This window comes from Glaciecola sp. XM2 (genome assembly GCF_018595715.1).
Taxonomy (GTDB): Bacteria; Pseudomonadota; Gammaproteobacteria; order Enterobacterales; family Alteromonadaceae; genus Glaciecola.
In genome coordinates, this window is record NZ_JAHEOJ010000014.1 from 230,687 (window position 1) to 287,554 (window position 56,868).

The 56,868-nt window shown below is 44.5% G+C and carries 59 protein-coding genes (2 of these 59 only partly in view); 33 read left to right on the forward strand and 26 right to left on the reverse strand.

Annotated elements, in window-relative coordinates:
- Positions 1 to 574, reverse strand: partial view of a S8 family serine peptidase gene (locus tag KJ365_RS01455; protein WP_214449832.1) — the 5' portion only. The gene continues 3,599 nt to the left of window position 1, outside the view; only the first 574 of its 4,173 coding nucleotides appear in the window; it begins with the start codon at positions 572 to 574; its stop codon lies off the left edge, out of view.
- A gap of 320 nt (positions 575 to 894) precedes the next feature.
- On the opposite strand from KJ365_RS01455, the gene KJ365_RS01460 reads away from it, so the two are divergent.
- The 9 genes from KJ365_RS01460 to KJ365_RS01500 all read left to right on the forward strand — a co-directional run bounded on the left by KJ365_RS01460 (position 895) and on the right by KJ365_RS01500 (position 11,989).
- Entirely contained in the window at positions 895 to 2,082 is a 1,188-nt protein-coding gene (locus tag KJ365_RS01460) for a thiamine pyrophosphate-dependent dehydrogenase E1 component subunit alpha (RefSeq protein WP_214449833.1), read from the forward strand.
- Complete coding sequence (locus tag KJ365_RS01465; protein ID WP_214449834.1) at positions 2,082 to 3,059, forward strand: alpha-ketoacid dehydrogenase subunit beta; 978 nt, start codon at positions 2,082 to 2,084, stop codon at positions 3,057 to 3,059. Before KJ365_RS01460 ends, KJ365_RS01465 begins: the two co-directional genes overlap by 1 nt.
- An 11-nt stretch (positions 3,060 to 3,070) precedes the next feature.
- Positions 3,071 to 4,681, forward strand: a complete 1,611-nt coding sequence (locus tag KJ365_RS01470) for a dihydrolipoyllysine-residue acetyltransferase (RefSeq protein ID WP_214449835.1) — start codon at positions 3,071 to 3,073, stop codon at positions 4,679 to 4,681.
- Between the two features lie 109 nt (positions 4,682 to 4,790).
- Positions 4,791 to 5,678, forward strand: coding sequence for a 23S rRNA (adenine(2030)-N(6))-methyltransferase RlmJ (locus KJ365_RS01475; RefSeq protein WP_214449836.1), 888 nt, complete (start codon positions 4,791 to 4,793; stop codon positions 5,676 to 5,678).
- An 11-nt stretch (positions 5,679 to 5,689) separates the two neighbouring features.
- On the forward strand, positions 5,690 to 7,525 hold the full coding sequence (locus KJ365_RS01480; RefSeq protein ID WP_214449837.1) for a serine/threonine protein kinase: 1,836 nt from the start codon (positions 5,690 to 5,692) through the stop codon (positions 7,523 to 7,525).
- Between the two features lie 43 nt (positions 7,526 to 7,568).
- On the forward strand, positions 7,569 to 8,429 hold the full coding sequence (locus KJ365_RS01485) for an acyl-CoA thioesterase (protein ID WP_214449838.1): 861 nt from the start codon (positions 7,569 to 7,571) through the stop codon (positions 8,427 to 8,429).
- Between the two features lie 53 nt (positions 8,430 to 8,482).
- On the forward strand, positions 8,483 to 9,013 hold the full coding sequence (locus KJ365_RS01490; protein ID WP_214449839.1) for a gamma carbonic anhydrase family protein: 531 nt from the start codon (positions 8,483 to 8,485) through the stop codon (positions 9,011 to 9,013).
- 515 nt (positions 9,014 to 9,528) lie between these two features.
- Positions 9,529 to 10,653, forward strand: coding sequence for a pyridoxal-phosphate-dependent aminotransferase family protein (locus tag KJ365_RS01495; RefSeq protein WP_214449840.1), 1,125 nt, complete (start codon positions 9,529 to 9,531; stop codon positions 10,651 to 10,653).
- 106 nt (positions 10,654 to 10,759) lie between these two features.
- Positions 10,760 to 11,989 carry a spore maturation protein gene (locus KJ365_RS01500; protein WP_214449841.1) on the forward strand — a complete coding sequence of 410 codons (1,230 nt, stop codon included), beginning with the start codon at positions 10,760 to 10,762 and terminating at the stop codon, positions 11,987 to 11,989.
- A gap of 48 nt (positions 11,990 to 12,037) precedes the next feature.
- Here KJ365_RS01500 and KJ365_RS01505 read toward each other — a convergent pair whose 3' ends face one another.
- Positions 12,038 to 12,841, reverse strand: coding sequence for a hypothetical protein (locus tag KJ365_RS01505; RefSeq protein WP_214449842.1), 804 nt, complete (start codon positions 12,839 to 12,841; stop codon positions 12,038 to 12,040).
- Between the two features lie 427 nt (positions 12,842 to 13,268).
- Here KJ365_RS01505 and KJ365_RS01510 point away from each other — a divergent pair, with 427 nt between their 5' ends.
- Positions 13,269 to 14,069 (forward strand): alpha/beta fold hydrolase, encoded by an 801-nt coding sequence (locus tag KJ365_RS01510; protein WP_214449843.1) that lies wholly within the window; start codon positions 13,269 to 13,271, stop codon positions 14,067 to 14,069.
- Positions 14,070 to 14,078: 9 nt separating this feature from the next.
- On the forward strand, positions 14,079 to 14,981 hold the full coding sequence (locus KJ365_RS01515) for a sensor domain-containing diguanylate cyclase (RefSeq protein WP_214449844.1): 903 nt from the start codon (positions 14,079 to 14,081) through the stop codon (positions 14,979 to 14,981).
- A 38-nt stretch (positions 14,982 to 15,019) separates the two neighbouring features.
- Here KJ365_RS01515 and KJ365_RS01520 read toward each other — a convergent pair whose 3' ends face one another.
- Both KJ365_RS01520 and KJ365_RS01525 read right to left on the reverse strand, forming a co-directional pair.
- The gene (locus KJ365_RS01520; RefSeq protein ID WP_214449845.1) at positions 15,020 to 15,478 is read right to left on the reverse strand and encodes a thiol-disulfide oxidoreductase DCC family protein; all 459 of its coding nucleotides are present in this window, start codon (positions 15,476 to 15,478) and stop codon (positions 15,020 to 15,022) included.
- Complete coding sequence (locus tag KJ365_RS01525; RefSeq protein WP_214449846.1) at positions 15,475 to 16,116, reverse strand: Maf family protein; 642 nt, start codon at positions 16,114 to 16,116, stop codon at positions 15,475 to 15,477. Before KJ365_RS01525 ends, KJ365_RS01520 begins: the two co-directional genes overlap by 4 nt.
- A gap of 143 nt (positions 16,117 to 16,259) precedes the next feature.
- On the opposite strand from KJ365_RS01525, the gene yceD reads away from it, so the two are divergent.
- The 14 genes from yceD to KJ365_RS01595 all read left to right on the forward strand — a co-directional run bounded on the left by yceD (position 16,260) and on the right by KJ365_RS01595 (position 27,403).
- Positions 16,260 to 16,781 (forward strand): 23S rRNA accumulation protein YceD, encoded by a 522-nt coding sequence (gene yceD / locus KJ365_RS01530; RefSeq protein ID WP_214449847.1) that lies wholly within the window; start codon positions 16,260 to 16,262, stop codon positions 16,779 to 16,781.
- Positions 16,782 to 16,790: 9 nt separating this feature from the next.
- Complete coding sequence (rpmF, locus tag KJ365_RS01535) at positions 16,791 to 16,961, forward strand: 50S ribosomal protein L32 (protein ID WP_214449848.1); 171 nt, start codon at positions 16,791 to 16,793, stop codon at positions 16,959 to 16,961.
- A 10-nt stretch (positions 16,962 to 16,971) separates the two neighbouring features.
- Positions 16,972 to 17,994 carry a phosphate acyltransferase PlsX gene (gene plsX / locus KJ365_RS01540; protein WP_214449849.1) on the forward strand — a complete coding sequence of 341 codons (1,023 nt, stop codon included), beginning with the start codon at positions 16,972 to 16,974 and terminating at the stop codon, positions 17,992 to 17,994.
- A gap of 4 nt (positions 17,995 to 17,998) precedes the next feature.
- Positions 17,999 to 18,958 carry a beta-ketoacyl-ACP synthase III gene (locus tag KJ365_RS01545; RefSeq protein ID WP_214449850.1) on the forward strand — a complete coding sequence of 320 codons (960 nt, stop codon included), beginning with the start codon at positions 17,999 to 18,001 and terminating at the stop codon, positions 18,956 to 18,958.
- Between the two features lie 39 nt (positions 18,959 to 18,997).
- On the forward strand, positions 18,998 to 19,915 hold the full coding sequence (gene fabD, locus KJ365_RS01550) for an ACP S-malonyltransferase (protein WP_214449851.1): 918 nt from the start codon (positions 18,998 to 19,000) through the stop codon (positions 19,913 to 19,915).
- Positions 19,916 to 19,926: 11 nt separating this feature from the next.
- Entirely contained in the window at positions 19,927 to 20,664 is a 738-nt protein-coding gene (gene fabG, locus KJ365_RS01555; protein WP_214449852.1) for a 3-oxoacyl-ACP reductase FabG, read from the forward strand.
- 217 nt (positions 20,665 to 20,881) lie between these two features.
- Positions 20,882 to 21,121: an acyl carrier protein gene (acpP, locus tag KJ365_RS01560; protein WP_214449853.1), complete on the forward strand. Its 240-nt coding sequence runs from the start codon at positions 20,882 to 20,884 to the stop codon at positions 21,119 to 21,121.
- Between the two features lie 81 nt (positions 21,122 to 21,202).
- Positions 21,203 to 22,447 carry a beta-ketoacyl-ACP synthase II gene (gene fabF / locus KJ365_RS01565; RefSeq protein ID WP_214449854.1) on the forward strand — a complete coding sequence of 415 codons (1,245 nt, stop codon included), beginning with the start codon at positions 21,203 to 21,205 and terminating at the stop codon, positions 22,445 to 22,447.
- 113 nt (positions 22,448 to 22,560) lie between these two features.
- Positions 22,561 to 23,400: an aminodeoxychorismate lyase gene (gene pabC / locus KJ365_RS01570; RefSeq protein WP_214449855.1), complete on the forward strand. Its 840-nt coding sequence runs from the start codon at positions 22,561 to 22,563 to the stop codon at positions 23,398 to 23,400.
- A gap of 11 nt (positions 23,401 to 23,411) precedes the next feature.
- Entirely contained in the window at positions 23,412 to 24,434 is a 1,023-nt protein-coding gene (gene mltG, locus KJ365_RS01575) for an endolytic transglycosylase MltG (RefSeq protein WP_214449856.1), read from the forward strand.
- Positions 24,435 to 24,445: 11 nt separating this feature from the next.
- Complete coding sequence (gene tmk, locus KJ365_RS01580; protein WP_214449857.1) at positions 24,446 to 25,096, forward strand: dTMP kinase; 651 nt, start codon at positions 24,446 to 24,448, stop codon at positions 25,094 to 25,096.
- A complete protein-coding gene (holB, locus tag KJ365_RS01585; protein WP_214449858.1) occupies positions 25,083 to 25,997 on the forward strand; it encodes a DNA polymerase III subunit delta' in 915 nt (304 codons plus the stop codon). Before tmk ends, holB begins: the two co-directional genes overlap by 14 nt.
- A gap of 12 nt (positions 25,998 to 26,009) precedes the next feature.
- Positions 26,010 to 26,786, forward strand: a complete 777-nt coding sequence (locus tag KJ365_RS01590) for a TatD family hydrolase (RefSeq protein WP_214449859.1) — start codon at positions 26,010 to 26,012, stop codon at positions 26,784 to 26,786.
- Positions 26,783 to 27,403, forward strand: a complete 621-nt coding sequence (locus tag KJ365_RS01595; RefSeq protein WP_214449860.1) for a pyridoxamine 5'-phosphate oxidase family protein — start codon at positions 26,783 to 26,785, stop codon at positions 27,401 to 27,403. The genes KJ365_RS01590 and KJ365_RS01595 overlap by 4 nt, the downstream gene beginning before the upstream one ends.
- Here KJ365_RS01595 and KJ365_RS01600 read toward each other — a convergent pair.
- The 6 genes from KJ365_RS01600 to KJ365_RS01625 all read right to left on the reverse strand — a co-directional run bounded on the left by KJ365_RS01600 (position 27,393) and on the right by KJ365_RS01625 (position 32,814).
- Positions 27,393 to 27,791 carry a hypothetical protein gene (locus KJ365_RS01600; protein ID WP_214449861.1) on the reverse strand — a complete coding sequence of 133 codons (399 nt, stop codon included), beginning with the start codon at positions 27,789 to 27,791 and terminating at the stop codon, positions 27,393 to 27,395. The two genes, KJ365_RS01595 and KJ365_RS01600, sit on opposite strands and share 11 nt — an antisense overlap.
- 96 nt (positions 27,792 to 27,887) lie before the next feature.
- On the reverse strand, positions 27,888 to 28,529 hold the full coding sequence (gene msrQ / locus KJ365_RS01605; protein ID WP_250883984.1) for a protein-methionine-sulfoxide reductase heme-binding subunit MsrQ: 642 nt from the start codon (positions 28,527 to 28,529) through the stop codon (positions 27,888 to 27,890).
- Between the two features lie 45 nt (positions 28,530 to 28,574).
- The gene (gene msrP / locus KJ365_RS01610; RefSeq protein ID WP_214449862.1) at positions 28,575 to 29,576 is read right to left on the reverse strand and encodes a protein-methionine-sulfoxide reductase catalytic subunit MsrP; all 1,002 of its coding nucleotides are present in this window, start codon (positions 29,574 to 29,576) and stop codon (positions 28,575 to 28,577) included.
- Between the two features lie 75 nt (positions 29,577 to 29,651).
- Positions 29,652 to 30,974: an anti-phage deoxyguanosine triphosphatase gene (locus tag KJ365_RS01615; protein WP_214449863.1), complete on the reverse strand. Its 1,323-nt coding sequence runs from the start codon at positions 30,972 to 30,974 to the stop codon at positions 29,652 to 29,654.
- A 14-nt stretch (positions 30,975 to 30,988) separates the two neighbouring features.
- A complete protein-coding gene (gene yfbR / locus KJ365_RS01620) occupies positions 30,989 to 31,588 on the reverse strand; it encodes a 5'-deoxynucleotidase (RefSeq protein ID WP_214450099.1) in 600 nt (199 codons plus the stop codon).
- A gap of 2 nt (positions 31,589 to 31,590) precedes the next feature.
- Positions 31,591 to 32,814, reverse strand: a complete 1,224-nt coding sequence (locus tag KJ365_RS01625) for a pyridoxal phosphate-dependent aminotransferase (protein WP_214449864.1) — start codon at positions 32,812 to 32,814, stop codon at positions 31,591 to 31,593.
- 159 nt (positions 32,815 to 32,973) lie between these two features.
- On the opposite strand from KJ365_RS01625, the gene KJ365_RS01630 reads away from it, so the two are divergent.
- Together KJ365_RS01630 and KJ365_RS01635 are read left to right on the forward strand one after the other, a co-directional pair.
- A complete protein-coding gene (locus tag KJ365_RS01630; protein WP_214449865.1) occupies positions 32,974 to 33,504 on the forward strand; it encodes a hypothetical protein in 531 nt (176 codons plus the stop codon).
- Positions 33,505 to 33,614: 110 nt separating this feature from the next.
- Positions 33,615 to 34,409, forward strand: a complete 795-nt coding sequence (locus tag KJ365_RS01635) for a DUF2189 domain-containing protein (protein ID WP_214449866.1) — start codon at positions 33,615 to 33,617, stop codon at positions 34,407 to 34,409.
- Between the two features lie 42 nt (positions 34,410 to 34,451).
- Here KJ365_RS01635 and KJ365_RS01640 read toward each other — a convergent pair whose 3' ends face one another.
- The 6 genes from KJ365_RS01640 to cmoA all read right to left on the reverse strand — a co-directional run bounded on the left by KJ365_RS01640 (position 34,452) and on the right by cmoA (position 41,062).
- A complete protein-coding gene (locus KJ365_RS01640) occupies positions 34,452 to 36,239 on the reverse strand; it encodes a sugar phosphorylase (protein WP_214449867.1) in 1,788 nt (595 codons plus the stop codon).
- 7 nt (positions 36,240 to 36,246) lie between these two features.
- Positions 36,247 to 37,470, reverse strand: a complete 1,224-nt coding sequence (locus tag KJ365_RS01645) for a glycosyltransferase family protein (RefSeq protein WP_214449868.1) — start codon at positions 37,468 to 37,470, stop codon at positions 36,247 to 36,249.
- The gene (locus KJ365_RS01650; protein ID WP_214449869.1) at positions 37,463 to 38,329 is read right to left on the reverse strand and encodes an HAD-IIB family hydrolase; all 867 of its coding nucleotides are present in this window, start codon (positions 38,327 to 38,329) and stop codon (positions 37,463 to 37,465) included. Before KJ365_RS01650 ends, KJ365_RS01645 begins: the two co-directional genes overlap by 8 nt.
- On the reverse strand, positions 38,326 to 39,195 hold the full coding sequence (locus tag KJ365_RS01655) for a kinase (RefSeq protein WP_352109291.1): 870 nt from the start codon (positions 39,193 to 39,195) through the stop codon (positions 38,326 to 38,328). Before KJ365_RS01655 ends, KJ365_RS01650 begins: the two co-directional genes overlap by 4 nt.
- 143 nt (positions 39,196 to 39,338) lie before the next feature.
- Positions 39,339 to 40,316, reverse strand: coding sequence for a tRNA 5-methoxyuridine(34)/uridine 5-oxyacetic acid(34) synthase CmoB (cmoB, locus tag KJ365_RS01660; protein ID WP_214449870.1), 978 nt, complete (start codon positions 40,314 to 40,316; stop codon positions 39,339 to 39,341).
- Entirely contained in the window at positions 40,316 to 41,062 is a 747-nt protein-coding gene (gene cmoA, locus KJ365_RS01665) for a carboxy-S-adenosyl-L-methionine synthase CmoA (RefSeq protein WP_214449871.1), read from the reverse strand. Before cmoA ends, cmoB begins: the two co-directional genes overlap by 1 nt.
- 206 nt (positions 41,063 to 41,268) lie before the next feature.
- On the opposite strand from cmoA, the gene KJ365_RS01670 reads away from it, so the two are divergent.
- On the forward strand, positions 41,269 to 41,904 hold the full coding sequence (locus KJ365_RS01670; protein ID WP_214449872.1) for a response regulator transcription factor: 636 nt from the start codon (positions 41,269 to 41,271) through the stop codon (positions 41,902 to 41,904).
- Positions 41,904 to 42,899 (forward strand): adenosine deaminase, encoded by a 996-nt coding sequence (gene add / locus KJ365_RS01675; protein WP_214449873.1) that lies wholly within the window; start codon positions 41,904 to 41,906, stop codon positions 42,897 to 42,899. Before KJ365_RS01670 ends, add begins: the two co-directional genes overlap by 1 nt.
- Before the next feature lie 46 nt (positions 42,900 to 42,945).
- Here add and fadE read toward each other — a convergent pair whose 3' ends face one another.
- From fadE to purM, 4 genes are all read right to left on the reverse strand, one after another.
- Entirely contained in the window at positions 42,946 to 45,420 is a 2,475-nt protein-coding gene (gene fadE, locus KJ365_RS01680; RefSeq protein WP_214449874.1) for an acyl-CoA dehydrogenase FadE, read from the reverse strand.
- 132 nt (positions 45,421 to 45,552) lie between these two features.
- Positions 45,553 to 46,260 (reverse strand): DUF3108 domain-containing protein, encoded by a 708-nt coding sequence (locus KJ365_RS01685; protein WP_214449875.1) that lies wholly within the window; start codon positions 46,258 to 46,260, stop codon positions 45,553 to 45,555.
- Positions 46,247 to 46,894, reverse strand: a complete 648-nt coding sequence (gene purN / locus KJ365_RS01690; RefSeq protein WP_214449876.1) for a phosphoribosylglycinamide formyltransferase — start codon at positions 46,892 to 46,894, stop codon at positions 46,247 to 46,249. Before purN ends, KJ365_RS01685 begins: the two co-directional genes overlap by 14 nt.
- Positions 46,894 to 47,934 carry a phosphoribosylformylglycinamidine cyclo-ligase gene (gene purM, locus KJ365_RS01695; protein WP_214449877.1) on the reverse strand — a complete coding sequence of 347 codons (1,041 nt, stop codon included), beginning with the start codon at positions 47,932 to 47,934 and terminating at the stop codon, positions 46,894 to 46,896. Before purM ends, purN begins: the two co-directional genes overlap by 1 nt.
- Positions 47,935 to 48,083: 149 nt before the next feature.
- On the opposite strand from purM, the gene KJ365_RS01700 reads away from it, so the two are divergent.
- Together KJ365_RS01700 and hda are read left to right on the forward strand one after the other, a co-directional pair.
- Positions 48,084 to 49,268 (forward strand): DUF8605 domain-containing protein, encoded by a 1,185-nt coding sequence (locus KJ365_RS01700; protein ID WP_352109293.1) that lies wholly within the window; start codon positions 48,084 to 48,086, stop codon positions 49,266 to 49,268.
- The gene (gene hda / locus KJ365_RS01705) at positions 49,269 to 49,976 is read left to right on the forward strand and encodes a DnaA regulatory inactivator Hda (protein WP_214449879.1); all 708 of its coding nucleotides are present in this window, start codon (positions 49,269 to 49,271) and stop codon (positions 49,974 to 49,976) included. It begins immediately after the preceding gene.
- 23 nt (positions 49,977 to 49,999) lie between these two features.
- Here the strand turns inward: hda and KJ365_RS01710 are convergent, their stop codons facing one another.
- The 4 genes from KJ365_RS01710 to arsC are packed head-to-tail and all read right to left on the reverse strand — an operon-like array spanning position 50,000 to position 53,316.
- On the reverse strand, positions 50,000 to 51,943 hold the full coding sequence (locus tag KJ365_RS01710) for a hypothetical protein (protein ID WP_214449880.1): 1,944 nt from the start codon (positions 51,941 to 51,943) through the stop codon (positions 50,000 to 50,002).
- Positions 51,943 to 52,377 (reverse strand): DUF2069 domain-containing protein, encoded by a 435-nt coding sequence (locus KJ365_RS01715; RefSeq protein ID WP_214449881.1) that lies wholly within the window; start codon positions 52,375 to 52,377, stop codon positions 51,943 to 51,945. The genes KJ365_RS01710 and KJ365_RS01715 overlap by 1 nt, the downstream gene beginning before the upstream one ends.
- A gap of 11 nt (positions 52,378 to 52,388) precedes the next feature.
- The gene (gene wrbA / locus KJ365_RS01720) at positions 52,389 to 52,967 is read right to left on the reverse strand and encodes an NAD(P)H:quinone oxidoreductase (protein WP_214449882.1); all 579 of its coding nucleotides are present in this window, start codon (positions 52,965 to 52,967) and stop codon (positions 52,389 to 52,391) included.
- A complete protein-coding gene (arsC, locus tag KJ365_RS01725; protein ID WP_214449883.1) occupies positions 52,960 to 53,316 on the reverse strand; it encodes an arsenate reductase (glutaredoxin) in 357 nt (118 codons plus the stop codon). The genes wrbA and arsC overlap by 8 nt, the downstream gene beginning before the upstream one ends.
- A gap of 35 nt (positions 53,317 to 53,351) precedes the next feature.
- Here arsC and KJ365_RS01730 point away from each other — a divergent pair, with 35 nt between their 5' ends.
- Entirely contained in the window at positions 53,352 to 53,825 is a 474-nt protein-coding gene (locus KJ365_RS01730) for a TlpA family protein disulfide reductase (RefSeq protein WP_214449884.1), read from the forward strand.
- Here KJ365_RS01730 and bepA read toward each other — a convergent pair.
- Positions 53,822 to 55,276: a beta-barrel assembly-enhancing protease gene (bepA, locus tag KJ365_RS01735; protein ID WP_214449885.1), complete on the reverse strand. Its 1,455-nt coding sequence runs from the start codon at positions 55,274 to 55,276 to the stop codon at positions 53,822 to 53,824. The two genes, KJ365_RS01730 and bepA, sit on opposite strands and share 4 nt — an antisense overlap.
- A gap of 175 nt (positions 55,277 to 55,451) precedes the next feature.
- On the opposite strand from bepA, the gene KJ365_RS01740 reads away from it, so the two are divergent.
- Positions 55,452 to 56,531 (forward strand): AI-2E family transporter, encoded by a 1,080-nt coding sequence (locus KJ365_RS01740; protein WP_214449886.1) that lies wholly within the window; start codon positions 55,452 to 55,454, stop codon positions 56,529 to 56,531.
- A gap of 59 nt (positions 56,532 to 56,590) precedes the next feature.
- Here KJ365_RS01740 and bcp read toward each other — a convergent pair whose 3' ends face one another.
- A protein-coding gene (bcp, locus tag KJ365_RS01745) for a thioredoxin-dependent thiol peroxidase (protein WP_214449887.1) crosses the window boundary here: on the reverse strand, positions 56,591 to 56,868 show its 3' portion. It continues 184 nt past the right edge of the window; only the last 278 of its 462 coding nucleotides appear in the window; its start codon lies beyond the right edge, outside the window — the gene reads right to left on this strand; it ends in the stop codon at positions 56,591 to 56,593.

Below are 56,868 nucleotides of genomic sequence, written 5' to 3' on the forward strand. Positions count from 1 at the left end.
AAATCTCAGGTGCGCCAATCAGAGTAGGACCTCTGTCAGTTTCAGTGCGATGCAGGGTTTCTCTGGTGATGGATTTTACTTTGGGGTTGTTTGTCAGCAGCACAGCTTGGTCTTGAGTCATTCTCAACACCATGCCATTTAACGCATATTGGTAATTCGCTAGCATCGCCTTGGTGCCAAGCAAATTTGCCGTCTCATTCAAGAAATCAGCTTGATACGCTTGTAAATACTCAAGATGTAGCTGCAAGTCTCGTGGCTTAGCCTCTAATCGCTTGTTCCCGCCTCGACGCTTTAGATAGCTTGCTAAGCTTGGGATGTCGGTAACTGCAGGTGCATTGAGCTCAACAATATAATTATGAGGGCCAGAACTGAGGTCTGCCTCGTATTGAAACATGTGAGTGCGCGGGGAGCGAAACTTTTCAGGATTAAATGTCTGTTTAACAATATTAGGGGAAATAGAGCCAACTGAGGCATCAGCGCTTTGCGTGTCTGCAAAGAGCGGTGAAGATGATTGTGCAAAAAGATATGCGCTAAAACAAAGCGATAAAGATGCACCTACTACTGTTATTTTCATGTAAAACCTCTTTTAGGATCGTTATCCCAATTTTATATACACAGCTCAGTGTTGCTTTTGAGCAACAATTATCACCACGAGACACCCTATAACAATACACTGCCGAGGAAGAACACACACCTGACAATTTTTTAATGAAATGTACGCATTACGAAACAAAAACGTTACAAATAGGATGAACCATCTAAATTTTGAATAAAATTGAAATTAATATTCCTATTATTTGAATCTGATTTACACAATTAGCAATGCTAAGAGAAGCAGTCTTAACTACTATATGTGCTACTAAATTTATCAATGTGTTAACTTTGGAATTAGCTATGCAAGATAGAAACCATCTTTCTAATGTGAAAATTACACACGAAACAAAGATCATCACTAATGGCCTGCTCGATATCCCGATGTTGCAGCTATTAGATGAGACCGGCAAAGTCACCGACAAATCACAAGTGCCGGACCTTAAAAAGCCGCTAGCAGAAAAAATTCTTAAATCGATGCACTACACGCGTTTGCTTGATGACCGCATGATCGGTGCCCAGCGTCAGGGCCGCATAAGCTTCTATCTTGCTAGCCGCGGAGAAGAAGCTGCGACGGTAGCCTCAGCCGCTGCCTTATCTGATAACGACATGATCATGTCTCAATACCGTGAGCAGGGGGCATTAGTATTTCGTGGTTATCAAACTAAGCAGTTTATGAACCAGATGTTTAGTAATCAAGAAGACCCTAACAAAGGTCGTCAAATGCCCATTCACTATGGCGATAAAGCGTTAAACTTTATGACCATATCGTCACCATTAGGCACGCAAATCCCTCAAGCAGCAGGTTATGCCTATGGGCAAAAGATGGCCAAGCAACCGGCAATTACCATCTGTTATTTCGGTGAAGGGGCCGCTTCAGAAGGCGATTTTCATGCAGGCCTTAACATGGCAGCAGTATTAAACTGTCCGTGCATATTCTTCTGCCGCAACAACGGTTACGCAATATCGACGCCGGCCGCTGAGCAGTTTGCAGGTGATGGCATTGCCTCTCGTGGTATTGGTTACGGCATCAAAACGATTCGTATTGATGGAAATGACGTGTTGGCGGTGTACCAAGCCACCAAGTTAGCCCGTGAAATTGCACTAAAAGAAACTTGCCCGGTATTGATTGAAGCAATGACCTATCGTCTATCTGCTCACAGTACCTCAGATGATCCAACTGGCTATCGTAGTAAAGAAGAAGAGGAACAGTGGGCCAAAAAAGACCCAATTGTGCGTTTTGAAGCATGGCTTACCAGCAAAAAATGGTTTGATGAAAAAGCCATTGAAGCCTTTAAAGACGAAACGCGTACAGAAATTCTTAATGCTCTCAAAGTGGCTGAAAAAGTACACGTCAATCCAATTGAAGACATTGTAGAAGACGTATACGACACACCACCATGGCACTTACAAAAGCAACTTAAAGAGTTAAAAGCACACGTGGAAAAATATCCCGAGCACTATCCTAAGACTTCAGGGAGGGATGCATAATGGCTCAAATGAACTTACTACAAGCAATTAATAATGCGCTCATCACTGCGATGGATGAAAATGAGCGTGTGATGGTATTTGGTGAAGATGTTGGGCACTTTGGTGGCGTTTTTAGAGCAACATCTAATCTACAGCAAAAATACGGTAAGGCCCGTTGTTTTAATACGCCACTTACTGAGCAGGGCATTATTGGTTTTGCGAATGGCTTGGCCGCGCAAGGCTCTGTGCCGGTTGCTGAAATCCAGTTTGGCGATTATATCTTTCCGGCCTTCGACCAAATCGTTAACGAAACCGCCAAATGGCGTTATCGTTCAGGCGGGCAGTTTAGCTGCGGCACATTGACCATAAGAACCCCATACGGCGGTGGTATTGCGGGTGGTCTTTATCATTCTCAATCGCCAGAAGCATTTTTTGCCCACATCCCAGGTATGAAAATTGTTATTCCTCGCAACCCTCGCCAAGCTAAAGGCTTGTTGTTGGCCTCTATTCGCGATGACAACCCTGTATTGTTTATGGAGCCTAAAAAGCTATATCGAGCCTCTGTTGGGGACGTTCCACAAGAAGATTATACATTACCACTGGGTAAAGCTGACTTGGTTAAGAGCGGCACTGACATTACGCTACTTGGCTGGGGTGCACAGGTTGAGATCCTTGAAAAAGCGGCTGAAATGGCAGAAGCAGACGGTATTTCATGTGAAATTCTTGATTTGCAGAGCATTTTGCCATGGGATGCAGAGGGTGTATTTGAATCTGTATATAAAACTGGCCGCTTGTTAATTAACCACGAAGCGCCAATGACCGGTGGCTTTGCCAGTGAAATTGCCGCTACGGTGCAACAAGAGTGCTTCTTGTATCTAGAAGCGCCTATCGCCCGTGTGTGTGGTCTAGATACGCCATTTCCTCTGGCACACGAAAAAGAATATATGCCTGACCACTTAAAGACATACGAAGCCATCAAACGCACCATGGATTATTAGGAGAAAGCGCAATGAAAGATTTTATCCTACCTGATATTGGTGAAGGCATTGTTGAATGCGAGCTACTTAAATGGTTGGTTGCTGAAGGCGACGTCATTAAAGAAGACCAACCGGTCGCAGAAGTGATGACAGACAAAGCAACCGTTGAGATCCCAGCCATGCATGATGGCGTGATTAAAACCCTGTATTACAAAGAAGGCGATATAGCCAAAGTGCACGCGCCTTTGTTTGCTATGGAAGAGGCGGGCGAAGCAGTCGTTGAAGTACAACAGCCTGCACCAACACAAGTGGCATCTAACAATACCCGCGTTGAGTCTTTTGTACTTCCGGATATTGGTGAAGGCATTGTTGAGTGCGAAATAGTAAAGTGGAGCATAAGCGAAGGTGACGTGGTCGTTGAAGACCAAGTGGTGGTCGAAGTCATGACCGATAAAGCGGTTGTTGAAATCCCAGCGAAACATGCAGGCACTATCTTAAAGCTGCATTATCAGCAAGGGGATATTGCTAAAGTACACTCCGTTTTGTTTGACCAAGAGATTGCTTCAGATGCGTCGGATGCAGCTCAGTCTTCAGGCGCGGCTGTGAACCATGCAGCAAGCCAAAGTGCATCATCAGTTGCTGTTAATACGACTGATAATATTACGCGTAACCACTCTAAGCCAATGGATTCAGTCACCTATAAGCAAGGTGAGAACTTTGAAGCGCCCATTGTTTCTGAGCGACCGATTGCCAGCCCTGCGGTTAGACGACTTGCTAGAGAGCGCGGTATTGACTTAAAAACTGTGAAAGGAAGTGGTAAAAAAGGGCGTATCGTTAAGCAAGACTTAAGCGCATTGCCAGAGCAGTTAGCAACTAACGCGCCAGCCAAAGGCAATGAAACTGCCTCTAATGCATCGCCAGTATTTGCACAACAAGGTAGCGATCGAGTAGAGTCTATCAAAGGTATTCGCGCTGCAATGGCCAAGCAAATGATGGCAAGCGTTAGCACCATCCCGCACTTTACGGTGAGCGATGAGTTGTGCATGGATAATCTAATAGCACTTCGTAGTAGCCTTAAAGGCGATTTTGAAAAACAAGGTATTAAACTCAGCTTTATGCCGTTTTTCATTAAGGCGCTATCACTGGCGTTAAATGCCTTCCCAGTTATCAACAGCAGATTAAACGACGATGCTACTGAGTTGACCTATCTGCAGTCACATAACATTGGTATGGCGGTAGATTCAAAAATTGGTTTGTTGGTGCCTAACATCAAAAATGTAGAGCAAAAATCACTGCGTGAAGTCGCGCTCGACGTCAATCGTATTGTTGATAGCGCACGCGAAGGTAAACTGTCGAATGCTGATTTATCGGGTGGTACAATCAGTATCTCCAATATCGGCGCAATTGGCGGTATAACGGCGACTCCGGTCATAAACAAACCTGATGTGGCGATAGTTGCACTAGGCAAGACCCAGAAGCTTCCGCGGTTTGCCGACGACGGCAGCGTATTTGCGCAAAATATTATGATGGTGAATTGGTCGGGTGATCACCGCGTGATTGATGGCGCGACAATGGTGAAATTTAACAACCTTTGGATGGACTATCTTACCCATCCTCATAAAATGTTGGTAGACTTGCGTTAAGGGTTAACCTGATCCGAAGCAGTATGCAACATATGCGAAAGCAATACTGGGTTAATCATACCTAGTATTGCTTTTTTGCTTTTGGGCTTAATTTAAATGGATATCATCTTTGCTGAGCTATCAACATGCCTTTCACGCCGGAAATCATGCCGATGTTTTAAAACATCTGGTATTGGTCGGAATTTTAAAATGCTTAAAGAAAAAAGATAAACCTTACTTTGTGCTTGATACTCATGCCGGAGAAGGGCGTTACGATTTAGCGCAAGCCCCAGAGAATGCAGATGAGACGGCGTTTTCGCGCTTACTCCAAGGAGAATTTGATCCAGACTCGATTGTTCATGATTACCTTTCGTTGCTTAAGCCCTTACAATCGCAAAATATTTATCCAGGCTCACCGACGCTGATTGCACAGTACTCAAGGGCGACAGACACGCTACACTTTAACGAAGTCGCGGCAAAAATGTCGGCACGCTTAAAACAAAATATGCGCGGTTTCAACGTACACAGCCATCAGCGTGACGCGTTTGAGGTGCTCAATGCCTTACTGCCGCCCACACCAAAACGCGGACTGGTGCTAATCGACCCGCCGTACGAACAAAGCAGTGAATACGATAGCGTTGCTAAAGCTATGCAACAGGCACTTCATAAATGGCCTAGCGGTGTGTATGCGATTTGGTATCCGCTGTTGTCACCACAGCGTATCAATCGCAAGAGCGCAGAGGTAGAAAACAGCCCCAAAGCGCATTTAAGTGAAAAAATGATTGAGGCGATTGCTCAAAGCAATCGAGTCAATTGTAACGGCGGTATGCTTGATATTCAGTTTGCGGTGAGTGCACCGTCAACACAGATTGGTATGTTTGGAAGCGGTGTTTGTATTGTCAATCCGCCCTACATGCTGGCGACCGAGTTAGAAAAAGTTCTGGAAACACTGGGCAGATACGTGAAGTGTGATGATAATACCTTGTCGAGCGTGCAGTGGCGCGTGGCGGCAAAATAAAGAGCCCTGAAATGGATGAATTAGCCTTAAAACACTTCTACATTCCTGATGACCAGTCGGTTTATTTGCTGTCTCATAAAGACGCGAAAAAGCTAAAAAACTGGTTTAAGCTATGTGAATCGCAACTTCGTAAGCTCGGTTATACCGATATTGAGCTGATAGGTAAGGGCGCATTTGGCTTTGCATTTAGCGGCATCTCTCAACAGGGTGAGGCTCACGTATTCAAATTTTCTAAGGTCACCTTGCCTCAGCATATACAAGATAGGCTAGAAGAAGAGGCCTACATGTTAGGTCGGGTCAAACATGCACTTGTGCCACAATTAATTGAGTTTCAAAAGATAAAGCGCCAGTCTATTTTAGTGATGGAACGTGGCCCTGGTGATGATTTAGAACAATACTCTTTGCAACATGGCCCGCTTCCTGTCCCTGAAGTTGTGGCGATTTTGGTTCAGGTATGTGAAATTTTGGTGTACTTGCGCCAACACAAAGAAAACGGCAGTGCCAAGCCCATTGTGCATGGTGACGTGAAGCCCTCAAACCTTGTGTGGGACGAGACAACACAAACGGTCTCGTTAATTGATTGGGGCTCTTGCGTATTTGCTCAAATTGACCAACATCGCCAATATGTGGCGGGCAATGTAATGGATTTGATGTCGGGTGACCTACAACAAACAAATGCCCGCTTAGGAGACGTATACTTCATTGGTGATGAGCAGCTAAATGGTGCACTTTCCTCGCCACGGTTCGATGAACAAGGGCTGGCAAGCACCATATACGCCCTTGCGTCTGGGCAGTCGTCTCGTTTTGGTCGAAAGGTCATTACGCCTCTAAGTTTAGGTTTGCCTAAAGCACTTGCACAATGTTTACAAGCAATGATGAGTGATGATGTCACTGAGCGCGACAGAGGTGGGGATTGGTTACTCAATAACTATCAGCATTTCAAACGAATGGTGTTTGCGCCCCCTAAAGCAGACGAAAAAATATGCATGCTCCCCACATGGATAAGTGGCACAAAAAAAGACATTGAAACCGTTGTTTATAGCTCAAGAAAGTCATTTTTACGTCAGCAGTCGGGTATCAACCCTGAGCACCTTCATTATTTGAATGATGCTCAGTTTGAGCGCTACTACAAAAATTATCTGCAGGGTATGGGAGAGACAGAAAAGGCCTTTATTTCGTCGGTGAGTCGTCTTGGTAAATATCCGGTAGTGGGTGGGCTGGCGGTGCGCTGGGAAGCTGATGGCATCTATGTGGATTCAAGCCTAAAACTATACGATCCATCGTTACAAGTCTCGTTTGATAGATCGGTAGACAACATGATTACCCTCGCACGAGCTATCAACCGTACAGGTATTTTCAAAAGCTGTATGTTTAATGCAAAGAACACCCTGCATTTTGAGCGAAATGACGAACGAAAACCCTTTACCGCTCCCTCATCAGTCGAGATCCCTTATGAGTTAAGCCGCGTCTCTATTGAAAAGAACGAAAGTCGTATGCACTCTTATTTTGAAGATGGTGACGACCCCGATGAATTACTTAAGTTGCCTGAGCGCTTGTTAGATTGCCTTAAACAGCTCAACAGTATTCACCATACCGGTTGTATTATCTTTGAGGCCTTGCCAAAGCACTTAAAAATTCATAATTATTATACTTTGCTCGACCATACACGCGAGCAGGAGTTTACTGAGCTGCTTAGGCAAATCATTCAGCAAATTTCCGATATAAACGGCTTGGGCATATCAGGATTTATGAAACTACCTTATAAAGATACCCGTACATTTGCTTATCAAGGTGCATTAGCGCATGAGTTTTATCCTAGAAACCCATATCAAGATGAACAAAATTAGTTCCTCAGCGTATAGTAATCAACGACATTAGGAGACACGTGCATTGTCAGACGTACGTTTAGCACATTTATTTGACTTAGAATCATTAGAGCTTGGTTTGTACCGAGGTGATTCTTGGGATTTGGGTTTTCGAGCCTTATATGGTGGGCAGGTACTTGGTCAGTCTGTGATGGCAGCTTACAAAACGGTGCCTGAAGACCGTGTTATCCATTCTTTTCATTCGTATTTTTTGTTACCCGGCGATGCTAGTAAGCCTGTGCTCTATGATGTAGAGAACGTGCGCGACGGCAGAAGTTTTTCTACTCGTCGCGTAAAGGCGATTCAGAATGGGCGCAATATTTTTTATATGACAGCGTCTTTTCAAATTCCAGAAGAAGGCTTGTCGCATCAATTTGCCAACATGCCCCAAGCGCCTGATCCTAAGACTGTCTCGCAAGACATTCGTTATTACGACGATAATTTTGAAAAACTCCCTGGCCGCATGAAACAAGCATTAGGCTATCATCGGCCTGTAGATATTAGAACTATTGGTTGCGCGCATACATTTGACGCGGTAAAGCGCGATCCGCGCCGCACGATTTGGTTAAAAGGTAGGGATCCGATAGATGATGGTATTGCGGTGAACCAAGCATGTCTCGCTTATGCGTCTGACTATCACTTTTTATCCACAGCACTGCAAGCTCATGGTTTGGCTGCACAAGATAAGTCACTAAGAATGGCCACCATTGACCATGCGATGTGGTTTCATCAGCCTTTTAAGTTTGACGATTGGTTGTTATATGAAATGGAAAGCCCGTTTAGCGGCAACAGCAGGGCCATGGTGCAGGGCAAAATATACAACAAAGAAGGCGTGTTGGTGGCCAGTTCCATTCAAGAAGGGTTGGTCAGACAAATTAAGCAATAGGAGTGACGCTATGCTTGTTAATATTGCTCCTTTAAATGAATAAAGAGAAAATAATGCTGTATAAACTCGGTCAAGATAATGTTGATGCGCATCCTAGCGCTTATATTGCACCTGGCGCACATGTTATGGGTAAAGTGAAACTGCGAGCAGGTGCAAGTATATGGTTCAACGCAGTATTGCGCGGGGACTGTGATCTTATTGAAGTCGGCGAGGGCAGTAATATTCAAGATTTGTCGGTACTGCACACCGACTTTGATATCCCCCTCGTGATTGGCAAGGGTGTGACGGTTGGTCATAAAGTCATGTTGCATGGTTGTACAATTGGCGATTATTCCTTGATTGGTATTAATTCAGTGATTTTAAATGGCGCTAAAATTGGTAAGTACTGCGTAATAGGCGCAAACAGCCTTGTGACCGAGAATATGGTCATTCCAGATAATTCGTTAGTCATGGGGTCGCCTGCAAAAATCGTCAAGACGATACCGGCTTCACAGCAAGATAAATTAGAAGCCTCGGCCGTGCATTATCAGAAGAATGCACAGCGGTTTGCGAAAGATTTACAAATCATGGAGGAGGGGAAATAACAAAATTCTCGTCCCCCATAAATAAAAAAGGCCCGGAACAAACGTTCCAGGCTTAGGGGAATGGCTCATTGCTGAGCCTTGCGCTAACTTTAACAACGGTAAGATTATAGAGTCCCGCTTAAGACTCTAACGACGATCATCCGTAAATCACATCCATGATTAGGGAGAAGCGTATAAATCGTGATACGGTCTAACACTATAGCGCATTCAAATACAAGAAATAAATAACTTTTTGTAAATATTCATAAAAATTTAATGATTAAGCCTTGAGAAGTATTCAAGTTTTTCAAAAAAATAGATGAATAACAATTAGCTAGCTTGTAAGCTATCCACAGGTTTTACCAGTTAGTTCACCATCTATCCACATAGATATCCACAGCAATTTATTGAAGTCTTAAATGATTTTCATTGATACTGTTTATGTCGAACATAGCTTCATATATCTTTGATTTATAGTACCCTTAGGCCTTCAAATTCTTGCATGCTTATGCTCAGTTAACCATTAGGAAGCTTTTATGTCGCAACTTTCTTCTTTTATCCCGCAAAAACGAACCTTAATGGGGCCTGGACCGTCGGATGTAAGCCAACGTGTATTAGATGCACTTGCGCGTCCGACACTTGGGCATTTAGATCCCGCATTTATCGGTTTGATGGATGAGACCAAGACCTTATTGCAAGAAGTATTTTGTACCCAAAACTCACTCACAATGCCTTTGTCTGCGCCCGGTTCAGCAGGAATGGAGGCAATGTTTGTCAATTTATTGGAGCCCGGTGATAAAGTGATTGTTTGCGTCAATGGTGTGTTTGGTGGGCGCATGAAGGAAAACGCTATTCGGGTGGGGGCACGAGTCGTTACCATTGAAGACCCATGGGGTGAGCAAACCAAACCTGAAAAACTTGAAAAAGCCCTCAAGGACAATCCCGATACTAAAGCGGTTGCGTTTGTCCATGCCGAGACCTCTACCGGCGTGCGCAATGATGCCAAGACCCTCTGTGCTATCGCTAAGTCATTTAATTGTTTAACCATTGTTGATGCAGTGACTTCTTTAGCCGGTATAGAGCTAAGAGTCGACGACTGGAATATTGATGCTATTTATTCTGGCACCCAAAAGTGCCTTTCGTGTGTCCCTGGCCTTGCACCAATTTCATTTAGCGATACCGCGGTTGAGGTCATTAAAAGCCGAAAAACACTGGTGCAAAGCTGGTTTTTAGATATGAATTTAGTGGTTGGCTATTGGGGTGAAGGGCAAAAGCGTGCTTATCACCATACAGCGCCAGTAAACAGCGTATATGCATTGCATGAGAGTTTATTAGCGGTACATGAAGAAGGTTTAGAAAACAGCTGGGCACGACATGCCAGAGTGCATCAATCGCTCAAAAGTGGGCTTGAAGAGTTGGGCCTTAAAATGGCAGTAGATGAGGCGTATCGCTTACCTCAGCTCAATTCCGTATTGATTCCAGAAGGTGTAGACGATGCCCAAATTCGCTCGACCTTACTCAATGAGTTTAATTTAGAGATTGGCGCAGGTTTAGGTGCATTAGCTTCAAAGGTATGGCGTATTGGACTGATGGGAACGGGCTGTACTGAGGAAAACGTAGAGTATTGCGTAAGCGCATTGCGCAGTGCATTAAATCGCTAATCGCATATTAGGTAAGCAAGCGATATTAGCCAACCTTGCGAAAACAAGCCTTTATGACATAGACTTATACCTCATACCAAAAGAATAAAAATAATATTGAGACGTTATGCTCCATAAGATCTGGCTTGGCTTTATTTTAAGCGCCTTCGCTGCAACGTGTTACAACGTGTTTGTCACGGGTAACCTAGGCTCTTTTCAAGAGGTCATGCAGGCAGTCAACACCATGGCAAGGACCAGTGTCGATATTGCGATTGGCTTAATCGGTCTACTCGCCTTTTGGTTGGGCATTTTTAAAGTGGCAGAAAACTCAGGGCTCATCACCAAGTTTTCTCGCCTGTTGGCCCCGTTACTTTGCCGTCTTATGCCCGATATTCCCCGTGACCATCCAGCGCTAGGCAGCATCACCATGAATATGTCGGCCAATGTACTGGGCTTAGATAACGCTGCAACGCCTTTTGGCATAAAGGCTATGCAAGATATGCAAACCCTTGCGCCTGTCAAAGACACCTTAAGCGACTCGCAAATTCTATTTTTAGTGCTTAACACTTCTGCGGTAACCTTGTTTCCTATTGCGGTATTTTTGTATCGAGCGGAGCAGGGCGCTGCTCAGCCTACCGATGTATTTATTCCGATCTTATTAGCCACTAGCTGCTCTACCTTAGTGGGACTGTTTGTGACCTGTGCAGTGCAGCGAGTGAACCTCTTCAATCGTGTTGTGATCACGTATTTAGTAGGCATCTTTAGCTTACTTGCCACGGTGATTTTGTACTTCTCACGCCTAGCCTCTGAGCAGCTTGCTGAGCAATCTAGCGTGATTGCTAACTTTGCATTGTTCTTATTTATTGTGGTGGTTTTGGTCGCTGGCTGGCGCAAAAAACAAAATACCTATGAGCAGTTTGTTGAAGGGGCGAAACAGGGTTTTGAGGTGGCTATAAGCATTATTCCTTATCTCGTTGCGATGTTGTTTGCTATTGGTATGCTGCGTGCGTCGGGCGTGATGGAGCTTGTAACAGGTGGCATTGCATCAGTTGTTGCACTCGTTGGGCTTGACACTATGTTTGTCGATGCACTGCCAACGGCGCTGATGAAGCCGCTCAGTGGCTCGGGTGCGCGGGCTCTCATGATTGAAACCATGCAGTTTCATGGTGCTGATTCCTTTGCTGGACGCTTAGCATCGGTTATGCAGGGCTCGACCGAAACGACGTTTTATGTACTAGCGGTGTACTTAGGTGCGGTGGGTATCAAACATAGCCGGTATGCAGTAGGATGTTGCTTGGCTGCCGACCTTGCAGGTATTACAGCCGCAATTTTTGTTAGCTACTGGTTTTTTGCTTAACCAGCGTAATTTCGTTAATCATAATTAAGCTGTGCATGCTGGTGGGCGCTAAAGCGATTTGATGTCCCTGAAGTTGACAATATTAGGCACGTTCTTTGTTTTGGACTTTTCTAGCGCCTTATTGGCCAGCGAAAATATGCTAGATATGTCAATTCCAATGTTGCCCGCTACGCTGATATAACCAATGTTTACGTCAAGACTGAGCTTTAGAGCGTGTTGCTCGATACTGTTTGCAGACTTAAGCGGCGCGTTTAAATCTTGAGTGTGCCGACACACAATAAATTTACCATCGTCGCATTGTCCGATGATATCAGTAGTGTGATTGAAGACCTTTTTTATGACGTTTGATATGTCCTCACGACGCCTTTCATTGAGGCTATTCGGTAACAGCGGCTCGCCCGATTGCATCTCACAATAATCAATAAGCATCAGCGTTAAATGATTATCAGTAGATTTTAATGAGTTTATTTTAAGCAATAAGTTGTCGGCATAAGAAAGTACCGCATCTTGCGAATACAATTCATAAGTATCCTCGTGGCTGCGCTGATCTTTCAGTTGAATAGTCAGTTTTGAGTTAATGTCGGAGTACATCTTAGCAAAAGCAAACGATAATAAGGTTACCAGAAATAGCCATAAGGTCCGCGGAAAATGTTCCTGTGGATTGCTTATGTTAATAATGAATTCTGGAAGATAGGGGTGCAGTGCTGACACTGATATAATATATGTTAATAATACAGCGGTTAATAATGCACTACTTGTTGTATTGAGCATTAGGCACATCATAATGGGCAACAAAGGCAGAATAACAACAAAACGGCTATTAATTCCCCCAGAGAAGGCAATTAGCGACATAACCACGCACATTATGGATATTATAAAAATGCGTCCATTGTGTTTTAAGCTGGGAAATCTCGCAATAATTGCAGCCACACACACCAGTAATACGCAATTAAATGCTGCCACATATGTGAGTGCTATTGGCTGATTGCCAAAAACACGCATCATCAGAAAACCGCCGAAGCCTATAACAGCCGTGACGATTGCTGTTTTTCTTATTAAGTTTTGATTCGTATGCAATAGGCACCTAAGTTACTTAAACGTCAGACTTAGTTATAAGAAGGGTATCGGCAAATAGTTATTTTTTGTTATACAAATCTGCAAAGTGCGGATAGGCTGATAGTACCAGCACAGCAAATGAAAATTTATTCAAGGCAGAGGTGGTTTAATCTATAGCGCTTACTATACTCAAACCCATGCATGACAATGGAGTTAAACACTCATGACATCAGTTCTCACTCGCAATAACGTAAAGGTAAGTGGTCAAGCCGATGCTCCGGTTGTTATATTGGCCCATGGTTTTGGTTGCGATCAAAACATGTGGCGTTTTATGCAGCATGAGTTAGAGCAAGATTACAAAGTGGTGGTTTTTGACTATGTAGGCTCAGGCAATTCGTTGTTATCTGCTTATTCCATTGAAAAATATTCCTCTCTTGAAGGGTACGCGCAAGACATCATCGATATTATTGATGAGCTGTGTTTAAGCGATGTCACGATCATGGGGCATTCAGTAAGCGGTATTATAGCGGCAATCGCCTCGATACAAATACCAGCATGTATTACGAAAATTGTGATGGTATGTCCTTCACCCTGCTTTTTGAATTTGCCGCCAGACTATTTCGGTGGCTTTGACAAAAGTGATTTAGAAGAACTCATCGACCTTATGGATAAAAACTATATTGGCTGGGCGAATTATCTCGCACCCCTTGTAATGGGTACCTCACAGTCTCAAGAGCTAATTGGTGAATTATCGGGCAGCTTCTGTAGTACCGACCCCATCATTGCCAAGGCTTTTGCACATGCTACGTTTTTTTCCGATCAGCGCGCTATATTAAAAGAGATTACGGCTAAGACTTTGATTCTGCAAAGTACGCAAGATTCATTAGCAAGTGTCAGCGTGGGTGAATATATGGATGATAATATCCCTAACAGCCAACTGAATATTATCGAAGCAGAGGGGCACTGTCTTCATATGACAAACCATCAAGATATATTGCCGAGTATCCGAGCTTTTCTTAAGTAAGACGCCATAATGGATGATGTGAAAATAGACATAAATGATTTTCAGTCTGGCCATCTGATTGTTGATGCAAATCGTACAATCGTCTTTTGTAACACCTATGTTAGCGAGCTGTCAGGATATACACAATGTGAGTTAACGGGCTTGTCGATTAGTGAGTGCGTAACCAAAGCATCGAATATTTTTATTGATAGTTATATTTTCCCAGAGCTGCTGACACGTTTACGAGTTGAAGAAAACCAAATTAACTGGCTGACGAAAAACAAACAGCGTGTTCCAGTTATTGCGCATATAAATCTAGCAGAATCTGGGGTTTCTTACTGGTCGCTTTACGTTAGCGCGAATCGAGACAAGCTGCAAAGTGAACTTGTTAACGCTCGGAGCACCTTAGAACAACAAGCCAAAGAACTGCTTGATCTTGCAACGACTGACTCGTTAACGGGGTTGATGAATCGTCGCCGGCTCTTAGATTTAGCCGAAAAAACCAACAGCCAAATGGCAAGAAATAATTCGACATATGCCGTAATGTCTATCGACATTGATTTTTTTAAAAAAGTGAACGATACCTATGGGCATTATGTTGGTGATGAGGTGCTTAAAGGAGTTGCGAGTATCTTGAGCAATGGGCGCCGAGCAAATGATTTAGTAGCACGCATCGGAGGAGAGGAGTTTGTCGTCGTCTTGCCCGATATAGGCAGTGCTCACGCCTTGGAACTCGCTGAAGCTTTGCGCTCCAAAGTTGAAAGTGCAAACATTAATGAGGTCAAGCTAACCATTAGCATTGGTGTAACGGTAAGCGTAAAACACAATCACATTAACTTTGAAGCTTTAATGCGGTTGTCTGATGATGCTCTATATGAGGCTAAACGTAGGGGAAGAAATAGGGTGTCGTTTATTCAAAAGAAGCATGAGTAGTCCTTTCCACGCCTGGTTGAAATAGTAGTCTCAATCAATCACCTAAATTTATCTTTCTGTGCTGTTGTTGGCATCATACAAGCTTCTGACTTGCCAAAGATACGATAGCGGTGCTTTGCAACGAGATCATATACGGCGTCTCTGATGACTCGAGGAATGTAAATAAAGATTCGCATCATGTACCACCATCCACTTAAATCTTTACAAATGCTAAGCGCAGCGTCACTTTTAAGTAAGTATTGGCCGTCTTTGACGACAATGAAGCTGTCGTTTGCGATATGCACTAAGTTGTATTGCTCAAGTACGCTTGCCCCATAAAGGCTCTGCATAGATGAAAATACATAACGGTTGTGTGTATCGCGTTTGATGATGAAATTAACCGACCCTTGACATAAATGACAAACGCCATCAAATATGACCAAGGTTTTGCCCTCTAAGTCGGCGCTACTTGTTGTAGTGCGACTAGGTTGACCTCTCGCCTTTAAAGATGTGTTCATTGTTGTTGGTAAGTAGCGCTTTGCAAAACGTCTATGCCAAAGCGATTTAATGTGTCAACTAGGGCCATCAACGGCAATCCAATCAGTGTGTTGTAGTCACGGCCGCTAAAACCTTGAAATAAGGCAATGCCAAGCCCTTCTGCTTTAAAGCTACCGGCACAGTCAAGGGGTTGTTCTGCATGTACGTAGGCTTCTATTTGAGCATGGCTAAGCGTTCTAAATTCTACGCTGAACTTTTCAACTAAGGTATGTTGCTTTTCACATTGGCGCGGCGCGCATATCGAATCAGGTAATATGACACTTAGGCCTGTATAAAAATCGACGACTCTGCCGCTGCAGCGCGTTAACTGTGCAATTGCGTTTGTAATGGATAAAGGTTTACCTAACGGCGCATGCGTACCAGCAATGCATGCTACTTGGTCACTGGCTATGATAATATGCTCAGCATAGTTTGATACCAGCGATTGTGCCTTTTGTTGGCTTAAGCGCAAGGCTAAGTGCGCAGGCAGTTCTGTGCAAAGGGGAGACTCATCAATATTTGGCGATGCAACATCAAAGGCAATGCCCAATTGCCTCAACATTGCTGCGCGGTAGGGGGAAGATGAAGCTAATAAAAATTTAGGGGTGTCAGTGTTCATAAGGCATTCGTGAAATTTTGCTCACTATCTTAAACGTTAAATGAAACGCGCGCATATCTTTATGCTTTGTTATCGTACAAACCCTTTTAAAAGCAAGGAAATGCTTTGACTAAAAGACCTTAAGCCTATATTATTCGCGCGCTATGATAAACGTGAAACTACCTAAACGCCTCGATCCTGTCAAAAGCGCACAAAAATTGTCTTCTTATGAGGGCATTTATGTCGCTAAAGATATGCTTAGATTGAACGATATGGTGGACTCGATATTATCTGATGTATCGGTGAAAGTGGAGTTTGCAAAAGACGCGCAGAGTCTTACTTACTTTCAGGGTACGCTTGCTGTACAGGTAATGTTAGTTTGTCAAAGGTGTAACCAACCTTATCCGCATGATGTGGATATTGAATTTTGTTTTTCGCCCGTGCAGGGGAGTGAACAAGACGAAACGTTACCCGACGCTTATGAACCGGTAGAGGTAGATGACCACGGAGAAGTCGATCTCTTCCAAGTATTAGAAGACGAAGTAATATTGGCTTTGCCCATCGTAGCGCTTCACGCAGAAGAAGATTGCAGCGTAAAGGCACAAGACATGAGCTTTGGTAAGATCGAACCGGAACCTGAGCGAAAAAACCCATTTGCGGTTTTAAAAGAGCTTAAGCGAGATTAGGAGTAACCTATGGCAGTACAAAAGAGTAAGAAAGCCAGAGCGAAGCGCGGAACCCGCCGTTCGCATGATGCATTAACAGCAGAAACATTGTCTGTTGATTCAACATCTGGTGAAACTCATCGTCGTCATCACGTAACGGCTGATGGTTTCTATAAAGGCAAAAAAGTCATCGATATCTAAGGCTTAGGTCTTGTCGATAACTACGATTGCACTAGATATCATGGGGGGCGATAAAGGCCCCCATGTTTTTTTGCCCGCTATTCAGCGCGCACTCACCACCCATACCTCTCTTCATGTCATCATATGCGGCGATGAAGATACACTGTTTCACTTTGAAAAAGCCCTGATCCCTGAATTCGGTCCACGAGTTGCTAGTAAGATATGCTCGCAGGTCGTTGATATGCACATCAAACCCACTGTGGCCCTGCGTAAGATGCAAGACTCAAGTATGCGTGTAGCCCTTGACCTTGTGCAATCTGGTGAAGCCGACGGATGTGTAAGCTGCGGCAATACCGGCGCGTTGATGGCAATGGCGTATTACGTGCTTAAAACGATCCCTGGGATATCGCGCCCAGCGCTGGTTTCTGCGTTACCGACGGCAAACAAGAAAAAGGTACTGCTGTTAGATTTAGGTGCGTCGATTAACTACGATGCAGAAAACCTGTTGCAGTACGCTGTGATGGGTTCGGTATTAATGCGCGAAATCGGCGGTTTAGCGGCCCCACGAGTTGCCTTGCTAAACGTGGGTGAGGAGGACATTAAAGGTCACTCATTAATCAAACATGCCGATTTGCTAATTAATCAATGTCCTAGTGTGAATTACGTTGGATACGTAGAGGGCGACACATTGTTTTCGGGTGATGTCGACGTTGTAGTAACCGATGGATTTACCGGTAACGTTGCCCTCAAGGCGAGTGAGGGGATTGCCAAACTCGTTATGAATGAAATTCGTGAAATAACAAAAGAAACGTGGTTTGTTCGATTAATCAGCAAACTCACCCTTCCATTACTTAAAAAGCTATATCAGCGCATGAACCCCGACCAGTATAATGGTGCGAGTCTGATAGGATTGCGCGGCACTGTGGTCAAAAGCCATGGGAACGCATCTGCAGACGCCTGTTATTATGCTATCAAACAAGCAGTTGTTGAAGTTCAGCAAGGCGTGCCAGACAAAATAAGAACAAAAATAGAACAAGAGCTAATGGAGCACTAAGCCTATGTATTCACGCATTATTGGGACCGGAAGTTACTTTCCGAGTGAGGTGCGTAGCAATGCCGATTTAGAAATCATGGTAGATACGTCGGACGAATGGATTACTGATAGAACGGGAATCAAAGAAAGACGCATTATTGGTGAGCATGAAACCGCTGCCACCATGGGCGCGCAAGCGAGTATTCAGGCCTTAGAAGCCGCTAATATCCAAGCAAGCGATATCGATTTAATCGTATGTGCGACAACCAGTGGGCGTCACGCACTCCCTAGTTCAGCTTGTGAAATCCAAAAGATTCTAGGGGTAGATAATATTCCAGCATTTGATGTTGCTGCGGCATGCGCCGGCTATTGCTATGCATTGAGTGTTGCTGACCAATATATAAAAAGCGGCATGATGAAAAGAGTGCTGGTAATTGGCACAGATTGTTTAAGTCGCATGATAGACCCAGCAGATCGTTCCATGATCATTCTATTTGGTGATGGTGCCGGAGCCACGGTACTCGAAGCAAGTGAATCCCCTGGTATACTCTCTACCCATATTAATGCAGCAGGCTCTTATGGCGACTTATTGCAAATCGGGCATGTGCAGCATGGCAATGAAGCATCCGTGCATGAAAACTGGGGCTCAATGAAAGGCAACGAAGTGTTTAAAGTAGCCGTGACTAAGTTAAGTGAAATCGTTGAGCAAACGCTCACCGCTAACAACTTACAAAAGTCTGATATTGATTGGTTGGTCCCGCATCAAGCGAATTTTAGAATTATTAAAGCAACCGCCAAAAAACTGAATATGTCACTGGATCAAGTGGTCATTACCCTCCAGAATTATGGCAACACCTCAGCCGCGACAGTACCAACGGCGCTAGACACGGCAATACGTGACGGACGCATCCAAAGAGGTCAGCATTTATTGCTGGAGGCCTTTGGTGGTGGCTTTGCTTGGGCGTCGGCCTTAGTAAAATATTAAAATAGTGTGATAATAAAAACATCATGAAGGAAATAAATAATGAGTAAAACGGCCTGTGTCTTTCCTGGTCAGGGATCACAATCTGTTGGCATGTTGTCTGAATTGGCAAGTAACTTTGCGAGCGTAGAAGAGTGTTTTGCCGAGGCATCAGATGCGCTTAATTATGATTTGTGGAAGTTGACACAAACAGACGAAAACGAACAGCTTTATCAAACACACATTACTCAGCCAGCGTTGCTGACGGCAAGCGTTGCTGCATATCGCGTATTGGCGGCTGAACGTGATGTTCAACCCAGCTTTTTTGCGGGTCACAGCCTAGGCGAGTATTCCGCATTGGTCGTGGCAGGTGTCATTCCGTTAGCCACCGCAGTCACCTTAGTTGAGGCCCGTGGCAAGTTTATGCAATCAGCAGTGCCTGCAGGCGTTGGAGCAATGTATGCGATTATTGGCTTAGATGACCAAAGCATTATTGATATTTGCCAAGCAGTATCTCAAAGTACTGGCCAAGTAGTCTCGCCAGTAAACTTTAATTCTCCCGGTCAGATTGTGATTGCCGGTAATAAAGAAGCGGTTGAACAAGCGGGTGCACAATGCAAAGAGGCGGGCGCAAAACGTGCATTGCCTTTAGCGGTAAGTGTGCCATCCCATTGCGCCTTGATGCGCAGTGCGGCTGATGAGTTGGAGGCGTTGTTGACAAATACAGATTTTGGCTCGCCAAATGTACCGGTAGTCAATAATGTGGATGTAGCGGTGGTGAGCAATCCGGCACAGATTAAGCAAGCACTCGTCAAGCAGCTTTATAGCCCTGTGCAATGGACGCAGACCGTGCAATATCTTGCCTCACAAGGTGTACAAAGCATTATTGAAGTAGGTCCAGGTAAAGTATTAACTGGTTTGAACAAGCGTATCGATAAGTCATTAGCATTATCGTCGTTTAGCTCACCTGCAGATTTATAGAAGGAAACAACATGTTTGATTTAAACGGAAAGGTTGCGTTGGTTACGGGCGCTAGTCGTGGCATAGGCAAAGCGATTGCAGAGCAGTTAGTCAGTCAAGGTGCAACGGTCATTGGTACAGCTACCAGTGATAACGGTGCGCAAGCGATTTCAGATTATTTAGGTGGTAACGGTAAAGGAATGACCCTAAATGTGACAGACGACGCCTCTATTGCACAGGTGCTAAGTGACATAAGCGAGCAATTTGGTGCACCTGATATTTTGGTCAATAATGCCGGTATCACGCGCGATAATCTTATCATGCGCATGAAAGAAGATGAGTGGGATGACATTATGCAAACCAATCTAACATCGGTATTTAAGCTGTCTAAAGCATTGATGCGTGGAATGATGAAAAAGAAAAACGGGCGCATTATCTCTATTGGCTCGGTAGTGGGGTCGACGGGGAATGGCGGTCAGTCAAACTACGCGGCGGCTAAAGCAGCAGTAATAGGCTTTAGTAAGTCTATGGCGAGAGAAATCGCATCTCGAGGCATTACTGTAAATGTGGTATCACCGGGCTTTATTGATACAGATATGACAAGAAGTTTGACGGATGAGCAAAAACAGGCAATATTTAACGATATTCCAGCTAACCGTTTAGGTGAGGCAAATGAAGTTGCAGCAGCGGTAGGTTTTTTATGCTCTGATGCAGCGGCATACATTACTGGTGAAACATTGCACGTTAACGGCGGTATGCATATGGGGTAGTCCCCGACTTTTTTACACTTGCAATCATTTCTAAGCTCTGTAATCTGTAGAAATAACCGTAGCTTAGGCAGATTTAGTATATAAAGTAAGCAAGCTATTAGAAATTTGTGGTTTGACCACTCACTAAATTGTTGGTTAGACTTGCATGGTAAGGGTTAGGGCAATAAACTACACCCGCTAATTTTAAAAACAAGGTACGTTAAGGAAACCTGTCATTATGAGTAACATCGAAGAACGCGTAAGAAAGATCATTATAGAGCAATTGGGCGTTAAAGAAGACGAAGTAAAATCAGAAGCCTCGTTCGTAGATGATTTAGGAGCTGATTCTTTGGACACTGTTGAGCTAGTAATGGCTCTTGAAGAAGAGTTCGATACCGAGATTCCAGACGAAGAAGCAGAGAAAATCACCACCGTTCAGTCAGCAATTGATTATATCAACGCTAACAAAGACGCATAAGCAGCATTTATGAAAAACGGCTCTTTTGAGGGCCGTTTTTTTGTTTGTATATATTAAAGATATGGAAGGTAGGAGGCTTAGGTGGCGAAACGTCGCGTAGTGGTTACCGGTCTTGGTATGTTATCGCCCTTAGGTTGCGATATTAAAAGCACTTGGGACAATATTCTTGCAGGTAAAAGCGGTATTGGACCCATTACTCAATTTGATGCATCAAATTTTAATACTCGCTTTGCTGGAGAGATTAACGATTTTGATGTTGAAGCGTACATTGCTAAAAAAGAAACAAAAAAGATGGATCGCTTTATTCAACTTGGGATCGCAGCAGGTATTCAAGCACTGAAGGATTCTGGCTTAGCTATTACGGCAGAAAATGCGAAGCGCGTTGGCGTGAGCATCGGTTCAGGCATTGGTGGTTTGGGTCTGATTGAAGAAAACCATCGCAAGTTGCTTGAAAGCGGTGCAAAACGTGTGTCTCCATTCTTTGTTCCATCTACCATTACCAATATGATTTCGGGCTTTCTGTCTATTATGGAAGGCCTTAAAGGACCTAATCTTAACGTGGTGACGGCGTGTACTACCGGTGTGCATAATATTGGCGTTGCGGCTCGTACCATTTCCTATGGTGATGCTGACGCAATGCTAGCAGGTGGTTCCGAGTCAAGCATCACTCCGTTAGCGATTGCCGGGTTTGGCTCTGCACGCGCACTATCGACACGTAACGATGCTCCTCAGCAAGCCAGTCGTCCATGGGATAAAGATCGCGATGGATTTGTGATGGGCGAGGGCGCAGGCGTAGTCATGCTTGAAGAGTATGAAAGTGCAAAAGCCAGAGGTGCTCGCATATATGCTGAACTAGTCGGTTTTGGCATGAGCGGCGATGCTCACCATATGACATCACCGCCACCCGATGGTGAAGGTGCAGCAGACGCAATGGAAAATGCGTTAAATGATGCCGGCGTCGACGCTAAAGAGGTCGTATATATCAATGCTCACGGCACATCAACACCAGCAGGAGATGTTGCTGAGGTAAATGCGGTTAAACGTATTTTTGGTGAGCATGCATACAAAGTGAAGGTAAGCTCCACTAAATCTATGATTGGGCATTTGCTCGGTGCTGCAGGTTCGGTTGAGTCTATTTTTGCTATTTTGGCACTTATTGACCAAAAAGCGCCACCAACGATTAACTTAGACAATCCTGGTGAAGGCTGCGACTTGGATTTTGTACCTAACAAGGCCGCTGACCTTGACGGTGACTACGCCTTATGTAATTCATTCGGATTTGGTGGCACCAACGGTTCTTTGTTGTTTAAACGCCATACCGATTAATATTATGAGCTTGTTGTGTTTGCTGGCTATAGTTCGGTGAGCACAATAAGTTTCTGTCTACCTTTCATGTGTAATGTAGTTGATTTACCACGGTTTAAGGATACACTTTGACCATGGCTACTGCTCAATTTCTCATTAACCCACATCATATCGCTGCCACTGACAGAAGTGCGCAGTATGGCGACGCTTGCTTTACTTCCATGTATGCTGAGTCGGGTGCAGCTTTTCTTTTGAAGGCTCACCTTCAGAGGCTTCAGGACGGTTGCGCGGCGCTACAGATACCCTTTACACAATGGAACGCCTTAGAAAGCAACTTACGAGAGGTGTTATCCGGTATCACCGACGCGACCGCCGTTAAAGTGCTTATTTCCCGTGGTAGCGGTGGAAGAGGTTATCAGCCTCCTTCAAGTGTCGATATGGTGTGTGTGATTAGTACGCATCCGACTGATCCCATATTGCCGCCGAGTGTGGTGTTAAATTTAGGGGTTAGCGACGTTAGCTTATCAAAAGAGCCGTGGTCTGAGGGCATTAAGCACAATAACCGCCTGAGTCAAGTGTTAGCGCGAGCGAATTTGCAGTCAAAAAACACCGATGAGCTTGAGGACGTGTTGATGTGCAATGAGTATCAGCATGTAGTTGAAGCAACATCGTCCAATGTGTTTTACCAAATAGATGGGGTTTGGCACACGCCGCCTATTGAGGCCTATGGCGTAAAAGGAGTGATGCGTGAAGCGTGGCTCCAATACTTAAGCCAAAATGATATCATGGTGAATCAAAGTTACCATCATATCGATATGTTCCGCGAGGTCGAAGGTATGCTGTTGACCAATGCCGTGCGCGGCGTCAGGCCTGTTGCCAAACTCACCTTGCCCGATTCGCAGCACGTGCTAGATACTTCAGCGCATCTCGATTTAATAAACCGTTTTATGTCGCAATCACAGCAAGCAGGATAAATGGCCGCAATATGATCAAAAAGATACTCATCACATTCGTCATCGGCTTTTTATGCGCGGTTGGTGGGGCGGCATACGTCTATAAACAAGTGACAGGCTTGTCGTCGGCGCAATTAGATATTCAGTCACCTTTAATCATTCAAGTGAGCAAAGGCCAAACGGCGCAGCAAATAAAACAGATGCTACCCATGCAGCCTACTGAGCTCGATATCGTATACTTTAAGCTGTGGCTACGGATGTATCCTCAGTATGCAAACATCAAAACTGGCTATTACGAATTTACGACTGCGCAAACGCTAGGGGACGTGTTCTCTCGCATTAGCCGTGGTGAAGAAACCCAGTTTAGTGTGTCGTTGGTAGAAGGCTTAACCATTAAAGAGTGGTATACACAGCTTTCTCAAGTGAACACGCTTACGCAAGATTTACCTAATATCGATTCGCTTTACGACACGCTAGTCAATCAAGACACAAGCTTTTGTGTTAACGAGTTAAGATCCATTGAAGGGTGCTTGCTTGCCGATACCTACTTTTTTGTTTACGGTGATTCGGCACTGTCTATTTTACAAAGAGCCTATCGGGCGATGGATAAGACCCTCGATTCGATGTGGGCAGAACGCTTTTTAGATATACCGCTTAAAACTCCTTATGAGGCGCTTATTTTGGCATCGATTATTGAAAAAGAGACTGCGGTCGCCGCCGAAAGAGGGGTTATTGCAGGCGTTTTTAGTAACCGCTTAGAGCTGGGGATGCGTCTACAAACCGACCCAACGGTTATCTATGGTATAGGTGATGCGTTTGACGGCAATATTACGCGCGCGCACTTGCGCGAAAAGACGCTTTTTAATACCTATAGGATAGATGGCTTGCCACCTACACCTATTGCTATGGCTGGGCCGCCATCGCTGCGGGCTGCCGTTCAGCCTGAACTTACTGACTATATCTATTTTGTGGCAAAAGGCGACGGTAGCCATCAATTTTCGGTTACACTAGCAGAACATAATCAAGCGGTAGCAACCTACCAACTCAATCGATAATCGAGGAAGATGTGGCTTCATTTATTGTAGTAGAGGGTCTTGAGGGCGCGGGTAAAAGTAGCGTGATTGCAAGGTTAATGAGCGTACTCAAGGAACATCAATTTGATGTGATCAACACTCGCGAACCGGGCGGAACGCCAATGGCTGAGGCAATAAGAGATTGCGTGAAGCAAGATTGGGATGAGAGCGTCACCCAAGAAACGGAGTTGTTGCTGATGTATGCCGCACGCAGTCAACTTGTGGAAAACATTATCAAGCCAGCGCTTAAAAGTGGTACATGGGTCATTGGAGACCGTCATGACCTCTCTTCGGTGGCTTATCAAGGCGGTGGCAGAGGGGTTTCACTCGATACATTGAAAAGCCTTCGCCAGATGACTTTAGGAGATTTTGCACCTCACTTTACTTTGTATTTAGATATTGAGCCTTCCGTAGGATTAGCTAGGGCCCGAGGTCGAGGCGAGCTAGATAGGATTGAGCAAGCGGGCCTTGCGTTTTTTGAGCGTGCCCGACAGACTTATCAAGAGCAAGTCGCGAGCATGCCTAACGCGGTAACCGTGGATGCATCACAAGCAATGCAAAAAGTACAAGATGATGCTGCAAACGCACTTAACACCTATATAAAACATGTCCTATCAGCCCAAGCGAGCAATGCTGATGTATAAATGGTTGATGCCAACGCTAGAGGAGTTAAGTCAGCGCCTTGGTCGTTCAAAGCTCCACCATGGGATCCTATTGATGGGCGATATTGGCTGCGGTGAGTCATCGCTGGCCATCGCTATGGCGAATCGCATTTTATGCCAAGCCCCGACTGGTGCGCTCGCGTGCGGTAAATGTAAGGGTTGCCTGCTATTTAAAGCTCAGTCACATCCAGATTTTCATGAAGTGACAACAGATAAAACCCAAATTGGTGTGGATGCAATCCGTCAGGCTATTGATAAAGTCACTAAAACAGCACAATTAGGCGCCAATAAGGTTGTATTGATTGAGCAAATTGAACGGATGACGGAATCGGCGTCAAATGCCTTACTGAAAACCTTAGAAGAGCCAACAGACGGTACGTTCTTGATCCTAACAACGAATGCGCCGCAATATTTATTGGCAACCATAAAGAGCCGTTGTGAAAAAATTCGCGTACCCATGCCAAGCTTTGCGCAAAGTGAGAGTTATTTGCTTGAACAGGGGCTACCTGTACCAACTGCGACTGAGTTAGCCGCGTATCAGCATTCTCCTTTGTTATATGCTGAGCAATACGACCAAAAAGCGGTTAACTTTAAAGCGTTCCATGATGATTTCAATAGTTTGGTGGATGGAGCGCTTAATGCACACGAAGCCGCCGAGAAATGGAAAGATGCTGCGACAGACGCCGTGAATTGGACAGCGCAACTTTGTATGCAGCGCTTTTCACTGAATGTTAAGCAGACGATAGAAAATAGCGACACTGTCGTGGGAGCGCATTGGATGCAAGGGTACGATAAGGCAACTGTTGCTGGCAAAAAGCTCCGCCAAGCAGGATTAAATAAAACGCTCATCCTCGCTGCATTGTTCGCGCAAATTCAAATATAAAATAGAGGTACTATGTTCGTCGATTCACATTGTCATTTAGATAGGCTTAAAGCCTCTGATGCCGAGTTAGTCACTATCGTTGAAGATGCACATAACACCGGTGTGGAGCATATGCTTTGCGTGTCGGTATCGGTAAAAGAATACGCACAAATGCGTGAGAGGGTAAGCCATTTTAAAAATGTATCGATGAGCTGTGGTGTGCATCCTTTGCATCAAGAAGATGCGTGTGACATCGATACTTTGCTTAAGCATGTAAAAGAGCCAGAAGTTATTGCAGTAGGCGAAACAGGCCTAGATTATCACTACAGCGCCGATACCAAGGCTACTCAACTTACCTCGTTTGTTGACCATATTAAGGCAGCAAACGTGGTAAAAAAGCCACTTATCATTCATACACGCGCAGCTCAACAAGACACTTTACGCCTACTTGAAGAACACTATGAGCACGACACGGGCGCTGTATTGCACTGTTTCACTGAATCCTTAGAAATGGCGCAGGCGGCAATGGCCATGGGAATTTATATCTCAATCTCTGGCATTGTGACATTTAACTCTGCCAAAGAGCTTCAAGAGACCGTTAAACAAATTCCATTAGACAGACTGCTGATTGAAACCGATTCGCCTTGGCTTGCGCCAGTGCCCCATAGAGGCAAAGAAAATCAGCCAAAGTATGTGGCTGAAGTGGCTGAATTTATCGCGAAGTTAAAAGGCATTAGCACGCAGGAGCTAGCCGAACATACTACAAACAACTTTTACCGCCTGTTTAAGCATATTCCTCGCACATCATGAATTACCCTGATTGGCGGCAGCGCCTGGTAAGAAGCTTGCATCTGCATCGCAGTAAGCCTGAGGCTCGCTATTTTCAGGCGGCAAGTGTCGATAAGGATAATCTGCCAACCGTAAGAACCATGGTATTCAGAGATTTTGTTGAAAGCTCCAACGCGTTGCTGGCAGTAACCGACAAGCGCAGTGAGAAATTTACGCATTGGCAAACACGTCCGCACGCAGAGTTGCACTGGTATTTTGCTAAAACAAGAGAGCAGTATCGTTTTAAATGTTCGGTTGGATTAATTTATTACGATATGAATGCTCAAGATGTTTGCGTCACGGGTGCAACGTATTTGTCGATAAATGAAGCAAGAAGCTTGTATAACGAGCGTTGGGAACGCCTGTCAGTAGCAGCAAAAGCAAGTTTTTATGGCGCTGCGCCAAAAACATATGTTGATACCGAAACAACTCAAAATAATAGGCAAACTGCAGAGGTTAGCGCTTTGAGCGAATATTTTACTACCGTTGTTTTTGAACCCTATGGTGCCGATTATCTTGACTTAAAAACCACACCGCATACTCGCCTTATCTCAACAAGAGAGAGTGATAACTGGACGCTTTCTAGCGTTAACCCATAGCGACCTGGTCAAACTGCATCGCTAAACGCGCATGCACTAGCTGCGTACCCGAAAACATCTGTAGCATTTTGAGAATGCCAATTTGTGCCGCGCTAAGGTGGCAGTCAAAGTAAATCACGTCACAGGTTTCTGCTTTGAGCAGCTTAACCATTAATTCATATTGAGAAAGGGTCTTTGATGGGCGAACATTCAGGCCACCGTCAACGGTTTTTGCAAACTTCACATGCTCAGCAACACAGCAAAGCCAGCGTTTCTTGGTAGTCTTCGCATCACGTATCGAACTGACATTATCAAAGCGCTCTTGAGCTAGGTTGTTGCTTACCTGCGTTAGATAACCATGCCCATTGACTATACCCGTATTGGTAACGTTATTTTTGGCGATGCTCATGTTTGTGTTCATGTTCATTTTTAAGACCCCATAAAAGGTTAATCAGCAACTACTGTATGAAACAACAGTAATACTGTATAAATAAACATGCAAGCATTATTTAAAGATTTTTTGTATTTTTTTTCTCCGTAGGTATAACAGAATTAGCGTGATACCCATGTAAACACTAGGCTCTGTCCAATTAGAGGTGACCGACCACAAAAAATGCAAGCAGCCTAACAAAACCGCTACATAGACAAAATTATGTATGCGTTGCCAGTATTTTCCGAGCTTCATGCGCGCGGCACTAAATGACGTTAGGAGCATAACAAAGAGAATTATTAACGCGACCATACCCACTGTAATATAGGGTCTTTCAACGATTTCCGAGAGCACCAGTCCCCATTCATATTGCAGTTCATAAGCGGTAAACGCATACAGGTGGGCGAGGGCATAGATAGCGGCATACACACCTAAGGTTTTACGAACCACCATGAGCTGGGCAAACTTTAAGGTATTAGCCGCCGGTGATGTCAGCAGGCTCAATATCATCAAGTTGAGTGCGCCAATACCGGTAAAGTCCAATAAATATTGGACCGGGTCGCCACTGACGTTGCCATTTATCGCATTATAATACGCTAGGCCCAGTAAGACCGTCGCGATGCTATGAATCATCAGCCTAAACGCTAGAAGCCATCCTCGGTGCACGCGTATGGGCTTCTTTAACATTGCAAATGTTGCAGGTTTGGCTTTTGTCATGTCAGACAACGAAACAAGTCTCTGATGGCGTTAATCTCATTGGCATTAATAGTTGCTACGTAAATCTAAACTACTGTATAAAGATGCAACCTCATCATATCCATTAAACATCATGGTATCGATACGGCGCTGCTCGCTTAATTTGCTGCCAAGTATGCGACGCTCCCTCGCTTGACTCCATCGAGGATGGTCAACCTCTGGGTTCACGTTGGCGTAGAAACCGTATTCATTGGGCGCTAGCAACTCCCATGTAGTCTTGGGACGTTTGTCAGATAGGCGTATTTTTACCACCGATTTGATACTCTTAAATCCATACTTCCAAGGCACAACCAGGCGAATAGGGGCCCCATTTTGTGGCGGAAGTGTTTGGCCATACATGCCAACGCTCATAATCGCTAGCGGATGATAAGCTTCGTCCAAACGCAGGCCTTCTACGTAAGGGTAGTCAATACCACCGCCAACAAATCTGCTGCGTTGCCCAGGCATTTGTGCAGGGTCGTTGAGCGTTTCAAAAATAACGTACTTGGCACTGCCTAGAGGATTAGCGGCTTTAATCAACGCCCCTAACTCAAAACCTATCCAGGGGATGACCATAGACCAAGCTTCTACGCAGCGCAGGCGATAAATGCGTTCTTGAAGTGGAAAACGTTTAAGCAGGTCATCATAATCGAGCTTTATTGGATTCTCGACCATGCCCGTGACCTCTAACTGCCATGGGTTCACTACAAAGCCCTGGGCGTTTTCTACCGGGTCGTTTTTGCTTGTGCCGAACTCAAAAAAGTTATTATAGCTTGTTGCCACACCTTCTTGCGTCATCGGGTTGATCAGTGCATCACTTTTTTCAAAAGATAGGGGGTTGCGCTTAAAAGTGGGCGTGTCGTCATCGCTAAACCACTTAAACGGATTGGCCTGTGCAGATTGCGATAACAAAGCCAAAGCGCCGGTGTAGCCGAGTTGCTTTAACACTTTGCGACGACCTTGATAAACCGCTTGATCTGTTACTTCATGCTCGTGGGCGGCGTTTTTACTTGGTGTTTTTATGATCACAATCTATCCTCGAATTGGCACACTTTTAGGTCCCTAGAGTAACAGACCGTGGCAATCAAAAAAGAGTTTCAATCATTAACGATCTGTAATGCGATGAGACTTGGGTAAAAACAGGTTGGCATAGACTCTATTGGCGTATTCATCTGTCATGCCAGAGATATAATCAGCAATGACTCGCATGCCTAGCGCTTCGCTTCGCTCAGAAGCTTTCAGCCAGCGCTGAGCGGTATTTTTCGGTAATAGGCGATATGGTTCACTGCTAAACGCTTCAAACAGCGCCATGACAATCTGTTGACCTTTGTACTCTAATAGCTGAATTTCAGGCTTTTTGATCACATGAGCGAAGACGAAGTCTTTAAACACCGCCAAGCCAGAGGCGTAAGGCTCAGGTAAACAGGCAAAATGCTCCAACAGTGGCTCTTCAAAACAACCATGCTTACGCACATCTATGGCGGTGATGAAGCAATTAACTAGCGCACCAATTGCGTTTTTACGTGCATAGGCTTGCTCATTAAACAGCTGGCTTTCTATTTCTTGGGCGGTTTCACTTAACCAGGGAATATCCAATACGGCAAGTGCTTCGGTTACTTCACGATGAAATGCTGACTGCGTGACTAATCCCATCACAATGGCATCTTCTAAGTCATGAATGCCATATGCGATATCATCTGCAAGCTCCATAATTGAGCAATCCACCGATTTAAACTGTGTTTTACTATGCCTATTAGCTTGCTTTTTCGCTAACATAAACTGCATTTTATCGCCTTTACTCAAGGGTTGGGTAACCCAATCAAAAGCTTCTTGGTCGCAGCTATAAAGGGCTTTTGGTGGATGCCATTGTGAGGCTTTCACCTGAGTAAATTGTGATGGCTTTGTTGGGTAAATAGAGCGGTCTTCAAGATTTTCAATCATATTAGGATACTTGATAACACCAATCAGTGAGCGTCTTGCGAGGTTCATACCGTCTGACGGTGAATAGGTCTCTAATTTGGTTAAAATCCGAAAGGTTTGCCCGTTACCTTCAAAGCCACCAAAGTCGCTCATCATGTAATGCAGCGCTATCTCACCGCCATGACCAAAAGGTGGGTGGCCAATATCGTGTGCCAGGCAGATGGTTTCGATTAAGTGTTCGTCTAGCCCAAGCATTTGGGCTACCTCAGGATACTTTTGGCGAAGTTGTGCGGTAATGCCGGTGCCTATTTGGGCAGCCTCGAGAGAGTGCGTAAGGCGTGTACGATAAAAGTCACTGATCCCTACACCAACCACCTGTGTTTTAGCCTGTAGGCGCCTAAACGCAGCGCAATGCATAATCCGCGCTTTATCTCGCTGAGACGCGCTGCGGTGATCACCGTCGCGACTCGGACTTCTTAAATGCTTTCGTTCATCCCAAATATTCAATGTTTTCTCCGGCTTTATCGTGTATTAGACAATTCATCTACACTGACGAAGCAGTTCTGTTCAAACATGTCCAAAAAATAAGGAATTTCTGGCATGTCTTTGGCGTATTCATCTAACATTGCTTGCAGGCGGGTTTTCACATGAGAAAACTCTCTATTTTGGAAGCTTAATTCGTCACTTGCTTTGAGGTATGCAGAAATCAAATCCGCCGCCTTCACTATTTTTTTGTATACCGGATCGACGTTCTTTTGCACTAGCAGATGAGAAAACTGCGGCTGTAGACTCTCAGGCAGGGTATGTAAACATTCTATCTCAGCCATCTCTTCAATCTTTTTAAACTCACGCGTTAGGTCTGGATTATGGTATTTGGTTACGTGATTAATATCTTGGAGTTTGGTTTCTGACACCTCGTGATACAGGGCGACGGTGGCAGCGCGCTCCGGGTTAACGTCTCCATCAAAATACGTATTGCGAATGGTGGCGAGTAAATGCGCTATTACCGCAACCTGATGGCTGTGCTCTGCAACGTTTTCACCTTTCACAGAATGCATAAGCGCCCAACGCTTAATCAGAGGCATTCTTAAGATCCATGCTAGAAAAGGGCTTTTGGTCATACTCATACAGCACTCCTTTTATAGCTTTCAAAGAAATCGTGCATGCTGTCTAACGCCGGTAATAAAATGTCTTTATGCGGCAAAAATACCAGGCGAAAATATATACCTTGATGCAAGTTAAATGCGCTGCCATGCACTAATAGAATTTTCTTTTCTTTGAGCAGGTCGAGAATTAAATTTACATCACTGTCTACGGCAAATTGTTTGGCATCTACCTTGGCAAAACAATACATGGCTCCCATAGGCTTTACGCAAGAAATCCCCGACATCTGATTTAATCGCTCGTAGGCAAGGTTGCGCTGGGTAATTAAACGACCATTATTGCTCACCAAATCATTAATACTTTGATAGCCACCAAGAGCAGTTTGAATGGCATGCTGACTAGGCACATTTGCGCACATTCGCATGTTTGAGAGTATGGTTAGGCCCTCGATATAACTGCGAGCGGCTTTTTTATTTCCACTTACCATCAGCCAGCCCGCACGAAACCCAGCAACGCGATAGTTTTTAGAAAGCCCAGAGAACGTGACGCAGAACAAATCAGGCGCTAATGAGGCTATGCATATGTGCTCAGCATCGTCATACAGTACCTTATCGTATATCTCGTCGCTAAAGATCACCAAGTTGAACTCTCTTGCCAACTCAACCACCTGTAATAGAAGTTCTTTCGAATAGACCGCACCGGTAGGGTTGTTGGGATTTATTAACACAATTGCTTTGGTCCGAGGGCTGATTTTAGCGCGAATGTCGTCAATATCCGGAAACCAACCACTTTGCTCATCACACACATAATGCACAGCGCTTCCTGAGCTTAAGTTAACCGCTGCCGTCCATAAAGGATAATCAGGGGCCGGAATCAGCACTTCATCGCCGGTATTTAACAAAGCTTGCATAGCCATGGTTATTAGCTCACTGACGCCATTGCCAAGATATACATCTTCGATAGCAATATTTTCAATCCCTTTTTGCTGGTAATACTGCATAACAGCCACACGCGCACTATAAATACCTTGTGCATCCGAATAACCTTGGGCGGTAGGCAATTGACGAATAACGTCTTTTAAAATGTCGTCTGGCGCGTCAAAGCCGAAAGGCGCTGGATTACCAATATTGAGCTTTAAAATACGCTCTCCCGCTTCTTCCATTTTATTGGCTTGGGCCAGGATAGGGCCGCGAATGTCGTAACACACATTTTCGAGTTTGCTTGACTGAGTGATGGCTTGCATGAAGGCTTAATGAACTTAAGGTGAAGTAGATATTCTAAGGGTAATGCATTGCGCGGGCAGTGTTAAGCCATAAATGACATCTTTTGTCACACTTTTACACAGACTTTCATGATTTGAGTGGCTACTATGTCGAAAGTACACGGATAATAAGGAGTAGCCATGCCTGCACCTCTCGTTTGGCTCGGCGCAGCTGCGGTGTCTTTATACGCATCGAACAAACTTAACACTGCCCATTTGCGTCATCAGCAAATTGTCGCTGGTATGCCTGGACAGTGCAAACGACCTGTAGTGCCGGTAAATGGCAGTATTGTCACTTGCGACATCTTTGAAGTCTTTGAGCACACCGGAATTTGGATAAATGGCAACATTTATGAGTTAAATGGTAATGGTTTGGTCAGATGTATAAGCCCCAGTCGCTTTTTAAATAATCGTAGTGGCGAAAAAATATACATAGCCTGTGATAGGGATGGTAATCCTTTAGTCGAATCTTTAGCTATTGAACGCACCCAATCTCAACTTTACAGCCTGTATGACTATCATGTGTTAAGACAAAATTGCCATAAGTTCGTTGGTGAAATGATTGCAGGGACGACGCAGGATATCACCAGTTTTAGTGACTTAAATGTGTTCCTCAGTGGTCATTTTAACACACCAATAGACTGGCGTTTGACGCAGGTCAAACTTCCTTGAACATTTTTTGACCTGAACTATAAATTTTCTTAGTATAAAGTAGTAAGCTGTTAACAATATTTTAATATTTATAAGCGTTTGACGGTATCAACACCCACTAAGGAAATGTTATGTCAGAAAAAATCGAACCCGCCGCAGAGAATGCAATTGAACAAAGCGGTATCGCACGTGTTATTCCCTGTAAGCAATTGGATAAGTTCGACTGTTTCAATTGGATTGCGTTAGCAGTCACCGATTTTAAGAATGCAAAACTGATCAGTTTTTTCTACGGCGCTATCTTTACGATACTTCCATTGTCGATTTATTTCTTAGTGTATGCCACCGAATGGCACTTGGTCATATTTCCAGCGATGATTTGCTTCATGCTCATCGGCCCGTTTTTAGCAGCCGGTCTTTATGATGTTGCATGGCAATTTGAAAAGAAAAACAAGCCTTCATTAAGGCACTCACTTAAAGCGATGTCTCGCAATGCCGTCAACGAGTGGGGGTTTGGGTTGTTGCTGATGATCCTAATGATATTTTGGTTACGCGTAGCGTCTCTAATACACGCCCTATATCCAGAGTACCTAGAATTTACTTTTGCTAATGCATGGCCTTTCTTAGTCTTAGGTACCATTGTTGGAGCAGGCTTTACCATCTTAGTATTCTTTATTAGTGCCTTTACGCAACCTATTTTGCTTGAACGAAAAGTGGACCTAATGACTGCAGTGCTAACGAGCATGAACGCAGTGTGGAGAAACAAAGTGCCTATGTTTATTTGGGCATGCGTGATCATGTTCTCAGTCTTTTTAGGCTTTGTAACCTTCTTTGCCGCGTTTTTAGTGATTATGCCGATTATTGGATATGCTTCTTGGCATGGCTACATCGCAACGATTGAGACAAAGCGCGAGCGTAAGTTTGTTTAAACGAGAACGCAGATAATAAAAACGGGCACTTAGCCCGTTTTTTTATGCGTGTTGATATTGGTTTGTAAGCCACATAGATTGATATGGGGCGAGGCTAATCGACGAATGTTCTGCCGATATTGTTTCTTGAGATATCAGATCAGTCCAATCGTCGGTACCAATTAAATTTAGGTCTGACAAAAACATCGTCTGCTCTTGGTCAGTGATATTCGAAATGCAAAAGATGCTCTGTTTGCGATCGATACTCTGGCGCCAGTAGCCAAATAGTTCGTTACGCAGTTGCAGTGTAAATTGAGTTGCATTAGGGTGAAATGCTTTTTGCGCGCGCCGAATATGCAACAACTGAGTAATTTGTGTTAACACCTGATGATGCATAGAGTGCACATCATCGAGCTCTTTTTCTAACATGTTATAATCCCATCTGTGGCGATTGATGGAACGGTTATGCCCAGTATGTAAGACTTTTTCTTCATCGTTAGTGGTACCAAGTAACGAATGGATGTAAAGCCCAGGTATGCCTTCAAGTCCAAACATAATGGCATGGGCACAGATGAAGCGCTGGATTTGCCAATGATCCTCGCCCGCGAGTGTACCCTTTAGGGCATCAATTAACGCAATGTTGAGTTCATAGGGTTTTTGTTTGCCATTATCGGCACTGCGCCATCCAATGCGCCCGCCAAACTTCATCATGCAGTTGGCTAGTTCATTGATTTCTGTTTCACTTAATAGCCCTTCAGCAGGACGCAGACCGATCCCATCATGCGAAGCGACAAAGTTAAAATAAAAGGTGCCGTTTTGCGCAGGCGGCATACCCATAAGCCATGACTTTAAATACTGACTGTTGCCCGTAACTAATGTATTGACTAATAAAGGTGGCAACGAAAAGTTATAAATTGCATGGGCTTCGTTCGCGTTACCGAAGTAAGTAAGATTTTCTCTGTTAGGTATGTTGGTTTCGGTAATAATCAGCGCCTGTGGTGCAGCATGCTCAATGAGCGCGCGCATTAACCTTACTATTTCGTGGGTTTGTGGCAGATTGATACTGCTAGTGCCTGCAATTTTCCATAAAAACGCGATAGCGTCAAAGCGAAAAATCCGCGTCCCTTTATCGAGATATAAACGAATGATCTCCATAAAGGCAATCAGTACTTCTGGGTTTCTAAAATCAAAGTCTACTTGGTCGTGGGAAAAGGTGCACCAAACATGCTCTACGCCTTCGAGGGTCTTAGTTTCTCGCAACAGTGGCGAGGTTCGCGGTCTCACAACTTGTGAAATATCATCGGTTAAGCTGGCGGTAAAGAAAAAGTCTTTTCCGGGCGACTTACGTTCAATGAATTGTTGGAACCAGGCGCTTCTTGCTGAACAATGATTGATAACTAAATCTACCATCAGTCCAAAATCTTCTGAGATAGCTTCAATGTCGTCCCACGAGCCGAGGGATTCATTCACCGTTGAGTAATCAATGACCGAAAAGCCATCGTCAGAACTGTAGGGAAAGAAGGGCAGAATGTGCACATGATTTATGGCGTGAGAGCAATAGCGATTTAAGAATGTGTGCAGTGTTTTAAGTGGTGGCAACGGGCTTTCATCGGGCGCTAAAGATGCCGACTCAAACACGCTATCGCCATAGGTGATGAGCACAACGTCTTGTTCATCCCATAAATTCTCATGGGCTTTTGGAGCAGTTAATTCTGCATCATCATGTAAACGCATGGTGCTTAGTAAGCGACCTGCAATTACCTCTACTGACTCATTTAATGGCACATCTGCATAAATAAAAGTGAGTTGATGAACCAGTTTTTCTTTTAACTGTTCGTAGACGCTTAGCATGATACTTTTATCCCGCAAACTCTTTAAAATCTTCCTCTACCGCGACTCTTAGACTCTCTAAGACGTCTGGCTTGGCACTCACTACTCGATTCCAGCTAGGTATAAAAGGTGTCTCCATAGGATTATCTAAAAAGCTGCTGCCGGCTTTCATAATGTTTTGTGCAAACATTTCTACCGCGCGCTCTTCAGAATCAATATCGAGCTTAAGACCGTTCATAATGGCATCGTTGTGATATGTCTCGATAAAGTCTAGTGCAATACGAAAGTAAGTTGCTTTGATGGTACGAAAGGTTTCGGTATTAAATACCGTGCCTTGGGTTGCTAACTTGCGAAATAGCGCTTTGGTGATATCGATAGACATTTTTGATAGCCCGCCTTGATCACTATTGAGCGACAAATCTTGATGTTTGTGATCATATTTGTGCGCGATATCGGCTTGGCAAAGGCGGTTATGGGAATAGTTACGGTGCATCTCAGACAGTACACCTATTTCAAGACCCCAGTCACTGGGGATGCGGATGTCGTTGAGTACATCGCGTCTAAACGAGAATTCACCGGCCAGTGGATAGCGAAAGCTATCCATAAACTCTAAATAATCATTATGTCCTACGGCATGCTTAAGCGCGCGTAACAATGGCGTTACCAGCAATCTCGAAACACGTCCGTTGATTTTTCCATCTGCGACACGGGCGTAAAACCCTTTACAAAACTCGTAGTTAAACTGTGGGTTGGCAACCGGATAAATTAAGCGTGCAAGCAGTGAACGGTCGTAAGTTAAGATATCACAGTCATGCAATGCGACACTTTCTACTTTGTTAGATGCTAATACATAACCCATGCAGTACCAAACGTTGCGTCCTTTGCCCATTTCCTTCGGTGCTAGACCAAGGGCTTGTAACTCTTCATCTAATGCCTTGAGCCTCGGACCATCGTTCCAAAGCACTCTGTGATGCTGGGGTAGCTTTCCAAAAAACTTCAAAGCATGCTGATATTGCTCTTGATCAGCACGATCGAGACCGATAACCACCTCACTTAAATATGGTACTTGTGCGATATGTTCGATGATGTCTGGAAGTGCCTTACCCTCAAGCTCTGAAAAGAGTGATGGCAGTATCAGCCCCATTGGCCTGCGGCTTGTGAAGGAGACAAGTTCTGATTCTAAATCATCGATGTGTCGTGATTCGAGGTTGTGCAAGGTGGTAATGATGCCATTTTGGTAAAAATCAGCCATGTAGTTCATTTCCTTGAGTGGTCGTTGTGTGTTGGAACGGTATTAACTTATCAATGCTCTCTTGCCATCCGGCAGGACCATAGTGTGTGCTAGTTATAACGGTGTTTTGTGCGCTTAATGTCGGCGGCGCATTTACTGGTGATAAAATTCGTACCCCGATATCTGCCGCTTCAAGCATGGCAATATCATTATTACCATCGCCTAGTGCAATTGTCATGGTTTGTGCCAGTCCAAATTGCGCGGTGTATTCATCCGTAAGGCGTTTTAGGGCATATCCTTTATTTGTATCGCCGCAGATATGCAGAAATCGCCCACCTAAAAGCGGGCATGCGCCTAAAGCGCGAGTACGCTCGATAAACTCATCACGTTGGGCAATCGACCCTTTCCAGAGCAAAGGTTCGCCATAGAGTCGCTGTGAAGCGAGAAGGGCGTCTTGTTCAGATAACCCTGTAGCCTCGGATATTTCGGTCAAACTCATGTCATTAAACCCTTGGAACATCTGACCGAATTGAGGTTTTAACTGCTCAATAACTTCAATCCAATGCGAGCGAGGTGAGGCAAGGCTCAATACGTCAAAATCCCCATCTCTAATAGCACCCTCTGGTTGAGTGGGGAAAGTATGCGTGGGAATGTAAACCGCTGCACCATTTTCAGTGATAAATGGGGTATCTAAGTGCATTGCGTCTCTGAGTTTGAGTACTTCGGCAGCGGTTTTGCTAGTATTTAAAATAACCGGAATATTAGCCTGTTTGAGTCGTTCAAGCGCGCTTTTTGCCGCATCAAAGGCGTAGGAGTGATGGTCTAGCAGTGTGCCATCTAAATCACTATAAATCAGTATAAAAGTATCCTTTGATATCATGAAACTATATTCCGATTTTCATCTAGTTGATATACAACATTACAACTATCACCTAGGGTGTTCAAACCGTGCTCAGTAATTCTCTGATAGTGTTGAATAAAGCGCAATATTTGAGCATCGCTCATGCCAAGGCCGTCTTGAGAGCCTAACTTGCTTAACATCTTATGCTCTTGCTCACATCGCCACTTGTATATGCAATCAAAGCTAGGTGAGCGCAGCATTATCATATAATCGATGTTAGCAAAAATTGATTGGTAGGGCCCCGCGAGTTCGGCATTTACAAAACTGCGCCAGATACAGCGAGCGTCTTGATGTGCCTCAAGCGCATTAACAGGCTTTTTGAGATCTTCGTCGGATTGTGCTGTTACCCCCACGCACCAGCCCTCAAGAATAATAATATCGGTGTTCCCGTCAACGGTTTGGTGGAATACAGGCTCCGCTCGGTCATCAATTGCTTTATCAAATACCGGGATAGTGCAGGGTATATGATTGACTAAATCTGATAAGACCGATGCTAACAGTTCAGTATCATGTGTGCCGGGCACCCCCCGTGTTGCAAGCAAGGGATGCACGTTTTGTGAAAGTAGTAAGCGTTCGTTTTTGGTGAGATAAAAATCATCGAGTGACATCGACACTACGCAAAGATCGCTAATTTGAGGGATTAGCTTCGCTAGCAGCGCACATAAAGTACTCTTACCAGAACCCTGTGCACCATTGATGCCCACAATAATGGGTTTATTTGCACCATCGTGGTGCGCAATAATGCTTTTTGCTAACGGGATAAATCGTTCTTCAGCCTCTTTGATATATGCGTTTGGCAAGGACTCTTGCTCAATAAAATCGTTCAGGAGCTGCGTGATACTCACAAAATACCTCTTGGCACAGTGCTAAAGATGCTAGCGCGCTGCGCCACAAAGCGGCGCAGTAGTAAATTATTATGTGTCGATATAGTTAAGGTCATCGAAGAAGGTATATCACGTTCTGTGCCAAGTACTCAGTTGGCCACAAATTACTTCGTACGTGCTACAAATGTTGCTCGACGAGGCGCGCTATATCCTTCAATTGTTTTCGTTCGGTCGTTGGGATCCAAAAAGTCTATTAATGATTGATTGGTCATCCATTGGGTTGCCCTTTGCTCATCGGTGGTGGTGACATTGTCGTCTACCAGTGATACATCACAAAACCCGACTTTTTCAAGCCACACGATCATCGCCTTAATACTCGGTAAGAAATACACATTTCGCATTTGTGCATATCGTTTAGGAGGCATAAATACGGTGTTCTCATCACCTTCCACTACTAAGGTTTCTAGTAATAATTGGCCATCCTTATTAAGTTGAGCTTTAAGCTGCTTTAAAAATGCCAGTGGGTCAGGGCGGTGGTATAGCACACCCATCGAAAATACCGTATCGAAGGCTTTTGTGTCAGGCATTTGCTCAATGCCTACAGGCAGGTAATGTATATTGGTTTGAGCGCAATAGCGCTTAACGCATTGGAACTGATAAAAGAATAGGGTGGTAGGGTCAATACCGACTACTTGCGTTGCACCGGCTTCATACATGCGAAATAAGTGATACCCGCTGCCACAGCCTACATCTAAGACGCGATGCCCTTGAAGAGAGCTTAAATAAGGCAACACGCGCTGCCACTTCCAATCAGAACGCCACTCTGTATCAATATGTACGCCAAAGAACTCAAAAGGGCCCTTGCGCCACGGCATAAATTGTTGCAATACACTGGTCAAGTGTTTTTGCGCACCCTCAGTTAGCGTTTTATCTCCTTCGACGCAAACCGTATCGCCAATACAGATATTCGTGTTCTCTGGCTTTGGTAAGGCCTGTAACTGCTTGTCCCACTTTGCTGCATCAGCATGCTGAGCCACGCCGTCCCATGATTCAATTAAAGGAAGTAAGGTCGGCAAACTTTTTTGTAGAGGCGTGTTTAAAGCAGATTGATAAAACTGAGCCTTCCAATGGTTGTTCGTCATTATTTTATTGCCACCATCGATGCAAAATTAAGGTTTTGATACCACGTTGAGATTTCGGTAAAGCCCGCTGTACGCATGCGATTTAGATGAGTATCTAGCGTATCTAGTATCATCACGTCTTCAAGCGCTGAGCGCTTTTGGCTAATTTCTAAATCTGAATAACCATTGTCACGTTTAAAATCGTGATGTAGGTCGATAAGTAAATGATTAACGCTCTCGGAGTTTGCTTTAATTTTTTCAGAGATAATACATATACCCCCTGGCTCTAAGGCCCTATATATATCACTTACAATCTTTTGACGATGCTCTTGGGAGATAAATTGAAGGGTAAAGTTAATCACGGCCATATTGCAAGGAAGTAGGCTAATGTTCGTGATGTCGCCCTCTGACACGTTTATCGTTGAACAATGGCGATAAGACGCAATGTGCTGCCGACACCGCTTGACCATCGCCTCAGAGTTATCAATTGCCGATATTCGCAACGCGTTAGGCGCACATTGCTTGGCGATAGATAAACTAACACTCCCTGTGGAGCAGCCTAGGTCGTATACATGCGAATTGTCAGCAAGTGTGTTTTTAGCAATCTTACCAATCCCATCGACTATGGTTTGATAACCTGGCACTGAGCGGTTGATCATATCTGGAAATACGTCCACTACCGCTTGATTGAAGGTAAAAGGGTGCAAATCAGGTCTTGCTTGACTAAATAGCGTATCAGTCTGATTTATGTTGTCTTGTTGACTCATTTTGTATACTTATGTGCAATGTTGGTTTTAATGAACGTGCTTTATTATGGCGTTAATTCGAAGTTAGGACCAGCGTAACGTGAAATGTACTGTATCAGTTGCAGTGAAATTGTGTACTTTTTACTTATTTTCTATGAGTTTATGTATTATTATGACAAGCAGTGAATAGGACTCTCACTGCTTTATGACTCATAGGTGCAAAAAGTATGATTAAAATTTTGATCGCAGATGATCACCCGCTTTACAGAGAAGCATTGCTATATGCGCTTCAAATGCGGCTTGATAAGGTAAAGTTTTTAGAGTCTGATTCCCTCGATTCTGTGCTAACCGCTGCGAAGAAAAATCGTAATTTGAATTTAATCCTACTTGATTTATCCATGCCTGGATGTGATGACTATTTTGGGTTACTGAAAGTGATTGAAACGTGTCCTGACATTCCTATCGCGGTTATTTCAGCATATGACTCTGCCGAAAACATTTCGCAGGTCATGGCATTTGGCGCGAAGGCTTTTATTCCCAAATCCACGTCCACAGATGAGCTCATCGATGTTATTCAGAAGGTGCTCGATGGAGAAACGTGGACGCCTCCGGAAGTAACAGATGCCCTTGAGTCAGTTAATGACAATATTATAGAAATTGCTAAGCAAGTCGCTCAACTAACACCTAAGCAGTTTAACGTACTACGGTTGTTGCGTGAGGGCATGATGAATAAACAAATTGCTGCTCAATTGAATGTGACAGAGGCGACCGTGAAAGCACATATTGGTGCTATCTTAAAGCAGCTTGATGTAAAATCACGCACTCAAATACTGCTTAAAACCGAAAAATTACAACTTAACTAATGGTCTTAAATATACCAGCGAAAGTTGAACTGCATCGTCATCTCGACGGCAATATTCGAGTATCTACCATTCTTGCCTTAGCTAATGAGTTTGACTTGCCTCTGCCAAGTTATGAACTTGAGTCGCTGCAACGTGCTATCTATATTCAAGACAGGACTTCTGATCTGTTAGCATTTTTACAAAAGCTAGACTACGGTGTGTCGGTACTTGTTAGTGCACAAGCGTGTGAGCGAGTCGCATATGAAAATGTTGAAGACCTTGCTCGAGAAAATATTGCTTACGGCGAGCTAAGGTTTTCGCCTTACTATATGGCAATGAAGCATAATTTGCAGCTTGATGAAGTAGTTGCAGCGGTGGTTAGAGGCGTTCTGGCTGCTCAGCAAGACTTTAACGTAAAGGTAAACTTAATTGGAATTTTAAGTCGCACCTTTGGCGTTGAACACTGCCATAAAGAATTAGATGCATTATTAGCGCATCATAAAGATATTGTTGCGCTCGATTTGGCCGGGGATGAGAAAGGGTTTCCCGCGAAGATGTTTCAAGCGCATTTTGACAAAGCAAAGGCGCTGACTAAATGGCGATATACCATTCATGCTGGCGAAGCAGATGGCGCTCAAAGTGTTTGGGACGCGATCCACTACTTACATGCCGATAGAATCGGACATGGCGTGCGAGCAATAGAAGATAAGGGCTTGTTAGATTACGTGGCGGCAAACAAGATTGGTATAGAAAGCTGCTTAACCTCTAATTATCAAACAGGCACTTGGATTGATACACCGTCTCATCCCATGCTTACTTTTTTAGAGCGTGGAATCGAAGTGTCCCTGCATACCGATGATCCAGGTGTATCGAACATTACGCTAGATGATGAGTTTGCACTGGCCAAGCGTGTCTTAGGTATTAGCGATGAGCAATCTCTACAGTTAAAGATAAATGCGATTAACCAAGCATTTATTTCTGAGAATCACAAAGCGTCTCTTTTACACCAACCATAAAAAAACCGGACATCGTCCGGTTTTTTATTGATAGTTAGCTAGCCTGTTACGCTGCTTTTTTAGGAGCTCGCTTTTTAGCGGCTGGCTTTTTCACTTTCTTACTGGTGGCTGCGAGTAACTCTTGCGGATCAAAATCATCAACATTAATGGTCCGTAGTCTACCCGCCTCAGTTTCACGCATAAGCTTAGCGTCATCTTCACTAATGATATTCGCCGCTAGCGCCTTGTCGGCAAGCAAGTCTAACTGGGTCATCGGCAGTTTCTCACTAAGGGCTTTGCAGATTTTATCGAAAATAGGCTCTACCTTGATCATATTTTCAAGGGTCTGCTCTAAATCACCAAATAAGCTGCCTTCAACTCGTTCTAGATATTGTCCATCACCAAGACGAGAGCGTGCACTACAAGGGTTTTGTAGAATGTGTGCAATCTTGTGCTCTAACTTGTCTGAAGGCTTATCAAAACGTATGCCAAAGGGTTGAACCAATGCGCGCAATACCCAACCTACCGGTTTAACTGGGAAGTTACGAATAAAGTCGTCTATCGCAACGTCGATTTGATGCAAGCTATCTTGCATTGCCCAATGCACAAAAGGTAAGTCTTCTTGTAGGCGACCTTGCTCATCGTAGCGCTTGAGTACCGCACTGCCTAAATATAGGTGACTTAACACATCACCAAGACGAGCGGACAGGCGTTCACGACGCTTCAAAGAACCACCGAGCACACCCATGCTGATATCGGTCAGTAAGGCTAGGTTTGAAGAATAGCCCTGCAACGCGCGATAGTATCTATTGGTGCTGTCGTTAAACGGCGTGCTGCTAGCAAGGTTACCACTAATGGTGAACCACAATGAGCGTATGGTATTACTCATCGCAAACCCTATGTGACCCCAAACCGCTTTATCAAACGCTTCTAATTGCTCTTGTTTGTCTTCAATTTGTGCCGCATAAATCTCATCTAATACATATGGGTGACAGCGCATCGCGCCTTGGCCAAATATCATCATATTACGCGTTAAGATGTTGGCACCTTCCACCGTAATAGAAATAGGCGTACCTTGATATGCACGTCCTAGGTAGTTATTGGGCCCCAAACAAATGCCCTTACCACCGTGGATGTCCATTGAATCATTTACGGCCGTGCGCATTTTCTCAGTGAGGTGATATTTACATATCGCTGATATGACAGATGGCTTTTGGCCTAAATCGACACCTGCAGTTGAGAAAGACGTGACCGCGTCCATCAAATATGCGTTTCCGCCAATACGTCCTAGCATTTCCTCTACGCCTTCCATTTGCCCGATAGGTAAACGGAACTGACGGCGGATACGAGCGTAGGCACCGGTTGCTAATGCTAATTGCTTTGCTCCACCTGCAGCCGAAGAGGGTAAGGTAATGCAGCGACCAACCGATAAACACTCCATCAGCATACGCCAGCCTTTGCCTGCCATCTTTTCGCCGCCAATGATGTAGCTAAGTGGCACAAACATATCTTCACCTTGCAACGGTCCGTTATGAAACGGCACATTGAGCGGGAAATGACGACGGCCTATTTTGAGCCCTTCAGTGTCTCTTGGAATAAGGGCACAAGTGATACCTAAATCTTCTTGATCGCCTAACAGTCCATCTGGATCATATAGTTTGAACGCTAATCCGACAACGGTTGCCACAGGTGCTAATGTGATATAACGCTTGTTGAATGTCAGTGACATTCCAAGCACCTCTTCACCATTGAACATGCCTTTTTTGACGATGCCTTGATCTGGGATCGCGCCGGCATCCGAACCCGCTTCTGGGCTGGTGAGTGCGAAGCAGGGGATCTCATCACCCACCGCTAGACGAGGTAGGTAGTAGTCTTGTTGCTCAGCGGTACCATAATGTTGCAATAGCTCACCCGGACCTAATGAATTCGGCACGCCTACTGTGCTTGATAAGACGGCATTCACGCCCGCGAGCTTTTGAAGTACTCTTGACTGTGCGTAAGCAGAAAAGGCTAAACCACCGTATTTTTTCTCGATGATCATCGCAAAGAACTTATGCTTTTTCAGGTAAGCCCACACTTCGTCAGGCAAATCTGCGTCAACGTGATTTACCTGCCAGTCATCGACCATGGTGCACACTTCATTGCACGGGCCGTCCAAAAAGGCTTGTTCCTCAGCCGTTAAACGCGGCTGAGCTATTGCATGCAGCTTTTGCCATTCAGGTTTGCCGCTAAACAAGTCTCCGTCCCACCACACGGTGCCCGCGTCAATCGCTTCTTGTTCAGTTTGCGACATCTCTGGAGACACACTCTTATAGAAAGCGAGAAGTTTGGTACTTAAAATATCTTTGCGAATAGGCTCATAAGATAGGGGAACCGCCACCAGCGCGAAGAGCAACCAGCTAAAGAACCCAATGGGGCCAGCGATTGTTCCAACGAGTAATGTAGCACCAACGATGCCTAGGCTTGTTTGTAGGGCATAGCGTTTGTAACTTACAAAGCCAATGGCCGCTAGAACAATAAGGAACCAAATAAAATCGGACATAAAATCTCCAAAGGTCAGACCAGATACTTAAAGGTATAATTTATGGCGTGAAATATCAAGTTTTCATAAAAAAAGAGGACATACATCCTCTTTACATTTAAACCGAAGTATCTTCACATTACTTAAGAATACTCACTCGCGTATATACTCGATCAGCTTTATTTCACCTTGTTCCTTGCCGTCTTTAAATTGTTGCAGGCGTACCAGTGAATAATCTAAATCAGGTGAGAACCACGCGTATGTGACGCGGCGATTAGATTCTCGATCAATTTTCACCTTTATCGCATCAAGATCACCGTATGGAAGTGAGACATTTTCATTCTCCATAACTGAAAACGCATAGCTACGTTTTTCGCCACGGGTATTGATGAAATCATAAGAGAACGCTTCTACGCCTTCGGCAAGTCGCTTTGATAAATCGACTCGAAAAAGCTGGTTGTCTAGCTCATTTTGCCATTCATATTGTGGGAAATCGTCTATCAATATCTGGTCAGTTTGTTGGTCAAATTGTACGTTAATGCGTTTGTTAGAGCCAAAGCCTTCGCGGCGGTATTCATAAGTAATGGGGACGAGCTTGTTGTCTTCTACTTTAAATATACTGGTTTCATAGCGTCTATCAGATAGAAAAAACTTAGAAACGGATGAATGATAATCGAGTTGAAAGCGTTGGTCTTCGATCCTCTTAAGGGCTAAAGATGCTTTGCCAACATCTTTGCCCTTGTAATACGCTACATAACTTGAGCTAAACGGGACTAAATCAGCGCTATAAGCAGTAAAACTCTTACTTCCAAGAAGTAAAAGCAAGACTAATGCGCCTGTTATGAATCTATATTTCGTCATATACCATACCATTGGATTGCAGCATCTTATTATCGAAGTAAACTGCGCCGTTAATCCACTGAAGCCTATCTTCACAAAACCACCTTACCACCTCTGGATAGATTTTCCATTCGGTTTTTGCGACCCGTTCAGCCAATTCATTCGGCGTGTCTGCTTCCCTTATTTTTATTTGCGATTTTAGGACAACAGGACCACCATCAAGTTCAGATGTTACAAAGTGAACACTCGCCCCATGGTTGGTATCGCCACTTTCAATGGCTCTTTGATGTGTGTTCAGGCCAGGATATTTGGGGAGGAGTGACGGATGAATGTTGAGCATCTTACCTTCAAATTGTGCAACGAAGTCAGTAGTCAGAATCCGCATAAAGCCAGCGAGCACAATCAGATCCGGCTGTAACTTGGTGATACAAGACGCTAATGCATTATCAAACAGGTGTCGCTCAGCATACTTTGTGTGGTCTATGCATTGTGTGGCAATGTTACTTTGCTCAGCGCGCACCAACGCATATGCATTGGGGCGATTTGATATTAGCGCCACAACCTCACCATTGATGTAGTCGTTGCGACACTGGTCAATGATGGCTTGTGCATTTGAGCCATTTCCTGAGACTAAAATGACAATTCTTTTTTTCATTAGTTGTTGATAATGACAGAGCGTTGCTCGGTATTCTCGCTTACCTCACCGATAACCCAGGCTTTTTCACCTAGTTTATTGAGTGTATCTACACAGTCGTTAGCCACATCAGCATCTACCACTAACATAAGGCCAACGCCGCAGTTGAAGGTTCGATACATTTCGTCGGTTTCAACATTACCTTTTTCTTGAAGGTAGGAAAATATTGCTGGCCACTGCCAAGTCGTTGCATCTATGGTTGCAGTTAAATGATCAGGCAATACGCGAGGGATGTTTTCCCAAAAACCGCCGCCGGTAATGTGTGATATAGCGTTAACTTTATGCGTTTCGAGTAATTTTAAAACAGACTTGACGTAAATGCGGGTAGGCTCAAGCAGCAACGATTGTACGGTTTTACCTGCAAGCTCTGCTTGTAAGTCGATTTGCGCGACTTCGATGATTTTTCGAATAAGTGAATAACCATTTGAGTGTGGACCCGATGATGCAAGGGCAATAATTTTATTGCCAGCAGCAACGTTAGTCCCATCAATCACTTCCTGGGCTTCAACTACTCCGACGCAAAATCCGGCAACATCGTAATCTTCCCCGTGATACATCCCCGGCATTTCTGCCGTTTCACCACCGATGAGTGCGCAACCCGCAAGCTCACATCCAGCGCCAATGCCGCTTATTACGTCGGCAGCGGTGTCAACATCAAGTTTGCCTGTTGCGTAGTAATCTAAGAAAAACAAGGGTTCAGCGCCTTGTACAATTAAGTCGTTTACACACATTGCGACCAAATCAATACCAATGCCGGTATGCATGCCGCTATCCATCGCTAAACGTAATTTTGTACCAACACCGTCGGTACCTGACACTAATAATGGTTGTTTGTATTTTGTGGGAATAGAACAAAGCGCACCAAAACCGCCTAATCCACCTTTAACTTCCTTTCTAGTCGTGCGTTTGCTGACTGATTTGATTCTGTCGACTAGACGATTACCCGCATCAATGTCTACGCCGGCATCTTTATAACTTAAAGGGGTTTGCTTATCTGCCACGAGGGCTCCTTGCTGGTCAGGTTTTTGAAGCTGTGAATGTTACCAGTTACTGCAAAATTTTTGTATTAAAAACTTATCGAAATTAGAGATGCAAAAATTTTATAAATATCAGACAATAGCGAGCGTTAATAAATGATCCTAAGGTTGTGGTGAAAACTTACTTCTTCGTATTATTGCTTGTCTTGTCACTTAGTCATGGGGCATTTGCATCAAAAGTCGACTCGATTAATATCGGGAGAGTTGCTGTGGATAATCAGTCCTTATCCACGCAAACCGCCGCTGGGCGAGAAGCTTTGCGCCAAGTATTTGTGAAAATGAGTGGTAGCAAAGACACGCTCAGTCATCCGGGTATAAGGCGCTCGGTGAGCAATTATGAGGATTACTTAGTTTCCAGCACATTTCTTCAAGAAGGTGACCAGCTGTGGTTACAGGCAACCTTTAACGAGCAACTCATCGAAAGGGAACTGCGCAGTGCCGGGCAGCCTATCTGGGCAAACCTGCGGCCAGATGCAAGTATGTGGATTGCCATTGAAACGGATACGGCAGCTATAGAATGGCTTCATCAGAACAATGCGCAAGGCTTTGACCGTCAACTTGCCCACGCAGCGTTTGAACGAGGGGTCAATGTTGTTTTACCGCTGGGCGATTTAAGCGACTCAATGGCGGTAACAGCCTTTGACGTATGGACGCAAAACATCAGTAAACTGAGCATGCAAACACCACGTTACGAGACGGATTTTTTTATTAATGTCTCGGTGCAGCGCATTTCTGCAGATACGCGATTGCGGTTGGCTGAGCAACAGGCATTTATTGAACAACAAAAAGCGCTCGATGATCTGTTTAATGCAGTGGCGGTTGATGAGCAAACCAGTAAGGTTGAGGCGCTACTTATGCCAAGTGATAGCGATCAGTTGCAAGTGGATTGGGTAATAAGCGGCGATAACACTATCGATATTGGTAAATCGTACATTGAGGATGCATCGCAGATTGCTCAAGTGGTCATAGACGTCTTTGCCGATAAACTCGCGCAGCAATATGCAACAGGCGGTGGTCTTTTGGCGCAGAACTTGGCCAGCAATAATACGATTGTAGTATCAAACATACGCTCGTTAACCGACTATCACAAAGCGCAAACCTTAATCGCCGCTATTCCTCAAGTTAACACCTTAAACCTGCGAAGAATCGAAGGGGAAAGGGCGTTTTTTGACGTGACCTTATCTGGTGAAATTGCTGAATTCGTTTCATTGATTACCCTAGACCCGCGCATGTCTCGCTTAGCGGAGCAGCAGAGCGAACAGTCCCTAGACGCAATTCAGTTAGTGTGGGAGCTTTAGTTGCAGCTTGTTTTACCGGTCTATCAGCAAAGTGAATGGACATTAGACAACTTTATCCCTGGTAATAACGAAGCGCTGCTTTCTCAGTTGCGCGCGTTGTTGTGTGCTAAACAGTCCAGCGCCGTACGTCCAATAATGCTTCTTCAAGGCGCTCAGGGCACTGGCAAAACCCATTTATTGTTGGCAACCACGCATCAAGCGCAAGTACTCGGATTGACTCAGCAATATCTAGATATGAACGTTTTGGTCAACATGCCAACGGAAATCGTTGCTAGCATGGGTCAATTAGACGTGCTGGCGATAGATAATATCCATGCAATCGCAGGGAATAGCGCATGGCAGGAGCAATTGTTCGACTTGATAAATCAGTTTATTGAGGCAGAAGGGCGTGCATTGGTCATCAGCATAAATCAATCTCCAAAAGAGGTTGGATTTACGCTAGCGGATCTGGTTTCTAGATTACTGTGGGGAGTCGTCTTTTCTGTTAAAGAGTTGACGGAGGCAGAAAAAATCCAAGCAGTTGAAATGCACTTGAAGGCGAGAGGCCTCAACATACATGAAGATGCCATAAGCTATTTGCTTAAACGCGCCGCTCGAGACATGCATGGATTAATGGATATTGTTGAACAGTTGGATAAACGCAGCCTTGAAAGACAGCGTAAATTGACCATTCCCTTTATCAAATCGGTATTGTCATTACCGGATTAACCCAGCAAGGCGCTATCTAGCGACTAGCGATTGATAACAGGTCGACCCGCATGGGGTTGCTGTTGGTCAAGAAGGGCACGTTCTTTTAAGGTCACATCTAAAGAGTAGGGAGTTGCCACCTCTGGACTGCCAGAAAGGTTGAGGTTACCTATCCATCCAATCGCTGGATTCATGAGTACTGGCGGTGGCAGTTGCGATTGTATTGCCGCGACATTACCGATTTCTGGATACACGTTAGAAACCGCAAATGCAGTTCTCTCTTGGAGCGACGGCTCGCTGATCCTATTTCTTTGACCCCAAGCAATCACAAAATCATCACCTTCTTGACGGTCAATGATCGCCACATCCGCTTGTGCATTTAGCCTATGCAACATGAAAAAACGCTCTGCTAGCGTTGCATAGTCTTCTCGTGTTGTGTAATAAGCGTAGAAAGATGGCGCGATATCAGGGGTAAAGAAAAGCTCTACATCCTCACTCCCAATGCGGCTTTGCGCAACGGTCGGGGTTTCGCCTCCGAATCTGACTTGAGCCAGCGCATGCATCTCGTCTGAGCGCAATGGGTAACGAGTGTCGAGAATATCTGAGTTAGCCCCGTTACGCTGAAAGTATTGCAATGGGGTAAGGTTTCTATCGATATTTTGCCACGTTGTAGATGGAAAGAAGTCGTTCGCATGGGATAACTCGTGATACATCAACCACGAAATACTCGCTTCAATATCCTCGAAACTGCGGTTTTCTCGGGCACTTTTTTCATAACGCCCTAAGGCGGGATAATAATATTGGTCGTCTTTTGTGTAACGCCAAAACATCGAAAAGTTCAGGTCACTACCAAAGTCGCTACGAAAATCTGGCTGGTCGTTTAAGGTATCGCGCTCTTGCGCAGATTCCCAAAAATTGGTGGCGTCTAAATAAATAGCACCGGTTGCAACCCAATAAAATGAAGGTTTCACTTCATAAGATATCACTATGGCAGTCACACCTCGCAGGAGCATCAACATATCTGGGCCGGTAATGGAGTTTTGTAAAAACGCTCTAAAGCGGTCTCCCATCCACGGATGCGACACTAAGGTACGTTCAAGTACATCTTCTATGGTAGGGCGCTCAGTGACAGAACCAATTAAGGGCAGGGTGTTGAAATCGCAGGTAGGGCGCTCTGGAATTTTGTTATTGTACACACAGCTCTCTAGCGCGTCTTTCCAAGGGCTTTCAGGAATATATGCCCGCATATCCTCAGGAATAATGAAATTATTGCTGTAGAACAAGCCATCAGTATCAAATGCAACGTTATTAACCGTTAAAATGGCATCATCAATAGCGCTTGTGCCGTCGCTAAATGCCACTTCAGCGCGCATAACAACAATTTCGTCTTGCTCCACGGCAGGTGCATTAAAAAATACAAACTGGTCTTGATATTGAACGTCTTGTATTTCTGGTCCAGATACCTGCTGCCATGTTATTGAGCTTATACTTTTATTCGGGCTAACCTGTGCATGCAGTGATGCTGAACCTAGTTCCGTTACAGCATGATCAACTCTGATGTTGACATCAATATCGACGCCACTGCTTACGCTCAAGTCAACGGTTAGCGATTCGCTTTGCCCATTAGATTGGCTAACATTAGCGATAAAGGTATATTCGCCAGCGGCGCGAACATCAAACCCAATTACTTGTGATTGAGTGGCGAGAATGGTCACCGCAGGACCTGCGGTTTGACGCCAAGACACGGCAAGATCATCATCGTTTCCGACTACCGCTAAACCGACGGATTCACCCGTTACTGCGGTTGATTGACCGTATACAACGGAAAAGCTTCCTTCAACAATTGGTCGAGAGTCGCCTGTACTTGGAGGTACTTCATTGGGTGGGGGAGCTGGCCTGGCAGGGTTTGGGTTAGCGGTATCTGAACCGCCGCCCCCACAGGCAGTAAGCATGAGTAAAAACGCGAAGACAACGCCTTTTTGCTTCATTACTTACTCCTTTCAAATCGCTCTTTTTCATCTTGCATGACTTTACTTAATTTTGGCAAGGAAGTACCGAGTTCTTGCCCTCTTAAACGCGCAAATACACTACACCCGATAAACATTGCACTGGCAAGAAATAATTCGAGTATTGCATGCCATAAATAGTCTGGCTCTGCATATATTACGGTTATGCTATGTAGAAAATACCACAAAACAACAAAACATGCCCATGCATGTGTATACGGTTGTGCCTGAATGATACCTTTTAGAGGTAATAATAACGGCAGAACGTACACAATTAACACAAAGGCTGCGGAGTATTCGGCACTCGTAGTGAGCAACAAATACCAAATAATCATCCATGCTAACAATGACAGATGTGATATTAGCGAAAGATAGCGATATCGCGTAACTTTTGTAGACATTGCTACTTCACTCATTTCTATACCTCTTATTTTTGAGCAAACGCGGCTAACCGCCTGCCCATGGCTACTGCCAGAATATGTTCGTCATCAGACAAGCGTTCAAACCCATCACCTGACACACATGATACGCCATAGGGGGTTCCCCCCGTCTTTGTTTCATGCAATTTGGCTTCCGAATATGGCAAGCCCAGTATACACATGCCGTGATGAATCAATGGCAACATCATCGATAATAAGGTGCTTTCTTGCCCACCATGCATGCTTGACGATGAGGTAAATACACAAGCAGGCTTGTCGACTAAACCGCCCTTCACCCAAACATCGGTAAGTGAATCGATAAAATATTTTAAGGGAGCTGCCATATTTCCAAAGTGTGTTGGACTGCCCATCGCAAGTCCATCACATTGCATTATGTCTTTCTTTGTAACATACAAGTAGCCGGTGTCTGGAATAGGCTCTCGCTGCGTATCGAGGCCATTACTTACCTCAGGCACGCGTCGCAACACCGCTTCGCAACCACTGGCCTCAATACCCTGAGCAATCGCCTCAGCCAAGGCTTGTGTTGCACCATGACGAGAGTGAAATAGAACTAATAATTTAGCCATGAAACAGTGCCGCAATGTTATCAAGTGGACGGCCTATGGCCGCACGGTTTTCGATATACAGAATCGGGCGCTCTAGGAGCTTAGGATATTCAGCAATCGCATTTAAGACTTCATCATCGCTGGCAGTCTTGCTTAAACCAGCCTCCTTATACTCAGCCTCTTTTGGGCGAATCATGTCGTGCGCAGATGCAATATCTAAGGTTTCAAATAATGCTGCTAGCTGTGGTTTTGTCAGCGGCGCTTTTAAATACTCAACGACCTCGAGGTCAACAGCTTGTTGTTTAACATAGTCAAGTGCTTGACGACTTTTTGAACATCGGGGGTTGTGATATAGGGTGGCTTTAGGCATTATTTTATCCTTATAAAATAACCATGAATTTGAGTATGCAAAAAAAGTGGACCATATTAGTAATCGCACCTATCGCCGCGCTAGTCGGCGTAATGTTTTATGTTTATAACCAAAGTGATTTTACCACTTTAGATGGCGAACAACACAAACATTCTGACTTAAGAGGGCAGTATGTATTGGTCAACTACTTTGCTGAATGGTGCGCGCCGTGCCTAAAAGAGGTGCCAGAGCTATCTGAGTTACAGCGCATTAAGCCCGACAACGTCTTGCTATTTGCAATAAGCTACGACGATGTCACCGACGATAAATTACGAGAACTTCAAATCAAATACGAGATGGAATTTCCGCTGATTAACACAATCAGTGAGCCGTTTCCGTTTGAGCGCCCGCAATTTTTGCCTGCCACGTATGTATTAAAGCCAGACGGAACCGTAGCAGGGCAGCTATTTGGCGAGCAAACCGCTGAAAGTCTGCTTAACGTCATTGCCGAAATCGAGGGAGGCAGTTAGAGACTCAACCTTTGAGTATTTGCTTGTGCGGTTCTCAATTGGTCGATACGACCTCTTATCCTTAACTTTTCAAGCGCATCATGCCTAGCGTAGTTATAAGCGAACTGTAACTCATCGATGGCAAGTGGATACGCTGAAATAAGCGCATAAATTTCGGCTTGCGCCATATGCGCTTCTTTTTTCATTTGCGACCTTTCATAAGCATTGTTGAGCAGTTGATAAGAAAGAATGTTTTCTGCATCTACCAATAATAAGTCACGTAAAATTTGAATGGCCGGGTCGTAGTTTTGGGCCTTAATATAACTATTGGCTAAATTCAGTGCCAGTACCTGATTTTGAGGTTTTGATTGCCACAAAGGCTTGAGCAAATTAATGGCTGCTGCAAATTCGCCTTGTTCCAACAAAATGTCGGTCATCAAATCAAGATAAAACAAATTTTCTGGATCGTTAGCGAGCAGTTCATCCATTACTTTTTGGGCATTTTGATATTGCTCGATTTCAAACAAGGTAATCGCTAGTCCATATTGGGCCGCTTTAAGTCGCACCCCGTCAAACTGATTAACTTGCGCCTGAAACACGTTTAAATTGCGTTGTGGATTGCTCATGTAGCGCGCTTGAATGCGAGCGCGTGCAAGCTGAAAGCTTAAACTGTCGGGGACATTGACCTCACCATATAAACGCGCGCGCGTAATGGTTTCAGCAACCCGTTCTTGAGGTAATGGGTGAGTTTGCAAAAAGGCTAACTGATTTGAGCGACCACGAGCTTGCTCGGCTAAACGTGAGAAAAACCCAGGTGCGCCTTGTGGGTCAAATCCAGCCCGAAATAAAATGTTGATGCCAATATTGTCTGCTTCTTGCTCATTGTTTCTAGTAAAGTTAATACTGGCTTGTTGGCCTGCTGCAACGGAGGTTTGAAGCGCTGCCATGCCCGCTCTTGGGTCCGCCATGGCAATCAACAAGCTACCAATCATACTTGCAATCTGCAGCGGTGAAGAGCGTTGCTGTGATTGAATTCTTCGCGCTAGATGTCGTTGGGTCACATGCGCAATTTCGTGAGCTAATACCGATGCTAATTCACTTTCAGTTTCCGCTTGCGCAATTAATCCTGTATGCACACCAATATGACCGCCGTAAAATGCAAATGCATTGAGTACGGGGTTATTTATCATGAAAAATGTAAATGGAAACTTGGTATTGTCGGCATGCACAACTAATCGGTTGCCGATATCTTGTAAGTACTCTTGTAGCACTGGGTCTTGGATCAGAGGAGCTTGGCCGCGTAATTGGCGCATAATCGCATCACCAATCAATTTTTCTTTGTCGATGGTGACCGCGTCCGACGCCACAACCCCAATCTCTGGCAGTTGATTTCTATTGGACTGCGTTTGCGCAAGCATGGGCATGGCAAGCAGACTTACCAACCCTAGAACCCGAAAATTTAAAAACCCCATAAAACCTTGTGCTTTGCCCATGTTATTAAAGTTATACTACCAATAGACCGTAGCAGGTCATGTTAGTTTCACACACACCTGCTATTATGCTACTTTGCGCTGCTGCGCGCATCGCTACATGTTTAATTTGAACGCATACAATAACGTATTTATAAAATATTGAAAGGATTGCTACATGCTTGGAGTTTTTGGTAATTGGTATAAACGCAAGTTCTCAGACCCGAATGCGTTAATGCTGTTATTGCTGATCTTGTTTTCTTTTGCGATTTTTTACCTGCTTGGCGGGATACTCATGCCCGTTATTGTTGCAATTGTTATCGCGTATTTGCTCGACGTGCCGGTGACGCGGCTAGAACGATTGGGAATAAGACGCTCGCTGGCGACAAGTTTTACGTTAATTGTATTTTTCTTTGTATCGTTTATCGCTGCGGTGGCGTTGATACCCATTATCTCAAAGCAAAGCGTGAACTTAATTAAAGAAGTCCCCCTGATTTGGGAGTCAGCGCAAACATGGATAACAACCTTACCAGAGCGATATCCTAGCGTGATTGAAGTAGGCTACATTAAAACCATGATGGAAGGTCTTAATGAACGTTTTGTCGGCTATGGTGAACAAATATTATCGGCCTCAGTCAGTTCTTTAGGCAACGTGGTGGCGCTGCTCATTTATATTATCCTAGTTCCTCTAATGGTCTTTTTCATGCTCAATGATAAAGGCTTTTTTATGCAAAACTTTTCGTTAATTTTACCGAAGGAGCGCCGCTTAATTACGCAAGTTGGCGAAGAAATGAATACGCAGATTGCCAATTATATTCGTGGAAAAGTAATCGAGATTGTCATTGTGGGGGCAGTGTCGAGTATTGCCTTTTCTATTCTGGATTTGCGCTTTGGTATCTTACTGGGGGTTTTAGTTGGGTTCTCAGTCTTGATACCCTACATTGGTGCCGCTGTGGTGACCATCCCCGTGGCGGTAGTTGCGTTGTTTCAATTTGGCATGACCGCAGAGTTTGGCTACATCATGTTAGTTTATTTTATCATTCAAGCACTAGATGGAAACCTATTGGTGCCGCTTTTGTTTTCTGAAGCGGTCAGTTTGCATCCACTTTATATCATTATCGCAGTGCTGTTGTTTGGCGGATTGTGGGGGTTTTGGGGCGTATTTTTCGCTATTCCACTAGCGACATTGGTGAAAGCCTTGCTCACGGCCTGGTCGTCGCCAATGCATGAAATACATACAGAGGAAGAGCAAGCATAAAAAAGCCCAGCATGCAGAGCTAGGCTTGTTGGGCTATTGTGTAAAAAAGGTGCGCTAGATTAATTTAGCGCGTCCAACACAGTTTGATGATGTTCTTTGGTCTTAAACTTGTTGAGGACTTGTTCTACTTGCCCAGACTCATCGATGATAAATGTGATGCGATGAATGCCATCATATTCTTTACCCATAAACTTCTTAAGTCCCCAAACGCCAAACGCATCAGCGACGCTGTGGTCTTCGTCTGACAGGAGTTGGAAGTTTAACGACTCTTTATCGACAAACTTTTTTAATTTGGCGACAGGGTCGGGACTAATGCCGAATACTACCGCACCAGCGG

What these genes read in the sequence shown, in the direction of transcription:
- KJ365_RS01505 (WP_214449842.1), bottom strand. Translation starts at nt 12,841, where the DNA reads ATGTCGCTAATTGCCTTCTCTGGGGGAATTAATAGCCGTTTTGTTGTT.
- KJ365_RS01600 (WP_214449861.1), bottom strand. Translation starts at nt 27,791, where the DNA reads ATGAGCATCGCCAAAAATAACGTTACCAATACGGGTATAGTCAATGGG.
- fadE (WP_214449874.1), bottom strand. Translation starts at nt 45,420, where the DNA reads ATGTCCGATTTTATTTGGTTCCTTATTGTTCTAGCGGCCATTGGCTTT.
- rpmF (WP_214449848.1), top strand. Translation starts at nt 16,791, where the DNA reads ATGGCAGTACAAAAGAGTAAGAAAGCCAGAGCGAAGCGCGGAACCCGC.
- KJ365_RS01740 (WP_214449886.1), top strand. Translation starts at nt 55,452, where the DNA reads ATGCTTGGAGTTTTTGGTAATTGGTATAAACGCAAGTTCTCAGACCCG.
- purN (WP_214449876.1), bottom strand. Translation starts at nt 46,894, where the DNA reads ATGAAAAAAAGAATTGTCATTTTAGTCTCAGGAAATGGCTCAAATGCA.
- KJ365_RS01595 (WP_214449860.1), top strand. Translation starts at nt 26,783, where the DNA reads ATGAATTACCCTGATTGGCGGCAGCGCCTGGTAAGAAGCTTGCATCTG.
- KJ365_RS01515 (WP_214449844.1), top strand. Translation starts at nt 14,079, where the DNA reads ATGGATGATGTGAAAATAGACATAAATGATTTTCAGTCTGGCCATCTG.
- yfbR (WP_214450099.1), bottom strand. Translation starts at nt 31,588, where the DNA reads ATGACCAAAAGCCCTTTTCTAGCATGGATCTTAAGAATGCCTCTGATT.
- arsC (WP_214449883.1), bottom strand. Translation starts at nt 53,316, where the DNA reads ATGCCTAAAGCCACCCTATATCACAACCCCCGATGTTCAAAAAGTCGT.
- KJ365_RS01715 (WP_214449881.1), bottom strand. Translation starts at nt 52,377, where the DNA reads ATGAGTGAAGTAGCAATGTCTACAAAAGTTACGCGATATCGCTATCTT.
- KJ365_RS01645 (WP_214449868.1), bottom strand. Translation starts at nt 37,470, where the DNA reads ATGGCTGATTTTTACCAAAATGGCATCATTACCACCTTGCACAACCTC.
- yceD (WP_214449847.1), top strand. Translation starts at nt 16,260, where the DNA reads ATGATAAACGTGAAACTACCTAAACGCCTCGATCCTGTCAAAAGCGCA.
- pabC (WP_214449855.1), top strand. Translation starts at nt 22,561, where the DNA reads ATGGCTACTGCTCAATTTCTCATTAACCCACATCATATCGCTGCCACT.
- KJ365_RS01640 (WP_214449867.1), bottom strand. Translation starts at nt 36,239, where the DNA reads ATGCTAAGCGTCTACGAACAGTTAAAAGAAAAACTGGTTCATCAACTC.
- KJ365_RS01545 (WP_214449850.1), top strand. Translation starts at nt 17,999, where the DNA reads ATGTATTCACGCATTATTGGGACCGGAAGTTACTTTCCGAGTGAGGTG.
- wrbA (WP_214449882.1), bottom strand. Translation starts at nt 52,967, where the DNA reads ATGGCTAAATTATTAGTTCTATTTCACTCTCGTCATGGTGCAACACAA.
- KJ365_RS01490 (WP_214449839.1), top strand. Translation starts at nt 8,483, where the DNA reads ATGCTGTATAAACTCGGTCAAGATAATGTTGATGCGCATCCTAGCGCT.
- KJ365_RS01525 (WP_214449846.1), bottom strand. Translation starts at nt 16,116, where the DNA reads ATGAACACTGACACCCCTAAATTTTTATTAGCTTCATCTTCCCCCTAC.
- KJ365_RS01590 (WP_214449859.1), top strand. Translation starts at nt 26,010, where the DNA reads ATGTTCGTCGATTCACATTGTCATTTAGATAGGCTTAAAGCCTCTGAT.
- KJ365_RS01495 (WP_214449840.1), top strand. Translation starts at nt 9,529, where the DNA reads ATGTCGCAACTTTCTTCTTTTATCCCGCAAAAACGAACCTTAATGGGG.
- KJ365_RS01685 (WP_214449875.1), bottom strand. Translation starts at nt 46,260, where the DNA reads ATGACGAAATATAGATTCATAACAGGCGCATTAGTCTTGCTTTTACTT.
- KJ365_RS01465 (WP_214449834.1), top strand. Translation starts at nt 2,082, where the DNA reads ATGGCTCAAATGAACTTACTACAAGCAATTAATAATGCGCTCATCACT.
- msrQ (WP_250883984.1), bottom strand. Translation starts at nt 28,529, where the DNA reads ATGACAAAAGCCAAACCTGCAACATTTGCAATGTTAAAGAAGCCCATA.
- KJ365_RS01500 (WP_214449841.1), top strand. Translation starts at nt 10,760, where the DNA reads ATGCTCCATAAGATCTGGCTTGGCTTTATTTTAAGCGCCTTCGCTGCA.
- KJ365_RS01650 (WP_214449869.1), bottom strand. Translation starts at nt 38,329, where the DNA reads ATGATATCAAAGGATACTTTTATACTGATTTATAGTGATTTAGATGGC.
- KJ365_RS01730 (WP_214449884.1), top strand. Translation starts at nt 53,352, where the DNA reads ATGCAAAAAAAGTGGACCATATTAGTAATCGCACCTATCGCCGCGCTA.
- cmoB (WP_214449870.1), bottom strand. Translation starts at nt 40,316, where the DNA reads ATGACGAACAACCATTGGAAGGCTCAGTTTTATCAATCTGCTTTAAAC.
- KJ365_RS01670 (WP_214449872.1), top strand. Translation starts at nt 41,269, where the DNA reads ATGATTAAAATTTTGATCGCAGATGATCACCCGCTTTACAGAGAAGCA.
- mltG (WP_214449856.1), top strand. Translation starts at nt 23,412, where the DNA reads ATGATCAAAAAGATACTCATCACATTCGTCATCGGCTTTTTATGCGCG.
- KJ365_RS01520 (WP_214449845.1), bottom strand. Translation starts at nt 15,478, where the DNA reads ATGAACACATCTTTAAAGGCGAGAGGTCAACCTAGTCGCACTACAACA.
- KJ365_RS01635 (WP_214449866.1), top strand. Translation starts at nt 33,615, where the DNA reads ATGTCAGAAAAAATCGAACCCGCCGCAGAGAATGCAATTGAACAAAGC.
- KJ365_RS01710 (WP_214449880.1), bottom strand. Translation starts at nt 51,943, where the DNA reads ATGAAGCAAAAAGGCGTTGTCTTCGCGTTTTTACTCATGCTTACTGCC.
- KJ365_RS01480 (WP_214449837.1), top strand. Translation starts at nt 5,690, where the DNA reads ATGGATGAATTAGCCTTAAAACACTTCTACATTCCTGATGACCAGTCG.
- fabD (WP_214449851.1), top strand. Translation starts at nt 18,998, where the DNA reads ATGAGTAAAACGGCCTGTGTCTTTCCTGGTCAGGGATCACAATCTGTT.
- KJ365_RS01630 (WP_214449865.1), top strand. Translation starts at nt 32,974, where the DNA reads ATGCCTGCACCTCTCGTTTGGCTCGGCGCAGCTGCGGTGTCTTTATAC.
- KJ365_RS01625 (WP_214449864.1), bottom strand. Translation starts at nt 32,814, where the DNA reads ATGCAAGCCATCACTCAGTCAAGCAAACTCGAAAATGTGTGTTACGAC.
- add (WP_214449873.1), top strand. Translation starts at nt 41,904, where the DNA reads ATGGTCTTAAATATACCAGCGAAAGTTGAACTGCATCGTCATCTCGAC.
- KJ365_RS01510 (WP_214449843.1), top strand. Translation starts at nt 13,269, where the DNA reads ATGACATCAGTTCTCACTCGCAATAACGTAAAGGTAAGTGGTCAAGCC.
- acpP (WP_214449853.1), top strand. Translation starts at nt 20,882, where the DNA reads ATGAGTAACATCGAAGAACGCGTAAGAAAGATCATTATAGAGCAATTG.
- bepA (WP_214449885.1), bottom strand. Translation starts at nt 55,276, where the DNA reads ATGGGGTTTTTAAATTTTCGGGTTCTAGGGTTGGTAAGTCTGCTTGCC.
- KJ365_RS01460 (WP_214449833.1), top strand. Translation starts at nt 895, where the DNA reads ATGCAAGATAGAAACCATCTTTCTAATGTGAAAATTACACACGAAACA.
- holB (WP_214449858.1), top strand. Translation starts at nt 25,083, where the DNA reads ATGCTGATGTATAAATGGTTGATGCCAACGCTAGAGGAGTTAAGTCAG.
- fabG (WP_214449852.1), top strand. Translation starts at nt 19,927, where the DNA reads ATGTTTGATTTAAACGGAAAGGTTGCGTTGGTTACGGGCGCTAGTCGT.
- KJ365_RS01470 (WP_214449835.1), top strand. Translation starts at nt 3,071, where the DNA reads ATGAAAGATTTTATCCTACCTGATATTGGTGAAGGCATTGTTGAATGC.
- cmoA (WP_214449871.1), bottom strand. Translation starts at nt 41,062, where the DNA reads ATGAGTCAACAAGACAACATAAATCAGACTGATACGCTATTTAGTCAA.